Here is a 55,896-nt window from a genome sequence, read left to right on the forward strand (position 1 = left end):
GCATCCGCCGGGCCGCCCTCGACGTTTTCCGCGCCCGCGGCCTGACCACCCCGCTGGACGAGGTGGCCAAGGCCGCCGGCGTGAGCAAGGGCACCATCTACCACCGCTTCGGCAGCCGCCACGGCTTGATCGACGCCGTGGTCGACGACCTGGTGGCCGAACGCATCGCCGACATCATCGAGGCCGTCTCGTCCTTGACCGACCCGCTGGCCCGCTTCGAGCAGTACCTGCTGCGCATGTGGCTCCTGCAGTACGACGAGCCCGCCGCCAACGACGTCCTGGTCCGGGCCCTGCCCGACTCGGAACAGCTGACCACCCTGTGCGACCGCGCCAGCCGCTTCGGCCGCGGCCTCCTGGAGGACGCCCAGTCAGCCGGCGTCATCCGCCCCGACCTGACCCCCACCGACCTGATATACCTGATCCTGGAACGCGGCGCCGCCCTGCGCACCTGCGCCAAACAGTCCCGCCCCGACTACGAACGCCGCCTCGACTTCCTCCTCCACGGCCTCAGATCTGAACCCCGCTAGTTTCCGGTCGTGTGCCCGACGTAGGCGCGCAACCCCACGCGATCCATTTCGTCGAGCGCGCGCACGTCGAAGACGTTCATGGGCGGGTCGCCCGCACGTTCCCGCCAGCCCGCCATACGCACGGACACCCATTCCAGGTTGACCTCGCCGTTCTCGGTGTGGAAGCCGCCGCCGCGCTCGAAAAGCCGTACCAGAGGCTCGAAAGGGTCTTCAAGGTCGCCTGGCAACGCGACGCCGGGCGTTCCGCGCAGGGCAGCCCAACGCAGGATGAACGGCACCAGCCGGCGCACAGACCGGTTCCCGGGCCCCACCTTCGCGACCACGGCGCCAACGACCTCCTGGTCGACATCGACGCCCGGGTCGACGCACGCGGCGATGTCATAGAAGGGCACAGCGGTGTCGCAGCCATAAACAGCCGCCCACCTGGCCGCCCTCCGGAAGTACTCCTTCACGAGCGCAGCCCTGGACCAGGCCTTGTCGCCACCGCGTCGCCAATCGACGGCGGCCAAGCGATCGGCCATCTCCTGTACGGCGTCTTCCGGCGTCATCGTTCCCATCCTCGCAATGCGGCGTCCACGATCTCGTCGAGGTTCGACAGGTCTGGCGCGATCTCCAGCTCGTCCCCTCGCAAACCGAATGCCGACCAGTGTGCAAGCGGAGCCTCCGGCCGCCAAGCGTTGGGCGCCAGATCATGGGCACCGGGGTCAGCCGGATTGACGATGCTGTCCCCCTCGGCGTTGAAAGAGTCCGGATGGGAAGAGCGATAAGGAAAGCCGGCTTCCATCAGCTTGTTCTCGACATACTCGTGAGCGACGAGCGCACGGAAGTCGAGGGACTCGTCCGCGCTGAGGCCGCCCCGGACGGCGCCCTCCCACATGTCGGCGATGTCATCGTCGGGCGTGAAATATCCGCGTTCGACCCAATCGGGACCGAGCGCGATGTCGTGCTCCTCGACGAACAGGTTCCGATGCATCCTCGCGACGACCGCGGGGTCGATCCCCGTGTTCGCCGCGACGATGGCCGCCTCTTCGGGACTGTTCCGGATACGCAGATAGGCGTCCGCCGCCCGGCGCGTGAAGCCGGACCCGCTGTCGACGAACTCGGCGCCACGGGGAAAGTCCGGCCGGAACTCGCCTCTAGGATCGCCCCCGACGCCGGCCCCACCCGCCATAGCGGCCCGTCCTGCCCGAGAGACGTGCGCGACAGACTCATGCGCTTGAGCCACAGTGCCCGCCGCCTGTGATGCTCCCCGGCCGCGGCGAAGGGACGGCGGCTCACCATCGCCGCCGCGCGGTGCCCTGGGCCGCCCGCTCACCCCGCCAACGCTAACAATGCCCGTCGAGGGAAACGCCAGCCATTCCCGGCGCCCGGCCCGACTTCGGAGGCCGCCCACTGAACGGCACCTTCACCGCCCCGCAGCGCCACCACCGCCCCGCAGCGCCACCACCGCCCCGCAGCGCCACCACCGCCCGCAGCGCAACCACCGCATCGCAGCGCAACCACCGCATCGCAGCGCAACCACCGCATCGCAGCGCAACCACCGCATCGCGGGGCTTCCGGGGGCTCGGCCCCCGGAGCAGATATGACGAGGGCGACCAGGTCCGCGCTTTCCGCGGACACAGGTCGCCCATCGCTCTCGTGGAGCTGAGGGGACTCGAACCCCTGACCCCCACACTGCCAGTGTGGTGCGCTACCAGCTGCGCCACAGCCCCTTGCTTGTCCCCGGTGTCCCGGGCACGGAGGAAATACTACACACCCTCGGCGGGTGTCCGCCGGGACCCCCTCCCCCTCAGTTCATCGCGGGGTCGGGTGGGAAGTGGGCGACGGCGGCCAGGATGTCGCCCTGGCGGCGCAGGACCATGGCCCACAGGTCGTCCGGGCGGTTGATGAACGGGTCGCCGGGCAGGGCGTCCAGCAGGAACCACGAGCCGGCGGCGATCTCCTCTTCCAGCTGGCCGGCGGACCAGCCCGAGTAGCCGGCGAAGACGCGGACGCCGGCCACGCTGTCGCGCAGGCGTTCCGGGTCGGTGGAGAGGTCGACGGTGCCCAGGGCGCCGGACACCTGGTGGAAGCCGGACACCCGCTTTTTCACCTCGGGGCGGGTGCGGGCCAGGCAGATCGCCGACTCGGGCTGCACCGGGCCGCCCTCGAACAGGACCGCCGGGTCGCCCGCCAGCTCGCCCCACGTGCCGAGGACGTCGGAGACCGGGACCTCCGTCGCCCGGTTGAGGACCACGCCCAGGGCGCCGCCCGTCTCGTGGGCCACGAGCAGCACGACCGTACGGTCGAAATTAGGGTCTTTGAGGGTGGGGGTGGCCACCAGGAGCCGGCCGGTCATGGACTCCATCGACCGGCCTCCGATCCGCTGACCCTCGCTATACACGGGCAGCCCGCAGCGTCACGCACAACGCTTCCACCAACGCCATGAACGCACATTAGCCCGAGTTTCCGGCCACCGATAAGGTCTGGCCATGAACGCAGCGGCGGAGATCGGCGTCATCGGTGGCTCAGGGCTGTACGCCCTCCTGGATGACGCGGTCGAGCAGGTCGTGTCCACGCCCTACGGTGAGCCGTCCGACCCGATCACGATCGCCCGAGTGGGTGACCGCCGCGTCGCCTTCCTGCCGCGCCACGGGCGTGACCACCGCTTCCCGCCGCACAAGATTCCCTACCGGGCGAATCTTTGGGCGCTTCGCGCTTTGGGTGTACGGCAGATCGTCGCGCCCTGCGCGGTCGGTGGCCTCCGGCCCGAGCTCGGCCCGGGCACTTTCGTGGTGCCCGACCAGCTCATCGACCGGACCAGTGGGCGCGCGCAGACCTACTACGACTCCGGCGCCGTCCACGTGAACTTCGCCGACCCGTACTGCCCGGACGGCCGCGCCGTCGTGCTGGCGGCCGCCCGTCCGGTCGATCCGGTCGACGGCGGCACCATGGTGGTGGTCGAGGGCCCGCGGTTCTCCACCCGCGCCGAGTCGCGCTGGTTCACGTCGATCGGCGGCACGATCGTCAACATGACCGGCCACCCGGAGGCCGTGCTGGCCCGCGAGCTCGGGCTCTGCTACACGTCGATCGCCCTGGTCACCGACCTGGACGCCGGGGTCGAGGGCGATCACGGTGTCACCCAGGAGGAGGTTTTCCGGGTGTTCGCCGAGAACACGGAGCGCCTCCGATCCGTACTCCTGGAAGCGGTGAGCAATCTCCCCGCGCGACGGACCTGCCCTTGCGCGTCAGCGCTGGAGGGCATGAAGCTGCCGATCGAGTTACCGTGATCGAATGACGGACGCCGATGGCTTCTTCGGGGAGAAGGTCGCCGAGAAGTACGACATCCCCAACGACCCGCAGTTCGATCCGGCGGTCGTGGCGCTGACCGCTGACGTGCTGGCCGATCTGGCCGGCGGCGGCCGGGCCCTGGAGTTCGCGATCGGCACCGGCCGGGTGGCGGTCCCGCTGGCCGAGCGCGGCGTCGAGGTGCATGGCATCGACATGTCCCGCGCGATGCTGGCCCGTCTGCGTCCCAAGCCCGGCGCCGAGAACATCGGCGTGACGGTCGGCGACTTCACCACCACGCGCGTGGACGGTGAGTTCGACCTGGTCTACCTGGTCTTCAACACGATCATGAACGTGACCACGCAGCAGGGCCAGGTCGCCGCGTTCCGCAACGCCGCGGCCCATCTGCGTCCCGGCGGCCGCTTCTTGATCGAGGTGATGCTCCCGGAGCTGCGCAAGCTGCCGCCCGGCCAGACCGCCGTCCCGTTCACCGTCACCCCCACGAGGCTCGGCTTCGACACGTACGAGCCGGCCACCCAGGCCATGGCCTCGATCCACGTCGTCGACGGCGAGATGACCTCGATTCCTTTCCGGTACGTCTGGCCGGCCGAACTCGACCTCATGGCCCAGCTCGCCGGCCTGGAGCCGGAGCATCGCTGGGAGTCGTGGTCCCGCGACCCGTTCCACAACGAGAGCGAGTCGCACATCTCCACCTGGGTTCGCCCCATTATGTGACTACAGTCACATCCGGGTCCTGCTGTTTCGCGCACAGGGGTCGATGCGTGATGGTATTCGCCGTTGATCCTCGGCGAAGGGACTCCCTCGTGGAACGGCGTCTGGGCCGCCTCGGCGTGCGCGCGGCATCGGTCGGCTTGCTTCTGGCGGGACTGGTCGGCGGCGTCTACCTGGGCAAGGAGCGGGTGGACGCGTCCCCCGCCGCTTCCGGCGCGCCGGTGAACCTGATGGTCGAGGCGCAGGACCTGACCTTGCTCAAGCAGCGCCAGGCCACCCACGCCGCCGCCCGCGCCTGGCAACGCGAGGCCGAGGGCGCCGCCGCGGCCAAGGCGGCCGCCGCCGCCAAGCTCACCGCGGCCCGCGCGCACGAGCTCGAGAAGCAGGTCATCGAGGACAAGAAGAAGGCCGAGGCGAAGAAGAAGGCCCTGGAGAACGGTGGCCCGGTCCCCTACAGCGGCCCGATCCCCGGCTCCTGCAACGAGTTCAGCGGCAGCCGCGAAATCGGCTGCGCCCTGATGCTCGAGGCCGGCTTCGGCATCGACCAGTTCCCCTGCCTCAACAAGTTGTGGGACGCAGAGAGCGGCTGGAACTACAAGGCCGAAAACAAGTCCTCGGGCGCGTACGGCATCCCCCAGTCCCTCCCCGGCAAGAAGATGGCCTCCGAGGGCGCCGACTGGAAGACCAACCCCGCCACCCAGATCAAGTGGGGCCTCGGCTACGTGAAGGGCCGCTACAAAACGCCGTGCGGCGCCTGGCAGAACTTCCAGAACAACGGCAACTACTAGCCGATCCTTGACTCTCCCCGAGCCGGCGCTCAGCTCAGCCGGGTTCTCGGCCGGGTGACGACCGCGAGCAGGGCCATGGCGGTCAGGACGGCCGCGAGGATGAAGCCGGTGAGCACATAGGAACCGGTGCTGGCAAAAGTGGCGAAGGCGCCGATGCTCAGAAGCGAGCCCAGGGCGCCGATCGAGAGCACCGAGCCGAAGGATCCGATCGACAGGATCGACAGGATCGAGCCGGCGGACGCCACCGACAGGATCGAGCCGAGTGAGGCCACGGACAGGATCGAGTCCTTCGAGCAGACGCTGAGAATCGAGCCACTGGACCGGTACGACAGGATGTTCCGCGATCGCGACATGGCTCAATGCTGGCGGTCGCCGCCTGGTTTCACATCGCCCCGCCGGATCCACGGGGGCTGATCCCGGAATCAACTGACTGGCTGATGTGCGGCGGGTCTGACACCATCGGGGTCATGCCGCCGCGCCTCGAGCGAATGACGCGCCCCTTCCCGGGGCTCTTCGGCGTGCGCTAGCAACACGACCCACTACCAGGCCCCTGTCGTGCGGGGTCTGTCGTGTCGTCTCCCGCTGCCGGCAGGGCGAGCGGAGAGACATGACTTCCTACTTCACGACCGCTATTCCGTACGTCAATGCCGCCCCTCACCTCGGGCATGCGCTGGAGCTTGTGCAGGCCGATGTTCTCGCACGTCACGCGCGTTCACGGGGGCGGCCGGTGCGGTTTCTGACCGGGACCGACGACAACGCTCTCAAGAATGTCGCCGCCGCGCGCGCCGCCGGGGTGGATGTTCGGGCCTTTGTCGAGGGCAATGCCGCCCGGTTCGCCGGGCTGCGCGAACCCCTCGCCCTGTCGTTCGACGACTTCATCAGCACCAGTTCCGACCCTCGTCACGCGGCCGGTGTGGAGCGGCTGTGGCGTCGGTGTGCCGCCGCCGGTGATTTCTACCGCCGACGGTATGAGGGGCTTTACTGCGCCGGCTGCGAGCAGTTCTATCCCGAAGCCGAGCTGGCCGGCGGCCTCTGTCCGGAGCACCGGACGGCTCCCGAAACCGTGGCCGAGGAGAACTGGTTCTTCCGGCTGTCCCGCTACACGGATCAACTGCTGGAAATCCTCGAGAGCGGCCGGGTGCGCGTCGAGCCCCGGGCTCGCCGCAATGAGGTTCTTGCTTTTGTACGGGCCGGTCTCGCCGATTTCAGTGTCTCCCGCCCGGCCGCGCGGGCCGGCGGCTGGGGCATTCCGGTGCCCGGCGACCCGGACCAGGTGGTGTACGTCTGGTGGGACGCCCTCGCCAACTACGTCACCGCGCTCGGCTACGGCACCGGCGACCCCGCGTACGAAAGGTGGTGGGTGGACTCGGCCGAGCGGGTGCACGTGATCGGGAAGGGCATCGTCCGCTTCCATGCCGTGTACTGGCCGGCCCTGCTCCTGTCGGCCGGTCTCCCCCTGCCGACCGCCGTGTTCGTGCACGACTACCTCACCGTGGACGGCGCCAAGCTCGCCAAGAGCGCCGGCAACGCCGTCGACCCGGCCGGCCTCGCCGACCGGTACGGCGGGGACGCGGTCCGCTGGTGGCTGCTCCGCGAGGTGGCCCGAACCGGTGACACCGACTTCACCCTCGATCGGCTGATCCACCGGGCCGACACCGACCTGGCCAACGGTCTCGGCAACCTGGTGAACCGCACGCTGACCCTCGTTCACAAGTACCGCGCCGGCCAGGTGCCGCCGGGCGCCCGCCTGTCCGGTGCGAGTGCCACGCTGGCCGCCCGTATCGACCGTACCCTCGGCAATTTCGACTTTCGAGCCGCCACGGACGCGCTCGTGTCCGTGGTGGACGAGGGCAATCGGCTGGTCGAGGGCACTCGCCCGTGGGAGCTCGCCCGCGCCGAACGCGACGGCGACGGCTCCGCGACCGAACTCCTCGACACCGTGCTGGCCACTTTGGTCGCGACATGTCGTCTGCTGGCCACCGAGTCCCAGCCGTTCCTGCCGCAGGGTGCCGACCGCCTCCGTACCCAATTGGCATCGGGGTCTCGTGTCGGCCACCCCGTGCCGGCCTTCCCCCGCCTGAGCTTTCCGCACGTAAAGTAGCCTGTTCGCTACAGAATGACCGGGGGGCGAGATGCCGTTGCCGTTCGAGCAGACGCCGCTGTGGCTGCGGACCCTGACCTGCGAATCCCCGGACCCCCACGAGGCAGCACGGCGGCGCTTACGGACGGCGTACCTCGAATTCCGCTCGGCCGTCGAGCCGCTGGCCGGTGAGATCAGCCGATCTCTGCCCATGTTCACCGATCACTCCGTCGCCCACGCCGACGCTCTGTGGGACACGGCCTCGCTGGTGTGCGGCGACGTCGTACCCATCAATCCGGCCGAGGCGTTCGTCCTCGGCGGCGCCTTCCTGCTGCACGATCTGGGCATGGGACTGGCGTCCTACCGCGGCGGGACCGTGGCGCTGGAGAAGGACCCGCAATTCGACGACCTGTACGCGATGGCCCGCACCCGGCTGCGCCGCGGTGACCCCTTCGCGGACGCCGGCGCCGTCGACCGGGACGCGCGCGAGCAGACGATCGCCGACCTGTTGCGGCTGCGGCACGCGGAGCAGGCCGAACGGCTCGTCACCACGGCGTTCCGTACGTCCGACGGCGAACCGTTCTATCTGCTGGGCGATCCGGTCCTGCGGCACACGTTCGGATCGATCATCGGCCGGCTCGCCCGCAGCCACTGGTCGGACGTGTCGGAGCTCCAGGGATTCGAGGTGCCGCTGGGCTCCTGCGTCGAGCATCCGCCCACGTGGGAGGTCGACCCGCTCAAGCTGGCCTGCGTCCTGCGCCTGGCCGACATCACGCAGATCGACCACCGGCGCGCGTCGACCTACCTGCACGCGTTCCGGCAGCCGGCGGGCACGTCCCGCGATCACTGGTACTTCCAGGAACGCCTGACCCGGCCCCGGGTCGACGGGGACCGTCTCGTCTACACCTCGTCGCGCCCGTTCGGCCGGGACGAGGCGGCCGCCTGGTGGCTCGCGTACGACTCGGTGCGCGGCATCGACAACGAGCTGCGCCGGGTGGACGCCCTCTGCGCGGATCTGAGCCGCCCCCGGTTCGCCGTCCGCTCGGTGGCCGGCGCGGACTCGCCGGAACGGCTGGCGGTGTCGATCTGTACGGCAACAAGCCCCAGATCGCGATGCGGGAGCTGATCGCCAACGGCGCCGACGCGACTCGCGCCCGCGCCGTCCACGAGGAGTCGCCCGGCGGTGCGGTCACGGTCCGCCTGCGACAGGCGGATGACGTGTGGTGGCTGGAAGTCGAGGATCACGGCATCGGCATGTCACCGGAGACGATGGTGTCCGCCCTGACCGATTTCGGCATCTCACACTGGCAGAACGCGTCGATGCTGGCCGCGTTCCCGCGCCTGCTCGCCAAGGGTTTCGAGCCCACCGGCCGCTTCGGCATCGGCTTCTTCGCGGTGTTCATGATCGCCGACGAGGTCCAGGTACGCAGCCTCGCGTACGACGAGGCGCCCCGTACCACCCACGTCCTCGAGTTTCACCATGGCGTCGCCGCACGGCCGCTGCTGCGGGTGGCCGACGTCCACGAGCGGCTGCGCAGCAGCGGAACCATGGTGCGGGCGCGACTGCGCCACGACCCGCGCACCGTCGAGGGGCTGTTCAAGACCACCGACCGCCGGCTGACCCACAACCAGCTGCTGCACAGCCGGCTGACCCGCATGTGCGCGCTCGCCGAGGTGGACGTCGCGGTTCAAGGACCCGACGACCCGGCGCCGGTACGGATCGTCCAGGCCGGCGACTGGACCCGGATCCCCCCGGCCGAGTTGTTCCGCCGCATCTACCGCCGCGACGAGGCGAACCACCTCGACCGGATCATCTACGACGGCTACGAACGCTGGTTCGTCCAGCACGCCGACGACCTGCTCGACGACGAGGGCACGATCATCGGCCGTGCCATGGTCGCCACCGGCTGGGAGGCGGTCCACCCGGACCTGCGCTGGATGCGGCCGACCAAGGCGCCGATCTACGTGGGCGGTTTCGAGTCGGGCGAGATCTGGTGGTGCCTGGGCGCGTTCGTCGGCCGCCCCCTGACGGCCGACCGGCTCAAGGCGTTCTTGATCGCCAGCCTGGATCAGCTCCAAACATGGCTCGAAGCACAAGCAGCGACAGTCTGCGCCAGCCCGCCTGGGGCAGCCTCTCCTGGATCGAACGCGGCGACCGCCCCCCGAAGTTCTTCACGTTCGGCGACGGTGACCCGGTGAGCCTCCCGGACGACTGCCTCCTTGTGGAGATGAACCCGGAGTGGTTCATCCCCGAGGAGGTCTGCCCCAGCCCCCGCGACGAACGTTTCGCCCACGCGGTCGAGGGCGACGACGCCTGGGATCCACGCCGCTGGTGGTACGACACCGGCAACTTCGGCTCAGTCGGCTTGGCCATCCGCACGATAGCCGAGGTCTGGAACATCGACGTGACCGAAGCGATCCACCTCATGGAGCCGCTGCACCTGCAAACCGACGGCGACCACCGCCCGGCCTTACCGACCTCGGACAACAACGGAACCGTACGGGTAACCGCCCTCCGCATGCGCCGCCCGTCCGTCAGCGCTCAGATCCATTCGCTCAAGTCGTAGATCCGAGCACAATAATCGTCACGGGAGGCGACCGGACGATGGCTCTTCAGGCCGTCATACTCGATCAACGACGGCAGCACGGAAGGAAAAGTACCTCCCCGGCCGGGGCTGACCGTCCCATCCGCCTCCGTCAAGGGAAGATCGATCCCGATGATCTCGCCCGTGGCGCCTTCGGTGACGTAAAGGCGGTGGCTACGCGGGTTCAGGACGAGGAAGCCGCTTACCGAGAAAATATCCTCGAACCACAGCCGGCCACCGCCGTACAAGAATTGGCGAAGCATCGAGAAATAATTCATGTCGTACTGCCCGGCACGGCGATCGGCGGAGAACCCGGCGTCCATGGCGTGGACGACAACGTTTCCGTGGCTGTCGACTTCGCCGACCGCGGCGCGCAGATCAGCCGCCGTCAGCGTGCGCAGCCAATCGACCGCGGCGTCGACATCGAGTTCGGCGCCGTCACCGCCGACAAGAGTGAATTCAACGGCAACGCCAGCCGGCGCTTCGACACCGGCTCGCAGAATGACGCGTGTGTGATCGAGTCCAGCGCGAACAACACCACCAAGGCGTACCGAATCAACGCACGGTGACCCGAAAGGCCCCATGACCAGTGGGCCGACGATTCGCAGTAACAACTCATGGAGATGGTTCTCTCGGTCCACGACTGACGCGTCCTCGGCTTGAGTAGCGGTACTTGCCCCTAGATCTTATTGATCCGGTCCGGTCATCCGGCACGTCGACATCGGCCTCCCGCGCCGTCGCCCGTACAGGGGGGACCGTCGTCTCATGCTGCCCACTGACGGACACGTACACACCGAATGGTCCTGGGACTGCGCGACCGGCGACATGGAGTCCACCTGCGCCCGAGCGTCGACGTTGGGCCTCCCAGCCGTCGCCTTCACCGAACACCTGGACTTCACCGTCTGGACCAATGTGGAACCGGCGCCGGACGCCCCCGCCAAGGTGACCAACCTGATCAGCACGGACGGGACACTGGCCCCGCCACCGCTCGACGTCGACGGCTACCTGTCCTGCGTCCAGCGCTGCCGTGACAAATTTCCCGGCCTGCTGATTTTCACCGGGGTCGAGGCCGGCGAACCGCACTGGCACCGGGACCAATTCGCCAGGATCCTCGGGGCGGGACAGTTCGACCGTGTGCTCGCCTCCCTGCACACCCTGCCACTGGGCGGCGGACTCAACGAGCCGGGTGAGCATTTCGCGCGGCGCCCGGCCGCGGACGTGGTCCGCGACTATCTGGCCGAGATACCACGGCTGGTAGCCGGCTTCGCCGACTTCGAAGCCCTCGCCCACATCGACTTCGTCAGCCGCTTCTGGCCGGCGTCCGCCGGTCCCTTCAAACCCACGGACTTCGAAGAGCATTTCCGGTACGCGTTGACGGCGGTCGCGACCACCGATCGGGCACTGGAGGTCAACACCAACCGCAAGCCGTTCCCCGAGATCGTCCGGTGGTGGCGCGAGGTGGGCGGCAAGGCGATCACCTTCGGCAGCGACGCGCACGACCCGTCCTTCGTCGGCAACGGCTTCGCCGAAGCGGTCGCCTTGGCCGAGGCGCTGGGTTTCCGCCCGGGCCGCCACCCGTACGACAAGTGGTACGCGTGAGGGGTGACATCATCAAACGCATGACAACTGGCGTGACGCCATCGACGCTCGCACCCCGGGCCGCCGTGGTGGGTGTCGTCACCGGCCTGTTCCTGATGGCCTTCTTCACCCTGATGTGGTCCGCCAACACGTTCGCCGCGTGGCCGGCGGCTGTCGCATGGCCCATCTGGGCGGCGTTCGCGATCCTGGCTGTGTGCTTCATCGCGCAGGGCGTGCGGCTGATCGGATTACGCAAACGCTTCCCGGCGAAGCTTTCCGCGGAGGACGAGCAGTACCGGCGCAGCAGCGGCCGGGCGTTCGGCATCATCTTCGGCGCGGAGGCCTTGGCGATCTGGATCGTCGTGCTGATCCTCAACGCCACCGGCCAAGCCGACTACGTGGTGCCGGCCATCGCCCTGATCGTCGGCCTGCACTTCTACCCCATGGCCCGCGTCTTCCGGCGCACCATCGACCTTTACCTGGCCACGTGGACGACCCTGGTCGGGCTGGCCGGCATCGGCGCCCTCGCCGCGGGCGCCTCGGAAGATCTCGTCATCGGCATGGTCGCCGTGGGCGCCGCCTTGGCCACCACGATCTACGGGGTCTACATCTCCCGCGAGGCCGGCAAGCTGATCCGCGGCGCCCGGCAGGCGGCTTGACGAGCGGCAGACACCAGACCGTCTCGCACAATCGGCGAAACAACCGTCACACAGCGGGTTCCCGGGGGCTACACCCCCGCAGCCGACATGACGAGGCGGCGTGGTTCGCGCTTTCGAACGCACGCCGCCTGCCGACTCGTGGACCTACTGCCCGCCTTCAGACCCGGAAGCCTGCGACCAAGGATCGGAGTTCCGCGCTGGTGCGGGCCAGATCGTCCGCGCTGCCCCGGGAATGCGCGACCGCCGATGCGGTGACGGCCGCCGCCGACGCGACACCGTTGATGTTCATCGCGATCTCGGAGCTGCTGCCGGCCACCTCGGCCACGTTGCGGCCCATCTCGCTGGCCGTGGCGGTCTGTTCCTCCACCGCGGCCGCGATGACCGTCTGCAGGTCGCTGATCCGCCTGACCACGTCACCGATCCCGTCGATCGCAGTCACCGAATCGCCGGTGTCGCCCTGGATCTGGTCGACAAGCCGGGAAATCTCGGTTGTCGCCTTCGCGGTTTCCTGGGCGAGTTCCTTGACCTCGCCCGCGACGACCGCGAATCCCTTGCCCGACTCACCGGCCCGGGCCGCTTCGATGGTGGCGTTGAGGGCCAGCAGGTTGGTCTGCTCCGCGATCGCGGTGATCAGCGCGACCACCTTGCCGATCTCCGCTGACGAGGCGCCGAGCTTGCCGACAGTCCTGGTCGTCCGCTCGACCGCGGCAACCGCCTCCGTCGCGACTCGGGCCGCCTCACCCGCGCCCTTCGCGATCTCTTCGATGGCGAGCGCCATCTCGGCGCTGCCGGCTTCCAAGGTCCGTACATTGCCGGAAACGTTGTCGGCGGCGCGGGAAACCGCCCCGGCCTTCGCATCGGTCTCGGCGCTCGACGCGTCGATCTGCGCGGAGATGCCGGCCAGTTCCTGAGAGGCGCCGGCCAGCGTGACGGCGTGCCCGTTGATCGCCGAGACCGTGTCACCCAGTGAGGCGGCGGTGCGGTCGAGCGCCTGCCCGAGCACCCCCAGCTCATCCTTGCGGCCGAGCTCGACGCGGGTGGTGAGGTCGCCGCCGGCCAGCCGGTTCAGGGCGGTGACGGCGACGGCGAGCGGCCGGACCACTGAACGGGTGACCAGCACACCCATCGCCACGGCAAGCAGCACGGCGAGCGCCAAGGTGCCACCGAGAACCCGTACGCCGGTGTCGCGCACCTGCTCCACCTCGGCGGCCAACACAGCGACCCGGCCTTCGACGGACTTCTCCAGCGCGGCGGTGAGGTCGAGCACGACGCTGTAGGCGTCCGCCGCGTCACCGCCGTTGATGCTGTTCATAGCCTTGGCCCGGGCGGCCCGGGTATCCTGCGCGAGCCAGCCCATGACCGTGTCGTCCCAGGCGAAGAAGTCGTCCCAGGCGGGCTTGAGCTTGGCGAACTCCGCCTTCTCAGTCGCGGTCATCGCGTTGGTGTCGACGGCCGCGACATCGGCGTAGATCCGCTCTTTCGCGGCCAACTCGCCCTTGCGGTTGTAGTTGTCGGATTTCGTGGCGTACGCGTTGCCGAAGGCTCCCGCGTCCGCGAGCACAAGCCCTTGCCAGCCGGTCACATCCGCCGCGTCATAGGCAATGGTTTGAATGTCGTCGCGCAAGCCCTGCAGCGTGGCCAGCGCCCGTTGTTTCTCCGTCTGCTGACCCAGACTCCACCAGCCGACACCGGCTGCCGTGATGATCAAAGCGGTAAGAACAAGGTAGGAAGCGCCGAGCCTTTTGCCGACGCTCGCATCCCTGATGCGCATGAAAGGCCCCCGATGGTCGGGCCCACACGGGCCCACCGCTTACCATCGGCATCTCGGCCGCCGCGTTAAGACCTACAAAACCGCAAGACCCCAAACCCCCGTGAGCCTGATCACCACACCCCGCACGTACTGAGCCGGCACCTGACGCTGGTCGCTCGAGACGCCCCTGCCCGCCCTGACCACCCCCGGCCCCTGAACCGGGAAGGGTCTCAGGCCGCGGCGGGCTTCGCCGCGGCGAGCGCCTCACGAACGACCTGCGCGCTCGCCGGCGTTCCCGGCAGCACCCCGTACTCACCGTAGGGAGTCACGTAGACCGGAGTGTCCCGCTGGGTGCGCCAGTTCTCAGCGAGCGGCCCGGCGTCCACGGTGTCGAAGCCAAGGCTGTCGAGCAGTTCGGCGACCTGCCGTTTGGCGGCGGCGTCGTCACCGGCGATGGGAAGCGCCGATCGGTCCGCGCTGCCCGCCGGCCGCCCCAGGGACCCGAGATGCCCGAACCAGATGTTGTTGAACCCCTTCACCACGCGGCCCTCCGGAACGTGCTTCTGCAGCAGCTCACCGGTGGTGCTGGAGCCGTCCTCCAGCTCGTCGAAGACGCCGTCGCGCTCCGGGTAGTAGTTGTTGGTGTCGATGACCACCTTGCCCGCCAAGGGGCCGGCCGGGACGTCCCGGTACGCCCGCAGCGGCACCGTCACCACCACGATGTCGCCGGCTGCGGCCGCCTCCGCGGGGGTTGCGGCGCGCGCCTTCGGACCCAGTTCGGACACCAGGTCCTGGAGAGTCTGCGGACCACGCGAATTGCTCAACACCACGTCATGACCAGCGGCGACCGCCAACCGCGCCACAGTGCTGCCGATGTTGCCGCTACCGATGAACCCGATCGTCGTCATGTCAGCGGGAACCTCGACGATCCCCGGCCGATTCCAGCGGACGACACACCGTGACGTGGGGCACACCGCCCAAGACTCGCCTCGACAGGTCGCCGCCCGGCCCACGACGGCCTGGCCCGCACGGTCGCGATCCACACCGACCTCGAAGTCCCCGAGGCCGCCCTATCCTGACCGGCATGACTCTCCCGAGCGCGTCCGACCCCGCCACCCGTGACGTGATCGCGGCCTTCGAAGCTGCGCGCAGCCGCCTGTTCGGGCGTCTCGACGGCCTGACCGACGCCGAATACCTCTGGGAACCCGTCGCCGACAGCCTCAGCATCCGCGCCGGCGACGACGGCATCTTCCGCGTCGCCGAACTGATACCGGAGCCGGTCCCGGGCGTTCCGGACCCGGTCACGACGATCGCCTGGCGCATCTGGCACATCGGAAGCCTGTGCCTGCGCGGCTACGTGATCCACTTCTTCGAGGACGTTCCGGATCTCGGCGACCGCCACGAGTGGCCGGGCACGGCGAAAGAAGGCGTCCAGGCGCTCGCGAAGGACTGGGAGAACTTCACCACCCGCATCGCCGCCCTCGGCGACAAACGCCTCCTGGCCCCGATGGGCGTCGGCCCCGGCACCTGGGCCGACGAGACCTACCTGAAGCTCACGCTGCACGCCTTGCGCGAGGTCGCCCACCACGGCGGCGAGATCGGCCTGCTCCGCGACCTGTACCTACGCCAGGGCTCCTGATCCCGGCGCCCGCCGCTACGACGCCCCCGGCTCGCGCTGTCCGCGAACGGGTCGCTCCGCGCCGCTCTGATGGAGCCGCATCCCGGCGACCCCCGTCAACGCGCGCTCACCGGGATCAAGCTTTCGTTCGGCCTGCCCTGGGCCGGGTCGACGCGAGGACTTGCAGGCCCAGCGGGGTGAGGGTGTGCCGAACGGCTCGGCCTGCCCGCCGGGTGGCGGCCAGGCCGGCGGCCCGCAGCGCGGAGACGTGCCCGGACGCGGAAGCGACGCTGATCCGCAGATCCCGGGCCAGCTCTGTGGTGCTGCGGCCGGTGATCAGGGCGCGCAGCACCCGGGCGCGGGTGGGGCCGACGAGCGCGGCCAGCGGGTCCTCGTAGGGCTCCACCCAGGACGCGGGGGCGGGGTGGATCGGGTAGGTCAGCGTCGGCCAGCCGCCCGCCTCCGCGATCACCCCGGGGCGGCTCCAGAACACCGATGGCACCAGGCGCAGCCCGCGCCCGCCCAGCCGGACCTCGCCCTCGGCGGGCGAGCGCACCTCGAGCACCGGCGGCGTCCAGTTGATGTCCGGGCCCAGGGTGGCCAGCGCCGCATCGACGCCGTCGGTCAGGATCAAACCTGCGCGGTGCGCGAGCTCGGCGCGCAGCAGCGCGTCGACGGTGGTCACCGTGGGTGCGATACAGATCCGGTGGTACGCCTCCAGCGCGTCGGCGAGTCCGACCAGGGTCCGGCGGTGCGCGTCGTCGATTCCCCGCAGCTCGCCGCAGGCCGTCGCCGCGCCGGTGGCACGTAGCGCGTCGGCGAACCGGTCGGTGGACCATCCGCTGTATCCCTCCGGGGTCAGGAAGTCGGGGACCAGGCCCTCTGGCGGGATCACGTCGAAGAGGGCGGCCGCCGCACCGCGTACCCGGGGCCGGACGGTCTGCCGCCACCGGTCCAGGAACGGCCCGGACACGGGCTGCCGCAGCGCCTGCACGCTACCGATGGTTTCCGCATGCCAGGCGATGTCGAAGATGACCCGGCCCCGGTCGGCGGGTTCGAACAAGAGGCGCAGCATGTTTCGACCCTGCCTGAAAGGATCGCGTACGTCGATCCCGGCCCCGGATCCTGACCGCCATGAGACACGCACGCCTGTTCAGTGCCGCGACCATCGTCGTCGCGGCCGCCATACCCGCCGTGCCGGCGTACGCCACCCCGGACGCGGCCACGGCACCCGCCGCCGGATCGACCTCCGCCGCTTACCCGCCCGCCGGGCCGCAGCCGGTCGCCTACCAGGTCCGGCTCTCGGCCGACGACACCGGCGCTACCTGGCGCGGCCATCAGCGGGTCGCCTTCGTCAACAACGGCTCGGGCCCGCTCGACACCGTCTGGCTGCGGCTGTGGGGCAACGGCCCGGACGGCTGTACGACTACCCCGGCGATCGCCGTCTCGGCCCTCGAGGGCGGCAAGGCCGGCCCGCTCGCCGTCGGCTGCACGGCGCTGCCGGTACGCCTGAGCCGGCCGGCCGCACCGGGAGGAGTCGCCGCGGTCGCCTTCGACTTGACGATCCGGGTGCCGGAGCGGGCGGACCGGTTCGGCCGGGTCGGGCCGTACTCGTTCCTCGGCAACGCCCTGCCGCTGCTCGCCGTACGCGACGAGCGCGGCTGGCAGCTTCCCCCGTACGTGGCGAACGCGGAAAGCTTCTACTCGCTGACCAGCAACTTCGCCGTGTCCCTCAACCACCCGAAAGAGCTCGCCGTTCCGGCCACCGGAACCGTGCTGGCGGAGAAGCGGAACGGCGGCCGCACCACCACGACGATCACCGCGCCGCTGGTGCGCGACTTCGCCTGGGCGGCGGGGCCGTTCCGCCGCGCCGAGACGCGCACGGCGACCGGTGTGCGCCTGCGCACCTGGTACACGCCGGACGTGACCGCGGAAACCGCCGCGGAGGTGCAGGGGCAGGTCGCGCGGGCGATGGAGTTCGCGGCCGGCGAGTACGGCCCGTACCCGTACCCCGAAATGGACACTGTGATCGGCGGCTTCGACGGGTTCAGCGGGATGGAGTACCCCACCCTCATCCTGACCGAGCCGGCCACGCTGCCGGCCGTGCACGAGGCCGCGCACCAGTGGTGGTACGCCCTGGTCGGCAACGACGAGTACGCCCATCCTTGGCTGGACGAGTCGCTGACCCAATACACCACCACGAAACTGCTCGGCATCCCCGACTACTGCGCCGGCGCACCGTTCTGGTTCTCCGACAGCATGCGCGTCGACGCCGGAATGGACTACTACGACACCCGCCGCGACGAGTACGTTCCCGCCGTCTACGGAGACGGGGCCTGCATGTTCCACGAGCTGGAGGCGCTGATCGGCGGCGACGCGATGCGTACCGGGCTGCGGCGCTACTTGGCCGCTCAGAAGTTCGGCGTGGCGCGGCCGGCGGAGTTGCGTGCCGCACTGCAGTCGGCGACGACGGTGGACCTGGGCGACTTCTGGCTCCGCTGGCGCAACACCGCCGACTGAACCGCTCTGGAATAGGTTTTCAACGCTTGAGCAGTTCCTCGCTCAGTTCCCAAAGGCGCTGTGCCGATTCGGGGTCGAGCGCGTGCGGGGCGGCGTCGGACGACATCACTGGCTTTTCGCCCACCGGGGTCGGGCCCCACGGGGTGGGGTCCACCGGTGCCACGTCGCTGTTCTTCAGATAGACCCCGCCGACGCCGTCGAGCAAAGGGCTGGTCGCACCGAACACTATGGTCGCGGCGGCCTGCCGCGGGGTCTTCTTCTCGTGCTCGGGGTCGATGATCGGTTGGCCCTGGTCGTCGACCAGCTCCATGGCCCGCAACTGGGCCATGCTGAAGGTGCCCTGTTCCATGTGCGCCAGGGTGGACGCGACGGAGATGCCCGGATGCACCGAGAAGGCCCGGATGCCTTCACCGCCCCAGCGCCGATCCAGTTCCACCGCGAACAGCACGCCGGCGGTCTTCGTCTGCCCGTACGCGAGGTTGCCGTTGTAGCCCCGCGCGAAGTGCAGATCGTCCCAGCGGATGTCGCTGGTGCGGTGCGCGCCGGAGGAAACGTTGACAATCCGGGCGCCCCGCGCGGCGCGCAGTGCCGGATGCAGGGCCGACGTCAGCTGGAAGTGGCCGAGGTGGAACGCGGCGAAGGATGCCTCGTAGCCACGGGCGTCCAGGGTCAGCTTGCCGTACCCGTTGCCCGCGTTGTTGATCAGAATGTGCAGCGGCCGGCCGGAGTCGAGGTAGCGGCCGGCGAAGGCGTCTATCGAGATCGGGTTCAGCAGGTCGAGTTGGCTGGTCTCGACACGGTCGATGCCGGCCAGCTTCGCCGCAGCCCGCCCCGGGTCACGAGCGGCCACCGTGATCGATGCGCCGGCCTTGCTCAGCGCGTGCGTGGCCTCGAGTCCGAGCCCACCGGCGCCGCCGGTGATGACGATGTTCTTGCCGGTCAGATCGATACCGGCGAGAACATCGTCGGCCGTCGACGCCGGGGTGAACGGGGTGCCGAGGGGGTGCTGCTGGTCGGTGGTCATGGCCTTACTGTGCACGTGACCATCCGTACTATGAATGCTTGAACATCCGCATATTGTTCGCGATAGTCCGGGCATGGACGAGCTCTCCGAGGTTTTCGACATCATGGAGGCACGCGGCCAGGTGACGGGTGTGTTCGCCGCGCAAGGCCGGTGGGTGGCTCGCGCGCACGGGGAGAGCCTGCTCAAGCTCACGGTGATGGTGCGCGGCCAGGCCCGGCTGTCCGCCGACGGTCTCGACGCTCCGCTGCTGCTCGAGCCGGGCGACGTCGCGATTTTGAACAGCCGTTCCTGGCTTGAACTTCAGGGAGGCGCCGGCGACGGACCGCCGCGGGAGATCGAGCCCGAGGTCACCGACCCGGCCGGTGCGATCGCCGCCGCCGGCCCCGACGGCGATCTCGTGGTTGGCGGTCGCGTTCTGCTCAACCCGGCCGGACAGGCGCTGCTGCTGCAGGCGCTCCCGCCGGTTGGCCACGTCCGCGCGTCGGCGGCCGAGGCACCGCGGCTCCGCACCATCGCCGACCAGCTGGTCGGCGAACTGGCGGGCGAGCGGATGGGATCAGATTTCGCCGTACGCCAATACGCCCAGCTGCTGCTGCTCGAGGTGCTCAGAGCGTACGTCGGACAGACACCGCTGCCCGCGGGACGGCTGCGCGTGCTGACCGACGAGCGCCTGCGCCCGGCCGTCAGCCGCATACACGCCGACCCCGGCCGAAACTGGAAGCTGGAAGAACTGGCCCGCGCCTGCGCGATGTCCCGCACGACGTTCACCGAACGCTTCCGCGCGGCCGCCGGCGTTCCGCCCCTGACCTACCTGAACGGCTGGCGCATGCTGCTGGCCCAGCGCGCGCTGCGTGACGCCGACGTCCGCATGCGCCCGCTGGCGGCAAGCCTGGGCTACACCTCGGAGAGCGCCTTCAGCACAGCCTTCAAACGTGAGGTAGGCGAATCCCCCCACCGCTACCGAACCCGCATCCGCAACACCGGCCCAAACCGCACCCAGCCGCTTCGACCGCAAGCCCACCCTTCACAGACAACCCCCGCACAGTAACCGCAACCCCCGACGCAATAAGCGCTTCCAGGGGCTCGGCCCCCGGAGAGAAATGACGGGAGGCCCCGGTCTGCGCCTCCCGTGGAGCTGCTGTCGGACTACTTGAACTCACAGACCATCTTCGCGTCAGCTATCCCCATCCGGGGTCGGCCGGGTCGAGCCCGGCGATCACGGCCAGCTCAGCGGCCGGCAGGTCCAGCGCCCGGGCCAACTTGTCGACCAACCGCCGTTCGGCAACCAACCGTCCGTCTTGAAGCATCCGGATAGTCGACATGGATCGCCCGGTCTGGCGGGCGACCTCAGCGAGCGGCACGCCACGCGACTCCATCAGCAGCCGAACAACCGCGCCGAACGGATGCGGCTCGGGCTCCCCCACCGGGGCCAGCGCCGGCCCGATGACCATCTCCCCGACCTTGATCTGCCACCGCAGAAGCCGATCCTCCAGCAGCCTGACCCGCGCCGAGAACGGCTGCGCCTCGTCTGTCCCCCGGCTCAGTGAGCCCGGCACAGTCACCTCAACAACCTGTACCTTCTCCGGCGCCAAAGCCAGCGACGTGGAGCTATGAACCGCCGGCCCCACGTCAGCCACCCGCCACGTCCGATCCCACCAGGGCAACCCACCAAGCAGCGAGGTGAAAAACGCCCCCAGCACAGTCTGGTCCCCGTGAACTGTCCCCGGATGGCTACCAGGCGGCCCCAGCAACGCCTCGATCAGTCCAGTCTCAAGCCGATCCCCGCTTTTCATCCGCCGGATGATAGGGCAGCCCAACCCGAAGAGGAGCGCAACCGCCAACCAGCGCACCGCGGGCTTCAGAGGGCTCGGCCCCTGAGCAGACAAACCGAAACGTCCAGGCAGTGGAGGTGGTGTCCGCGTACTCGAATTCAGCGCACACACCAGTAAGCGCAACCAACAGACACCGTGGGGTTTCAGGGGGCTCGGCCCCCTGAGCAGACATACCGAAACGGCCCCCGGCTCGCGCTTTCCGCGAGCAGGGGGCCGCCAGGCAGTGGAGATAACGTCCGCCTACTTGAACCCCTCTCACCGGATCGCACAGCTGCGCACAGCGATCGGCCCTACCGCAGCCGGATGCAGCGATCGAGGTAAAGAATCTTGACACCTGCTATACCTTCGCCCAGCAAACAATTTGAATCAAAATGCCATCCCTCACCCTCTTTGCCTGGAAGCCGCCGCCGGTGGCCGACTGCCGTATGGTTACGCACGCGCCAGCGTCCTCGGCGTCCCCGAGGCGAGCCTGCCGGACCAAGCCAGGGAGAGTGATGCATGGGAACGTCCACTTTGACCAGCATGGCGATTGTAAAGGTCAATTACGACCGTTTCGGCAAAGACCTCCTCGACAACTTCGTCCCATTTGTCGCAGATCGCATCTACCACGCCGATCAAGACGCTGTGTCAACGCCCGAAATACGAGAAGCGGTGCGTCAGGAATATGGGATTGCAGTCCCTTTGGCCGCCCTTGGAACACTGATAAAAAGATGCGCACGGAACGGTCTACTGCGTCAAGAAACTGGCATTTATATTCGCGAGAAAGACCGACTTGCCGAGTACGATCTGACGCCGGCTCGGCGTACCGTTGAGCGGCAACATCAAGCACTAATTCAGCTCGGCATCGAGTTCGCAGCTCAGCAATACGAAATTTCACCCACCGAAGCAGACTTTGAGGCTGCGGTGCAGTCTTTCATTCGGCAGAACTCGGCCCCCTTGCTCGCAACGGTAATCGACGGGCAGCCCATTGCGAACCTCGTCGAAGAAAAAGATGGACCACTCAAGTACGTTGTGCCGGCTTTCGTCGCCAATCTCGAAAGTTCCGATACTGAAGGGTTCTCATACTTTACTGAAGTCGTTAAGGGATCGCTGTTGGCAAGTGCGCTCTACTTCCCCGACGTAAGCGCCGTAAATCGCAAATTCGATCGCTTGTCAATATACTTTGACACCACACTTTTACTGCGGGCCGTCGGCGCCTGCGGCCCCGAAAGGGAGGAAGCAGCCGTTGAAATGCTCTCACTGGCCCTTCGGTTAGGCGGGCAGCTACGTTGCTTTGAGCACACGCTCAACGAAATGCAAGGTGTGCTAGAAGCTTGCAAATCAGTTGTCAAGTCCGGCAACGCGAAGTATTTCGGAGAAGCGACAGAGTTCATGGTTGCGGACGGATGGGGGGTTTCTGACGTTATAACCCTCAGCGACAACTTGGAGACACGACTTAGAGCGCTTGGGGTGAAGATAACCGAGAAGCCGGAGCATGTAGAGCGGTTAACGCTCGACGAAGAGCGCCTCGAGAAAATCCTAATGGACGAAGTCCGTTATAAGAGCACCCCTGCGCTAAGGAGAGACGTCGACTCGGTTTCATCGATCTACCGACTGCGTCGGGGTAATGAATTCATGCAAATTGAAAGGTCGCGTGGCATCTTCGTCACCTCCAACTCCGCTCTGGTCCGAGCCGCAAGAAAATACGGGAAGATAGAACAATTTGATCGAGGCACAGTCCCGCTAGTAATCCCGGACCATTCGCTCGTGACGCTCATGTGGCTCAAGGAACCCCTGGCTTCGCCCGACCTTCCTGCAAGTCAAATCATCGCCGATTGCCACGCGGCGATGCAGCCAAAAGACGATGTTTGGCTCTTGGTGGTTGAAAAGATCGAGAAGATGGCTCGAACGGGCGACGTCTCGGAAGACGAATACACAATTCTAAGGCAGTCTATCCACGTCCGCTCAGTGATTATGGTGGAGATTGGCGAAGATCCGGAGGCGTTTACTGAGGGAACTAAGGATCGCGTTCTGGCGCGTGCGCAGCGGAATATCGCCCAACAAGCAATAGATGACGCGGCGATTCAGAGACAGCATCGCTCAGTCTTGTCATCTGAGCTTGCCGAACTTAAAGAGCAGGAGGCCGCGCGAGCGCGGCGACTCGACGAGCGAGCGCAAAACTATGCACGAACGATCCTTAACAGTGTCTTGGCATTGCTAGCACCATTAGCAATTTTCGGCGCCATTTTGACCGCGCCGTTTCCATCCGAGCGCACGGTTGGGGTTGGCGGCCTACTAGGCTTCGTAATCTCGTGCATCGTCGGGATTGCCATCCTCCTATCCGCATACGCCCTGGTATTCGGCGGCAGTCTTCGGGAGTATCTACGTCGATTCGAGAAGCATCTCTCGCGGAGAATCAGGAATATGCTCGGCTGAGCGCTACGGATACAGCGCCAGTCGGTTGACGCTCGACACGACTATTCGGCTCGCGTTCCAGTGACTGCCGCACGCTACCCATCCCCAACACCCTGCCAGTCGGCCAGAGGTCGGGCCGAAAACTTCCACAAGCGGTGTGTCGCGGTCCACCGAACAACACTGCCGACCGCCGCCACCGTCAGGGCAGTCATGCCGTCTTCGCGTGGCTTGGTCTTGGCCGTAAGGACGTCTTGGCCGTGAGGACATAGCCGTCACCATGAAGGTCTCGCGACAGACGAATCACCCGGCATCTACCCTAGGGGGCTGGCGCCGAAGGCTGCAGCCTGCCCATGAGCTGAGCTGCAAGAACTACGGCGAGGCCAAGAAGGCACTCTTTACCCTATCCCCAGGCGACACCATCTTCTGTACGCTTTGGACGACGCGTGAGACGACCAAGGCGGTAGTAGACGTATGGGTGTAGCAGAAGACCTAGCTCTTCTCGAGGATCAACTTCATCTGGAGCGTAGGAAAGTTGACGTCGCGACTCACAATTTTTCCGTCCGCGAGCTAGTCCGGATGATAGCCGAGTCGGAGCTTAATGTCGCACCAGATTACCAACGTCAATTCCGGTGGGAACCGGACGGAGAGTCCACTTTCATCGAGTCGGTATTCCTGGGCCTTCCCATTCCTCCTATTTTCGTCGCGACCAACGTCGGATTCCAGTGGGAGGTAGTTGACGGACTTCAACGCCTTTCTACGCTCGTGCATTTTGTCTCCTCCAATCCGGCAGATCTGGCGATAATTGACCGGAAAGAACGCCTCGAGCTGCAAGGGCTTGAAAAGCTCAACCAGCTAAACGGGCTTGCCTATGAGCAGCTTCCCAAGAACTTGCAGGTTTACTTCGGCCGGCAACCGTTGCAGGTTGTTTCGCTCACTGACAAAAGTGATCTCCAAGTTCGATTCGACGTTTTCGCGCGTCTCAATAGGGGAGCCGTTAAGCTCACGCCGCAGGAAGTTAGGGCCTGCGTATACCAAGGAAGCCTAAACGACCTAGTTTCGAATTTAGCCACATTCGAGCCGTTCAGCGCCATGCTTAAGTTCAAAAAGGTAAACCAAAGCGATGGAACGGCGGCCGAGCAGGTCTTGAAGTTCTTCGCTTTCAAGAACTTCCGCGAAACGTACGATGGCAAGGTCGAACGGTGGCTGAATCGCTACATGGGTAAGGTCCAGGAGGACGGTTTCGATTATTCCGGGGAAGAAAATGCTTTCAAAAAAGCGACACTTCGTTTGAGTGAAATTCTCGAAGGTAAGCAATTCCTCCGCGCCGGCTATCCCACCAGTCCCCTCCTCCAGTTCGAAGCGGTATTGGTAGCAATCGCCGAGCTCCAAGCCGAGGGTAAGGAAGTCGTTGATCCCCCATCCGGGTGGCTCTCTGATTCAGAGTTTCGCGAGTCGAGTGGCGCTGGGTCGAATTCGCGAAGCATGTTGAACCGGCGTCTAAACCGAGCACGGGCGTTCCTCAGTGGCAACAATTAGTTCAGCCGCGCAGAACATAAGCGTCCAGCAAGAGCGGCTAGTCAAGCGCGCTCAGGGGCTGAAACGGCTCATTATATCCGTGCAGACCGCCGTAAGGGGAGCCCCCTCCTCTCAAGCCTTATTACTGCAAGAAGCTCGCGCCGCGGCGATCGTGGGAATAGTTGCAGAACTTGAAAGCTTGACGCGAACCGCGTTGACAGAACTCCATCAACATATCAACGACGCAGGGGTGCCAATAAGCACCATAGCGGCCTGCTTGCGTCAACTCGCAGCGCATGATGAGTTCGAGAGCCTTCGCACGCTTCAAGATGCGACTAAAGTATGGGAGAAGCGTGCATTTGCTACCAGCATGGATAGGCAACAGCGAGGAGCAAATCTGCCACTGCCGCGACGTGGCCCACTCCCGCCCATGGACGGCAGAACACCAACTCCTGGCTTGTACAGCCGAATTTGGGCAGTGTACGGCTTACACCGAGAGGTATTCCCTGTCGCCTCTTGGAGCGCATCGATCCAGAAGCTCTCCGGCCTCAGGAACGATGTAGCGCATGGCAACCTTCCGATTTACCAAATTTTCCAACAGCCGGCCGTCGACGTTCCCGATATCGAACGGTATATAGATGACGTCGAGGCGTTTGCGAGTCACTTCGTTGCAACGATTACCGATTACATCGACACCAAGCTTTACCTGATCAGATGAATCAATCGCTTACCGGGTCAGAACTACAGCACTTTCAGTAGCGGCGAAATTTTCACGATACCGCCGCGAGCGAGGATTGATTGCTGCCATCGTTCGCGGAACGTTGAAGTTGAGGCGCCGCCAAGCTGACCAACCGGCAGCTTTACTCATGTCACCAACCAAGGCCGGAAGATCAACATGAATATCCTTGTAGAAGGAGTCCTGCACGACTAGAACTGCCGGGCTACCCGCCTTAACTACGCGATGCAATTCATTGAGAGAAGTCCACATGCCCTGAAAGTATTGGGTGTAATACTTCCGGTAGTATGTAGCCGATGCCACAGAGCTGTGCGCCGTAACTCTTGCCAATAAATCGGCCGCTGCCGCACCCCATTGATCCGGACGAACGTCTGATGACAAACCCGCTATCGTGGGAGTGCCGATCATCTGATCGCGAAGCTGCCGGATGTCACCTTTCCCCAAGCCAAGAACCGCCAGCTCTGGGAGAGTGGCTTTGACGTAGTCAAGTCGTGTGCAATAAGGCGGCGACGAAACTACCGCATCTACGCTGGCAGTCTCGAGAGGCAGATTGATCGACGAGGCTACTTCAACACTCGCCATAGAATCCCGCGTGGGCAGCGGGATCTCTAGCTGGCCCTGATAAGGATTGCTGAGCTGCACTGCTTTGGCGAAGAGGTCATGAAGGTCGGAACGGGGCACGCCCAACCTACGACCAGATGGATTCTTGATCCACGAAGGATTTGACGGGACATACTTTTTGACTAGGTTCCGGACAGTGCGGAACAACGCAACATAAAACAAGGACGCTAGCGGCGAGTGCCGAAGGCTAGTGTCGTAGCCGATAAATCCTGAGTCAGAATCAGCGTCGATCAGGACTCGGCAAGTTGCCCGCTCCAGAGCGCGGATTTCTCCAGCCGTGACGGGACCGAACCAAGTACCAAGAAGATCACTGTCGTTAGACTTAACCCGCATTGAAGCTGCTCGATCACATATGTCAAGAGCGATCGGAACAAGGCTGTCGGCGACATCTGACCCGATGAGCCGAGCACGCCCAATGATGACCGCAGCCGGGTTCACATCGAAACCCCTGACGTTCAAGCCAGCCGCTGCCGCCGCTACAGTCGTCGTGCCCGCCCCGTTCCAGGGGTCAAGGACCACGCCACCCGAGGGCACCGCCAGGTGGCGAAGCATGTCCTCGACAAATTCCTGAGTGTAACCAGCGTAGTACCGATAGTACTGCCGGCTACCTGATCCCCCGAGCTTCGGACTGCGCACTCGAGCACGCTACATGGCGTCGACGTGCCTTGTCAGCTCGGCACGTTTGCGGCTGGCGGTTCGGCCATTCTGTTTTGGCCGGACCCGTAACCCGTCAATGTGGTTCTTGACGCCCAGTGGCCGCCGTCCTGGTCAGAGCAGAGGCCGGCGTCGGCCCTACCCGTGCCCGTGTGACACAACGTCCCAGAATGCGACGGTGGCGGCTCTCTGGAAGTCTCAGACGGCTCGAGCACGACTAGAAATGCCGAGACGTCCATGCAGACGTAGTCTGCCGCCGACGCTTGTCGCGGCAGCCTTCTTGGTAGCCGGTTGCTAGAGGCGTCCGTCTTGGGACACCGGCGGGTAAGACCCCAGCCGTCCGTGACTCGCTCCGGGCGGCTGGGTTGCCACCGATCGCCTAGTACTGCAGATGCTTGCGAAAACGGCCGGATGGCTGGGCAGCCAGCGACGCTTCGTTTCACGGACAACTGAAATGGGGGGCGGTCCTAGATGTCAGCCAGCGGCGCAAGTACCCAAGAGGAAGGCCGAAAGGTTCCCACCGTCAGTCGCCCGGTCGGCGTCTGGCGGGAACTGGACTCGCTAACACGTCGTCGAGTGGCTTAGTGCCCATCGAGCGCATCTCCATCGTGTCAAAGCGGACCCGCCGGGAGACCCTTCGAGGGCAGAAGGAGCAGGCCCTTCAGAAGATCAACAGGATGAGGACCGGTGAAGGGAATACGGAGATGACCAGCCGCGAAGAAATTGGCTTAGCGCTTAATCTCGCAAGCGGGCACATGAGCGCCGGGCACCCGCCGGTTCTAGTCGAGGTACCCCTTCTATCTGCAAGCCGCCGTGATGTCTTGGCGCGGGCCGAGACTTCGCTCTACGACCATCTCGTCGTCACGCCAGGGGGCTTGTGTGTCGGATGCTCGGAGCCTGAGCCGTGCCGTGCTCGGTACGCGGCGCTTGCTCTACTAAACAGCTATGGCGTTTTGCCACGTCGGCGCGCGGGAGTAGCAGGTGTCTACATGGCCGGCGGTACTGGTAGCTTCGACGGCTTTGCTACGGACCAGACGCGCTCGAATGAGGCCATGTAAGTCGAGACCATGCCTTCGTCACCGACGCGCTTGAGGTGCAGCACCGGCGCTTGGGCGGCGGGACGGCCGTAGATGTGGGAGTTGACGAGCATTTCGTCGTCGGCGCGGTAGGTCGAGTTGTAGAGCACGGTGTCGTGCAGTCGTAGGGCGATGCCGGGCTCATCGGCGAGCGGCTGGAGACTGACGAGCGCAATACGGATACGCGCGCTCATGCCGGCGCCGATGCGCTCCTCGACTCCGCGGCTGGCGATGTGCTCGCCGTCTGGATCGCCGAGGGCAATGCGTACCCGCACGCCATCCTGGGCCTTCTCGCGGAGCAGAGTAAGCACCGCGACGTCGTCGGCCAAGAAACTCGCGCTGTAGACGAGGATGTCGATCTCTCGCTCGGCCCGGCTCAGCACGCTTGACCAGGAGTCGGACGGTACAGCCGATCGGTGCGGGTAGACGATCCGGATCTCGTCAGCGGCCGCCAGCGGCTCGGAGGGGCGAGGCAGGCTCGGCCACAGGTCGTATGCCGACCATCCCGTCAGGCTGACCAGCGCGTCGCGGTGACGGGGATACGGGATACGACCGCTGCTGATCCAACGCTGGACTGTCTTGGGATCGACGCATAGCTGGGCGGCAACGTCGACGATATCGAGCCTGGCGCCGCTTAGCGCTCGGGCGAGCATGTGGTTCACGCATCCGCTCCCATCGCTGGGCGAGACAGCCATCCTAGCCAAGAAGTCCCTAGACGTCCCAGCCCGTGGTTCAGCGTCCGTCACTTGGAGTGAACACTTAGCGGAGAAGAGAGAATGGACGGAACGCCATGGAGAGCGACCCAGACGCAGCAAGATCGCCAGCGGATCGGCTGGCGCTTGCCTTGGAAGATGCAGGCTTCGACGTCGGCCAAGACTTCCCGGCCCTGAGCGACGCGATCGGCCACCAAGGGAACCCCGTCGTAAGAATCGGCGACGTCCTGCCAGCAGTCGCTGACCGGCTCGCTATGGCCTTGCGGGTTGACAACGGCGACAGGTGACAACCCCGACGCTAGGCTCCCTATGTGGATCAAGTCGAGGGCGCCCGTGACCTTGCGCAGCAGCTACTGGCCGAGTCGATCCCGCGCCGCTGGTTCCACAGCCAGGGCGTCGGGCGTAAGGCCGAGTCGATCGCGGCCCTGGTCCGCGATGACGGACCGGCCTTGGTCGCCGCCTCGTGGCTTCACGACGTCGGCTATTCGCCAGACCTGATCGTGACCGGCATGCATCAACTCGACGGGGCTCGCTACCTGCGTGATGTTGCGCGCGCTGATGATCTGGTTTGCCGACTGGTCGCTCACCACTCGTGCGCCTTTATCGAGGCTAGGAACCGCGGGCTAGGCGACCAGCTCGCGGACGAGTTTGCGCCCGTCGAGGGCATCCTCTCGGACGCCATAACGTACGCGGACATGACGACTACCCCCGACGGTGATCCCGTTGACGTGGAGCGGCGTCTCGCCGAAATCTTGGATCGTTACGGGCCCGATCACCTCGTGGCCAGGTCCATCAGCGAAGCAGGGCCGCTCATCACCCAGTCGGTTCAAAGGATCAAGTCTGCGCTGGCCAAGGGTTGACGTCACTCCGCAGGGGCGAGCGCTCCCTGCTCGTCGCGGCTCCACCGACGGCCGGCGCTGTCCAGGAATTCGATCTGTACCGGCTCGGGCTCGACATACGACCGAAGCCATTCCGCCGGCGCTGCTCGCTGGACAGTTTGGCCCGGAGGAACGAGGCCGACGAATTCTGACCGAGGTTCTTCGCCGTCGCGAGCAGGAAGCGGCAGCTCGACCTCGTAGATGGGCATCGCGCTCGCGTTGTGGATGTGAAACCAGAGCTCCCGGCCACCTTCGAGCCTCTGTGTCAGCTCGACCCACGCGCTGATCCGTTCGGCCTGCGAGCGACGTTCATCCTCGGCGCGGTCGGCCTCGCGCCGGTGCTCACGGCGCAGAAGCAAGAATCCGAGGACGAAAGCACCGACCGTACCGACCGCGGCAAAGACGTCCGCGAAGGCGCTGAGCCAGTCGCTATCCAAGGTGGATGTCGAGCGGTGAGGTGAGGTACTGGTCGATCCTCATACGCATCGAGCGGTCCATCGGCAACGCGTTGATCTCGGCCGGTGCCACCCATCGAACTTCGGTCGACTCGTCGCTCGGCGTCGGTGTCCCTCCGACGGGACGCGCGGTGAACACGACGGAGAATTCCTGCCGGGCCTCGTTGTTGCTGGTGTAGAGAATGACGTGGTTCGGGTCGGTGTATATGCCGACCAGCCCGGTCACCTCCACGTCGATCCCGGTCTCCTCGGCCGTTTCCCGTACGGCCGTGTCCGGCAGCGACTCGCCGAGGTCAATCCCACCGCCGGGTAGCGCCCAGTTGTCGTTGTCCGATCGGCGGATCAGCAGGATTGCGCCCTCGTCATTGACCACAACGGCATTCGCCGAGGGGACGACGCTGTTGGCCTTTGGCGCTTCAGGGTCGTTGTAGTAGTCGATGCGTCGTCCCACGTCGTCCTCATTCCAGCAGTGTCGCGGCATCCCACACGTGCTCGAAGCTCTCCGCGTAGGTCGAAACCATGGTCGCGCCAGCGACGCGCCGCAGGTGGAAGACCGGCGCCTCGGACGCCGGGAAGCTGTAAATGTGCGTGTTGACCAGCAGTTGTTCATCGGCACGGTAAATCGAGTTGTAGAGAACCGTGCGATGTAGCCGCAGCTCGACGCCCTCGATGCTGAGCAGGGGTCGGTACATCACGATGGCGTTCTTGATTTTCGCGGCCAGGCTTTCGATGCCCTCGTCGCTGTCGCGCTGCGCCACCACCTCGGATTCCGGATCGCCAAGGAGGATGCGTACACGTGCTCCCGCCTCGGCTTTCTTCCGGAAGATACGGCGTACGCCTGCGTCCTCGGACAGGAAAAGCCCGCTGTAGACCAGGACCCCGATCTCTGACTCGGCGTTGTCGAAGAAGTTGCGCCAAAGTTCAGACGGCACGGTCCAGCGATGCGGGTAGATGTTGATGATTTCGCTCTCGCTGGCGCTAGCGACCTGGTCTGCGCCGAGTGCTTCAGGCCAGAGGTACACCTCATCCACGCCGAGATGAGCAGCCGCCGCATAGCGATGGCGCCGATACGGCAACCGTCCGCTGATCCAGCGTTCGATGCTCTTCGGATCAACTTTGAGCGCTTCCGCAAGGGCCGCCGGGGTGATCCCACGTTGCAGCATCGCGGAGCGTAGGCGCTCGTTCGGCATCGTCTCCCCATAAAGGACGTCCGTCAGGCTGCCCACCCTAGGCCAGACATCTCGAACACGTCCAGCCATGACCTGATCACGTCCCGTCGCCTGGCCTCACTCTCAATGGCGTCGATGCGGCACACGCATCGCCAATCGAGAGGAGATCTGCAATGGGGATCCAACACTTCACGAGCGAGGCCCCTATCTGCCCGTGCGGCGCCCAGCTCGGGGCGGGCAACTCAACGCTCTGCCGCAAGTGCGCAGCCCGGAACCGCTGGATCCGCCGGCACCGGGCGCGCGGCAGCCACAGCGGCGCCGACAAGGGCATCCGTACGCGCCGGATTCGCAAGGACCGTGGCGCATGACGATCGAAGTCTCCGCCGTTGTCCTGCTCGGCGTCTTCGTCTTCCTGCTCTGGCGGTACGCCCGTCTTCCGCTATGGCAGGCGGCGATCTGCGCGGCGTTCGGTTACTACCTGGCCGCGTCTTCCATTGGCCCCACGATCGGCAACGGACTCCGCTCCCTGGCCCGGTTTATCGCCGGACTGGATCTTTGAAAGGAGGCATCACTCCGCCATGACCACCGAGCCGCGCACACCGCGCCCGATCCTCGACCAGGAGGCAGTTCTCACCCACCTTCACGATGCTCGACGCCACCAGACGCCTTCCGCGCTGTGGACCGTTGTGGGTGACGTCCCTGTCCTGCTCGCCGAGGTGGACCGCCTCGCCCGGCTGCTGAGCCGCACCCGGTGGGACTTCGCCAACCTGCTCGCCGCCGGACAAGCGACTCTCGCCGCCGACCAAGACGGCGAGTCCGACCCTCTGGCGTATCTCCGAGACGAGGTCGCCCAGCACCGAACCTGGGTGCCACCGGACACAGGCGAACTGACCCAATGAGGGCCTACGGACGCCGGCACCGCCGATGGAGCCGGCGAAATCCGCAACCGCTCCTGCTCCTGCCCGACGAACCGCTGTTCGTCGTCGCCCTCGCCACGATCGGTCGGGTTCTGTTTCGATACCGCTCAGGACTCGCCCCGTTCGCCGCCGGGCTCGCCCTCGCAGTTGCCGGACTCTTCCTCCACCACGCGCACCCCGAGCTTTGGCCCGTCGTCGCGCTCGTCGCGGCAAGCGCGGCCATGGCTTTGGGACTTCGTATCCGCCGGACCGCAGAACGCGTATACGCAGCAACAACAACGACCGTTGCGGGAGGCTGGCTCGCGACCGCAACCGCGGTTGGCCCCACTACCAAGCCTCTGCCGACTGTTCTCGCACTGGCCGTCGTGGTACTCAGCCTTCCTTGGTGGGCTCACCGCCGGCGGCGAGCACGTGTCCGCGTCGATCGGGTGATACATGCGTGGCCCGATCTGGCGGAGAACATTGGACTCGACGGATCGCGCATCATGTCGGCCGTCGTGGACACGTGGGGCTGGCGCGGCCGTGTGAAGCTCCGCGCGGGCCAAAGCGTCGCGGACGTAGTCGCCCGCGTCCCGGCCATCGAGTCGGCTTTGGGAACACGGCCTGGCGCCGTCCGCGTCGAGCAAGATCCGGCGCACGCCGGCCGCTGCACGATGCGTGTCCTCGCCGTCGATCCGCATGCCGGCGCGATCCCGTGGCAAGGGCCGACCGCACGCTCGCTGGCCGACCCGATCGACATCGGCGTCTTCGAGGACGCGACAACCGTCCGAATACCCCTGCTCCGAAGACATGCCCTGATCGGCGGCACAACCGACTCGGGCAAGAGCGGCGTTCTGAATGTCATCCTCGGCAACCTCGTCGCCTGCCCCGATGTCGTCCTCTGGGGCATAGACCTCAAGGGCGGCATGGAACTCCGCCCCTGGGCTGCTTGCCTTGGCCGCCTGGCCACCACACCCGACGAGGCAACCCAACTGCTCGCCGACGCCGTCGCTGTCCTCGAAGCCCGCGCACACGCGGCCAGCCACGACAACACCCGCGTCTGGGAGCCCACCCCGGAATCACCAGCGCTAGTCATCGTCATCGACGAGTACGCCGAACTCGCCGACACCGCGCCCGCCGCTGTCGGACACGCCGAGTCCGTTGCCCGCAGAGGCCGCGCGCTCGCCGTCGACCTGCTCGCCGCCACACAACGCCCAACTCAGAAGGCCATGGGGGGCGGGGCACTTCGTTCCCAGATGAGCATCCGAGTCTGCCTCCGAGTCCGAGAACGCCGCGACGTAGATCTCATCCTCGATAAGGGCATGCTCTCGGCTGGCTGGCACGCCCACACGCTCGACGCCCCTGGCAAGTTCTACGTCCTCGCCGACGGCCACAACCAGCCCCGACGAGCCCGCGCCTACCTCGTCACCGATGAGCACGTACGCGAGACCGCCGCCCGATACGCCAACACGCGACCCGATCTCGACACGCTCTCGCAAGCCGCGATCGACCAACCGCCCAGGGCGCTCGATCCAGCGCCAAGCCCGCCGAGCGACCCGGAACAAGCCCTACTCGCCGCACTCAACCTGGCACCTGAGAACGGACTCACCATCCCGGAACTCATCGACGCTACCGGGATGCGACGGACCTGGGTCTACGACCGGCTCCAGGCGCTCGCCGCCGCCGGCAACGCCCGGCAAGTCTCTCGCGGGCGCTGGCACGCCTAACCCCGATCGTCCGCGCGGACGTCCGTCCGCTCGCGCGCGTCTGCGCCTATCAACGCGTGGACGGACGACGGACGGACGACCGCGCGGACCGCAGCGCACGAGCCGAAAGGAGGCAGTCCATGAGCACCAACGAGAGGAGAAATCGCAGCATACGAACGTGCAAGCAGCCGAAAATCGCAAAAGCGCAGCTCAAGACGTCCCAAGACGTCCCAGCGCTCGAAACCCGCCAGCGACGCAAGGTGGCGGGTCACCAGCCACGATCGAAAGAATCGGCAAGTGAAGCGCGGGCGCCTCGGAGACGCGAGGTCGCCGTCAGCGAAGAGCTGCTAGCCCGCGCCCTGGCGATGATGGCGGACGATTTCGTCCGGCAGGCGAGCGGACCGGAAGGGATACCCGATGACTGAGACCCGCCGAACCACTCCCCGGAAACGCGCCTTCATCTATTTACGCGTCTCGTCGGCGGGCCAGGTCAACACCGACTACGACCCGGAGGGCATCTCACTCCCGGCGCAGCGATCCGCGATCCAGCGCCGCGCCAAAGAACTCGACGCGGACATCGTCGCCGAGTTCGTCGAGCCGGGCCGCTCCGCGACCACGGTCGATCGCCGACCGGTCTTCCGCGAGATGATGGCCCGGCTCAAGGCCGAACCGGACATCGACTACGTGATCGTCTACGCCCGCTCGCGACTGCACCGCAACAGCATCGATGCCGCGATCACGAAACGCGATCTCCGCAGCGCCGGCGTAGTCCTAATTTCGATCATGGACTACACCGAAGACAGCGCCATCGGTGATCTGGTCGCGACCGTGCTGGACGGCGTAAACGAGTACCAATCGCGAGCGTCGGGCGCTGACATCGCGTACAAAATGGGTCAGAAGATCATCCGAGGCGGCTCAGTAGGCCGAGCACCGATCGGCTACCTCAACGTCCGCGAGAACTTCGAGGGGCGAGAGGTCCGTACGGTCGCCGTCGACCCGGTACGCGGCCCGCTCGTGCGGACGGCTTTCGAGTTGTACGCAAGCGGCACCCACGGCTTCCACTCGCTGATCCAGACCCTCACCGACGCGGGCCTCCGCACCAAACCGACCAAGCGCTTCCCCGCCGGCACGCCGATCTCCATCAACTCCCTGGGAAACCTCCTCCGCGACCGCTACTACCTCGGCCTCGTGCAGTACCGCGGCCAGGAGTACCAAGGCCGACACGAACCGCTGGTCACGCCCGAAACCTTCGACCTCGTGCAGCGGATGTTGGAGACGCGGCGCGCTGGTGGCGTCCGTGAACGCACTCACAACCACTACCTCAAAGGCGCCGTCTGGTGCGCCCGCTGCCACCGCCGGCTCATGGTCATGCGGGGCAAGAGCAAGACCGGCGACCTGCACTTCTACTACTTCTGCCGCGGCCGGCAACTGCACTCCTGCGATCTCCCCTATCTGCCCATCGCAAAGGCTGAGGAAGCAGTGCTCGACAACTACGCCACAGTCGCGCTGCCCGTAGAACTTCGAAAGCGGATCACGGAGCTTGTCGAAGAGGCGATGATCGGATCGGCCGACGCGCAAGCTGAGGTAAAGGCGCGTGTCACGGCCCGCCTCCGAGAGCTGAACAGCAAGGAAGACCGGTTCCTGGATCTGATCGGGGATCCTGACTGGCCGCAAGAGAAGATCGCTACCCGCCTCCGGGACATCCGGGAGGAACGGAACAGGCTCTCCCGCCAGCTCGACGACGACCAGACCACCCGGCTCGACGCGGCCCGCGAGACCTTGATGTACCTCCTAGGCCTACTCGAAGATCCTCAGGAGCTGTACCGACAAGCGGGCGAGCGTGCCCGCCGCGTACTGAACGAGGCGTTCTTCGAGAAGCAGTACCTCGACACCGACGACCGTGGCCCGTACGTCGCGTCCGATGACCTCGCCGGACTGATAGAACCGCTGGTCAACCACGCCAGGAACGAAAGCGGCGCCGCCCATCTGGGCGGCGCCGCTGTGGGTTCAAGTAAGAACCCTCTCGTGGAGGTGCCGGGAATCGAACCCGGGTCCTTCGTTGCTTTGTCAGGGCTTCTCCGAGCGCAGCTCACTATGCCTCTACTCGGCCCTCCGGCTCACGTGAGCAAGTCCGGATGGCGGGCCCAGTCGTGTTTGATCTCGCCGCACAGTCCTCACGACTGGGACTGTTTGGCCAGCCTTCTAGCTGATGCCGGTGAACTGAGTCGAAGGCGATCTCAGACCGACAGACTTAGCTACTTACCTCAGGCGGCAAGAGCGAAGTCAGCGCGGGAGTTATCCTTGGCGCTTATAAGTTTCCGACGACCGATTCTCGAGACGACGTCGGCTTCCTCGGCTCGCTTCCCCTGTCTCCACGTACGAAGTCGAAACCAGTCACCCCCTTGTTGGGCCGCATAAATGCGGCATCCGAAAGTTTACCTCACGCTGCAAGATCCGCCCACGGCGCCGCAACCGGCGGGGCGGGCGTTGCCGCGGCCGCTCTTGGAGATCTGGTAGCCGAAGGTGACCGACCGGCCGGGGGCCAGCGAGCCGCCGCTGAAAGTGAGGCTGCTGCCGTCGCGGTTGCCGGCCGCGTTCCAGACGCCGCGCAGTTCCATGTCGGTGAGACCCGAGTGGGACACGGTGACGCGCCACTGTGCCGCTGCGTCTCCGTCGTTCTTCACCCGTACGAAAGCGACATAGCCCTGCTCCCAACTCGCCGTGACCGACAGTTGGGCCTTGATGTCGCTCCGGGCGGCCGGGGTCGTCGCGGAGGTGGCCGGCGCGGCGGGAGTGACGGGCGTCGTCGTGGCCGGCTTAGTGGTCGGCTTCCAGGTCGACTTCTCCGGCTGCGGGCCGGCGCTGGTGGACGTGGGCGCCGTCATCGAGGGCGTCGCCGACGGGGAGCGGGACGCCGACCGCGACGGGGAGGGCGAGGCCGATTTCGGCGCGGCCGACGAGGGCGCCGGCGGCGGCACCGGCGAGTCGGACACGACGAGCGGCACCTGCGGCATCGACGGCAGGGTCACCGACGGCTGCCGGGACGCCTCGGCCGGGCCGACCGCTCGCACCGCGATCCAGACGACCAGCAGGACCAGGATGGCGACGGAGAAGCTCAGAACGAACCGGGCGGGGCCGAACAGGCGCACGGAATGCTTGGACGGCAACGGCGAATCCCCCCGCGAAGATCAAAGAAGCGGGCGGAGCATACCTCAGCCGATGCCTTTCGCACGCCTGCCGACTGCCCGGTTGATTTCCTTCTGGGCGTCTCGTGCCGCCAAGTCCTGCCGCTTGTCGTAGCTCTTCTTGCCCTTGGCGAGGCCGATCTCGACCTTGGCGTACCCGTTGTTGAAATAGACCTGGAGCGGCACCAGGGTGACGCCGTCGTCGCGGAGCTTGCCGCGGATCTTGGCGATTTCCTCGCGGTGCAGGAGCAGCTTGCGGGTGCGGCGGGGCTCGTGGTTGGTCCACGTGCCCTGCGTGTACTCCGGGATGTGCATGCCGTGCAGGAAGAGTTCGCCGTACGTCTCCTGGCCGAACGCGTCGACCAGCGACGCCCGGCCGGCCCGCAACGACTTGACCTCGGTGCCGGTGAGCGCGAGGCCCGCCTCGTACGTGTCGAGGATCGTGTAGTCGTGGCGGGCCTTGCGGTTGGAGGCGACGACTTTGCGCCCCTGTTCGCGTGGCATGACCAGCGACCCCCTATGGACGAGTGTGAAACCAACCCGTCAATGTTACAGGGGTCAACAGAGGCACGACGGCAGGTAGTGCAGCGGGTTGCGCGGCACACCGTCGAAGCGGGTCTCGAAGTGCAGATGGTTGCCGGTGGAGGCGCCGGTGGTGCCGACCCGGCCGATGATCTCGCCGCGGCGTACGTACTCGCCGAGGTGGACGAGGATCGCCGACTGGTGGCCGTAGCAGGTCGTGAAGCCGACGCCGCTGATCTTCCCGTGGTCGAGGCAGGTGTAGCGGCCGTAGCCGCCGGCCCACCCGGCCCTGATCACCCGCCCGTTGGCCGCGGCGTGGATGGGCGTGCCGCCGCCGGCCGCGAAGTCGGACCCGGCGTGCAACTGCCACACACGGTAGTACGGGTCGTATCGCTGTCCGTAGTCACTGGACTTCCAGCCGTTCACCGGCATGAAGAGCCGCCCGCCCTCGTAGCGGGTCTCCCCCGACTTGACCGCGTACCCGCGCAGGGCCGACTGGATCCGCGCCTCCTCGGCCTTGGCCGCCTGGTAGCGGGCGAGCACGGCGGCCCGCTGGGAGTTCGCCACCCGCAACGCCTGGGCCCGGCTCACGGCCAGGTCCTGCAGCGCTTTGCGGGCCCGCTCGGCGGCCACCCGGGCCGCTTGAGCGGCCCTCAGCTTGGCCTTCGCCGCGGCTTCGGCCTCTTCGGCCTCGCGCTTGGCGAGTCCGGCCCGGTCTTGTTCGGTACGGGCTTCGCGCCGCGCCCCGACCAGGGCGTCCACCTCGCGTTGCTGTGTACGCATGATGTGCTCGACCAGGCTGAGCCGGTCCATCATGTCGGCCGGTCCGGTCGCGTCGACCAGCATGTTGATCCGGGCGACGTTGCCGCCCATGTAGCTGGCCTGGGCGATCTCGTCGACCCGCGACCGCGACTCGGCGACCCGGTCCTGCGCCTGCTGGAAGCGGCCGGCGACCTGGTCGAAGGCGGCCCGGGCGGCCTGGGCCCGGCGGGAGGCGGTGTTGGCCGCGGTGATCGCGGCGGCCACGGTCCCGCGCGAGGTGGCGACGCGCTGCTGGGCGCCGGGCATGGCCGCGGTGGCGGCTTCGAGGCGGCGGGCCGCGGCCCGGGCCGTCTCGGTGGCGTCCTCGAGCACGGCTTCCGCCTTGTGAACGGCGCGGGCGGCCTGGTCGGGGCTGCTGGGGTCGGCACGGGCCGCGCTCGGCGCCGCCAGCACGCTCGCGCAAATAGCCACGAAGGTAGCAATCCGGCTAAATGACCTCACGGAATGCCACCGTACTCGCCTATAACGCCCAACGGCCGCATTCCCCTGTAAAGGGAACGCGGCCGTCGTAGTGAAGGTGCGTCAGCTCGAATTAAGGGTGGAGGTGGGGCGGTCGGACGGGAGCGTTGGGGGGTTTAGACCTTCAGGTAGAAGCGCAGGGTGACCCACGCGGTGACCGCGCTGACCACGGCGCCGACGCCCGCCAGCACCGGCAGCATCAGCCACACGTTGCCGTTGTCGATCGGCGTGAGGATGTTCGTCAGCGCCTGCAACTTGTGGTCGAAGAGCACCACCTTGCTGACGAACAGCGCCACGAAGCCGAGGATGGCGCCGATCAGTCCGGCCACCACCGCCTCAAGCACGAACGGGGCCTGGATGAACCAGTTCGAGGCGCCGACCAGCTTCATCACGGCGACCTCGCGCCGCTTGCTGTACGCCGCGACCTGGATCGTGTTTCCCACCAGGAGCAGCGCGGCCAACGCCATCACCCCCGCGACCACCAGCGCACCCACCTGGATGGCGTTGAAGATGTTGAAGACCTTCTCCAGCAGCGTCCGCTGGTCGATCACGTCCTGGATGCCCTGAAGGCCCTTGATCTGATCGGCGAAGGTCTTGTACTGCTCGGGGTCCTTGAGCTTGACCCGGAACGACTCCGGGAGGCTGTTGGGGCCGACCGCCTTGACGAACTCGGGCGAGTCCTGCCACAGCTTCTGGAAGCGCTTGAGGGCCTCTTCGCGCGTCTCGTACGTACGCTCGGCGACCAGCGGGTTCGAGGAGATCGCCTGGTCGATCGCCTGGCGCTGAGCCTCGGTGACCTCCGACTTGAGGAAGATCGAGACCTCGATGTTCCCGTAGTAGTAGTCCTTCATCTGGTCGACCTGCAAGTACAGCAGAACGCTAGCGCCCAGCATGGTCAGCGAGACCGACATGGTGATGATCATGGCGACCGTCATCGTGACGTTTCGCCACAGGCCCACCAGGACCTCGTTGAGTACGTACTTCAAGCGCATCGGGGGGTTCCTTCCGGGACTCCGCGCATTACCGAGTCATTCTCTTGGGGGGGATTGGGGGGCGGAGCCGGCTCAGCCGTAGACGCCTCGGGCCTGGTCACGGACGATGCGGCCGCTCTCGATCTCGATGACGCGGCGGCGCATCTGGTTGACGATGTTGGAGTCGTGCGTGACCATCACGACCGTGGTGCCGGTCCGGTTGATCCGGTCCAGCAGGCGCATGATCTCGATCGACGTGTCCGGGTCGAGGTTACCGGTGGGCTCGTCGGCGAGAAGAATGAGCGGCCGGTTGACGAACGCCCGGGCCACCGCGACACGCTGCTGCTCACCACCGGAGAGCTCGTGCGGGTAACGGTGTTCCTTACCGCCGAGGCCGACCAGCTCGAGGACCTCGGGCACGACCCGCCGGGACACGGCCTTGGTCTTGCCGATGACCTCGAGGGCGAAGGCCACGTTCTCGTACGCGGTGCGGTTGGGCAGCAGGCGGAAGTCCTGGAACACGCAGCCGATCGAACGGCGGAAGTGCGGGATCTTCCACGAACGGATGGAGGTCACGTCCTTGGCGTTGACCATCACCTTGCCCTGGGTCGGTGCGACCTCGTGCAGGAGGAGCTTGATGATCGTCGACTTGCCGGAACCGGAGGGGCCGATGAAGAAGACGAACTCACCCTTCTCGATACCGACGCTGACATCGTCCAACGACGGCCGAGACGCCTTGGGGTACGTCTTCGTCACGTTCTCGAGCTGAATCACGGGAACGCAGTCTACGCGGTGTAACGAAAACGCCAACCCCGCCGGGTCCGCCAATCTGCACCCGTGGTGGCAAAAAATCCGGACGCCCGGACAATGCGTCCGGGCGTCGTCGCCATCCGTACGGAGATCACCAGGCCCTCAGGATCAGCTGGCCTTCTCCGACGTCTTGCGCCACTTGATGCCGGCCTCGATGAACTCGTCGATCTCGCCGTCGAAGACCGAGGACGGGTTGCCCGTCTCCTGCTCAGTGCGCAGATCCTTGACCATCTGGTACGGGTGCAGCACGTACGACCGCATCTGGTCGCCCCATGATCCAGTGGTGTCCTGCTTGAGCCCGGCGAGCTCGGCCTCCTCCTCCTGGCGCTTGCGCTCGAGGAGCCGCGCCTGGAGCACGCGCATGGCCGAGGCCTTGTTCTGAAGCTGCGATTTCTCGTTCTGACACGTCACCACGATGCCCGTCGGAATGTGCGTCAGGCGCACGGCGGAGTCCGTGGTGTTAACGCTCTGTCCACCAGGACCCGACGAACGGTAGACGTCCACGCGGAGCTCGTTCTCGGGGATGTCGATGTGGTCGGTCGTCTCGACCACCGGCATCACCTCGACGCCGGCGAAGCTGGTCTGGCGGCGGCCCTGGTTGTCGAACGGGCTGATCCGGACGAGCCGGTGGGTGCCCGACTCGACGCTGAGCGTGCCGAACGCGTACGGGACCTTGACGGCGAAAGTGGCGGACTTGAGGCCGGCCTCCTCCGCGTACGAGGTGTCGTAGACCTCCGTGGGGTAGCCGTGCCGCTCGGCCCACCGCAGGTACATCCGCAGGAGCATCTCGGCGAAGTCGGCGGCGTCGACGCCACCGGCGCCGGCCCGGATGGACACCACGGCCTCACGGGCGTCGTACTCACCGGAGAGGAGAGTGCGGACCTCCATCTCGTCGATGGCCTTGGTCAGCCCGACGAGTTCCTCGCCGACCTCGTCGACCGAGGCGCTGTCGCCCTCGGCCTCGGCCATCTCGAGCAGGAGGCCGGCGTCGTCGAGCCGCGAGCGGAGGCGCTCGAGCCTGTTGATCTCGCCGGAGACGTACGACAAGCGGCTGTTGACGTCCTGCGCGCGCGCCTGGTCGTCCCACAGGTCGGGTGCGGAGGCCTGCTCCTCGAGGTCTGCCTTGTCCCGCCGCAGCTTGTCGACGTCCAAGACGTTTTCGATGTTGCGCAGGGTGGCGTCGAGGGCTTTGAGTTGCTCGGGATAGTCGGCAGCGGTCACGACAGTCAAGAGTACGCTGCCCCGGCCAAGTTCTGGCCGGGGCTGCGTGTGTGTTCAGTTGGCCGGCGCGACCTTGAGCCAGCTGAGCGCGGCCTTGTGATAGGCGACGGCGAACTCCAGCGCGGCCGCGCCGTACGAGTCCCCCGCTTTCTTCGCCTCCTTCGCCTGCTCCTTGGCCATGGCGAGCGCCTCGGAGTGATACTCGCTCGCGCCGGTGTAGAGGGTCTGCAACTGATTACCGCTGTGCTGCTCCCCGAAGGCGACACGGAGAGCGACCGGGTTACGCAGAGCATCCCGGCCCGGAGACTCGGCCAGCCACCGGCTGAAGGCTCGCTTGCCGGCGGCGGTGATGGCGTAGGGCTGGCTTGATCGGGGTCCGGGCTTACCGAGGCGGACATAGCCCATTTCGGCAAGAACCGGCAATTCGCGGTAGACCTGGCTCCGCGTCATCGACCAGTATGGCCCGAGGCGGCGTTCGGCAGCCGCCATGAGCTGTCCGCCGGTCATCGGCCCCTCGTGAAGCAGGCCGAGCAAAGCGGCAGCCGTGGGATTGATTTGAGAGTCGGGCATGCCTTCTAAGCTGCCACTTTGTCGCGCCGACGTCCAGGATTTCGCCCGATCCGTCCATTTTGCGTCTCCACAAACGACTGTCCCGCACAGACAGTCCGACTTCGAGTGTCGACCCGGCGCGTTCGCCCGTTCAACTTGCTCATGACCAGGTAAAATGGCGCGACCTAAACGGTCAGACGGCGATGCCGGGCAGCAAACGGCCGAAAAGGTACGTACGCGTTCCTGAATTCGGTGCTGCGACCCCCAAAAGCCGCATTATCTGGCAAGCCGGGCTGTGGACGCGCGGCCGTCCCTCCTAGGTTCGGCGGTTACTCTGAGGGCCATGAGTGAGCCGGAAACCCCAGCGCCGCCCAAAGCGGACGCCAGCGCCGAGCAACCCTCGTCGACGGGTCTTCTTCTCGCGCTCGCCACCCTGATCTGGATGGGCGCCATGCTCTGGTCGGCCCGCGCGACGATCACGGGCCGTGAGGACGCCGAGATGGAGGTGACCTCCACGGCGTACGCGTTGCCGGGGGCCATCTCCGCCGCCATCGTCACCGGCGCCGCGACCGGACTGGCCGTGCTGGCCCTCCTCTCGCGCCGTCGCACGCTCGGCGCCACCACCCGCTTCGCGGTCGCCACCGGCACGGGCCTGCTGATCGGCTCGGCCGGCGCTCTGACGGTCGTGACGATCAACACCGAGGGCTGGATGTACGCCGTGGTCGGCGGCACGATCGCGGCGGCCGCCACCATCGGCGGCGCCCTGGCCGGCTTCCGCGTTCCCCGGGTGATCAACGCGATCGGCTGGGGCGCGGTGGCGGTCTTCCTGGTCGGCTTCGTGCTCAACCTGTTCCAGAGCCCGCTTCTGAGCGCGCTGGGCTCGGGAGACACACAGTCCTCACAGGCCAGCGCCGCACAGTGGTTCTCGTACGGTCAGTCGTTCCTCAGTGGTCTCGCGGCCGGTCTGGTGGCCTACAAGCTGCTCCGGCGCGCCCGCCGGAGCAGCGGCGAGCTGGACGTGCCGTGGGGCTTCTACGCGGTCGCGGGCGGCGGCCCCGGTCTGCTGCTGGTGATCGCCGAGATGCTGACCCGCACGGCCGGGTCCCGGGTGCTCGAGCTGGCCGGCAAGGTCAGCGACCTGGAGCTGGTGGTGCAGCAGATGCTCAGCGGGGCGCGGCTCAACAGCGCGCTGGTCGTTCTGTTCGTGGGCGCGCTCAGCGCGATGTTCGCGGTCGGCCGCACGATCCGCCCGGCCGAGGACGACGACGAGGATTCGCCGGCCGTCCCGGCGGTGTCCCGCTCCGGCCGCGTCCGCCGCGCACCGGAAGAGCCGGCCACCGCCTCCGAAGCCACCACCCGCCCGGCAGCCGCCTTCGATCCTGAAGCGACCCACGAGGCCGACGGCCGCAACACGGGCGCCGATGACGACGCCGGAGCCGCCCCCGCGAAGGTTACCACCGGAAAGTCCGACAAAGCCGCCGACTGAGCGGCCGCCGAGTCGCGGTCAGGGCCGGTCAGAGCAGTTCGTCGAGTTCGGAGACGGCGTACCACTCCAGCTCGTGGTCCTCGGCGCTGTCGACCGTGAACTGGGCGTCGGGGTCGCCGGCCAGCGCCTCCTCGACCACCTCGGCCGCCGCGGCCACCGATTCGGCGGCGTCGGCGCCGTCGACGTGGATCGAGGCGACCTCCTTGATCGACAGCGGCTGCGGCAGGTCGACGGTGCTCGAACCGAGCTCGTTCTGCTGCGCCACCAGCGACGACGCCGGCACGTCGGCCGAGACCACCACGCGGCGGCGGGGCGCGGCCGGGTCGTGGCGCAGCAACTGGAGGGCGGCCTGGGCGGCGCGGGTGAACGCCACGTACTCAAGCTCCTCCTCGTCGCCCTCGGCGTACCACTCGCGCAGCGCGGGCGTCACCGCGTGCGCCTCCAGCGGGCCGGCGCCCAGCTTCCCCGAGGCGCGCAGGGCCCCGAGCAGCGGCACGGTGGCCGGCACATAGACCCGGACCAGCTCGGTGATCGGCACGTCTCCTCCTGCGGTTGAACCGTCCCCGTAGTACACCGCCGCAACGGCCCCGGGAAGGCCCATTCCACCAGTCGTGTCCGGATCGTGGCGTGCCGGGTCACCCACCCCGCTCGGCGACGCCCGCCGTCGTCAGCAGCCGCAGGCCGGCGCTCCCGGCGCGTCCAGGGCGATCAGCCCGGCCGCCGCGACCGGGGCGGTGCGCGGGTCCGGCGGTGCCGTGACGTCGCCCTCGGCGGTACGGACGGGGAAGCCCTCGCGGATCCAGTACTCGATGCCGCCGATCATCTCCTTCGTGGAGTAGCCGGCCAGGGACAGGGCCAGCGCGGCCCGGGTGGCGCCGTTGCAGCCGGGACCCCAGCAATAGGTGACCACCGGCACGGCCGGGTCCAGCAGGGCGGCGGCTCGGGTGGCGATCTCCGCCGTGGGGAGGTGGACGGCGCCGGGAATGTGGCCCTGATCCCAGGCCGCCCGCGAGCGTGAGTCGACCAGGACGAAGCCGGCACCCGACCGCACGTCGGCCACGTCCGTCTGGAAGGCGAGCCGCGCCGCGAAGAACGCCGCCGCCTGGCGGGGGTCGCTGTGGGTTTGTGTCATGTCATCAAGCTAGAAGTACGGTCGATCTTGCTCCATGGCGCTTCGACGGCCCAACTGGCGTCCGGGCGGGGAAACGCGCTTAGATGGCCGTCATGGCCACGGAAATCGCGCTCGACCGCACCGACTGGCGTCTGCTGGCCGAATTGCAGCGGGACGGGCGTTCCTCGTACGCCGAACTGGCTCGTGCCGTTGCCATGTCGCCCAGCGCGGTGGCCGAGCGGATCCGCCGCCTCGAGGAATCCGGCGTGATCGCCGGTTATCGGGCTCAGGTCGAACCCGAGCGGGTCGGCCTGCACGTGATGGCCTTCGTGCGGCTGCGCTATCCGACCGGCAACTACCGGCCGTTCCACGCGCTGCTCGACTCCACGCCGGAGATCGTCGAGGCGCATCACGTGACCGGCGAGGACTGCTTCTTCCTCAAGGTGCTGACCCGTTCGATGCGCCACCTGGAAGAGGTCACCGGCCGCATCGCCGGTCTGGGCGCGGTGACCACCAGCGTCGTCTACTCCAGTCCGCTGCCCGGACGAGCGGTCGCCGCCCCGGCGGAGTAGGCAGGCAAACGCAGGTCGTCAGTGGCAAACTCATGCGGATGGAGCCCCGATTCCTGCTGCTGTCCGACGTCGCCGCCGAGCTGAACGTCTCGGACTCGCAGGTCTACCACATGGTGCGCAGCGGCGAACTGCCCGCAATCAAGATCGGCGGCCGGGGCCAGTGGCGCGTCGAGCGGGCCAAGCTGGAGCAGTACATCGAGCTCAAGTACGCCGAGACCGCCGCCTGGGTGGCCGACAATCCGCTCGTCAATCCCGAGGCTGACTAGTCCTCTTTGCCCCTCTTCCCGCATCGGACAAGCCCCGTTGCCGTCCTTCGCACGCCCCGGAAGAATCGTCATCGGAAGCAAACGAAGGCAAACGCAAGGACTGGGGTGAGCGTCGATGGGGAGTGTACGAAGACAGGCGATAGCGGTCCGCCCGGCTCCCCGATGCGAGCCACCGTTCGACGACGAGGTCACCACCGACCCGTGGCCCTTCGCCCAGCCCGCCTTCAATCTCTTCCGCCCGTATTACGCGGTGGGTGAGGGGCCGACTGCGCCTACCGCAACGGCGGCGCGGACCGAAACGAGGGCGCGAACCGAGCGGCCGGCGCAGGCTGGGCGAGCGACCTCGGCCGGCTTGGTGACACCTCCCGGGCTAGTGGCGCCGCCCGGGATAGTGGCGCCGCCGGGGATCCTGGCGCCACGGGGGATGGTGGCGCCATCGGGAACGGTGGCGCCATCGGGGATGGCGGTGCCATCGGGGATGGCGGTGCCGTCTGGGCCGGCCTCAACCGCCCGGCCGGTGGCACAGCCCGGGGTGGCCGCCGCCGCCGCGATGGCCGCAGCCGACGGGATGGCCGCAGCCCACGGGATCTCCGCAGCCCACGGGATCTCCACAGCCGGCGTGATGGCCGCAGCCGGCGAGATGGACGCAGCCAGCGGGATGGCCCTGCCAGCCGGGACCATCGCGGCTGCGGGGATGCTTCCGCCCGCTGGGACGGCGGGGTCGGCTGGACCGGCGCGGTCGGCTGGGACGGCTGGGACGGCGGGGTCGGCTGGACCGGCGCGGTCGGCTGGGACGGCTGGGACGGCGGCGTCGGCTGGGACGGCGGGGTCAGCTGGGACGGCGGGGTCGGCTGGGACGGCGGGGTTAGCTGGGACGGCGGGGTCGGCTGGGACGGCGGGGTCGGCTGGGACGGCGGGGTCGGCTGGGACGGCGGGGTCGGCTGGGACGGCGGGGTCGGCTGGGATCAGGGCGCGGCGGTCGGAGGCTCGTGCTCCGGACGCCATGGTGCGGGCTTCGCGCGACGCTAATCTGGCCGTGCGGCGTTTCCTGCACGCTTGCGTGGAGGTTTTGAACGGCTATCGCCCGCCCGCTCATCTGCGCCATCTCGCTCGCCCCGCCGAAGCCGCCGAGGTGGTTTCCGAGGGCGCGCAGGGCCTGGCCCGCATCGTCGCTCTGCGCCGGGCTGGGCTTCGGGCCGGCGGCCGCCGGCCCTCGCGCAAGCCCGTGCCGGTCGCGGTTCTGCGGCTGCACCTGTGCGAGCCACGGCCCGGCGTCGTCGAGGCCGCCGCGCCCCTCCAGATCGGCGAGCACACGTGGGCCACGGCGCTGCGGATGGAACTTCACCACGAGACGTGGGCCGCCACCGCGCTGAGCCTGATCCACCACGAGCGCCGCCCACCACGCTGAGCCCGATCCAGCACGGACGCCACCCATCGCGCTGAGCCCAATCCGGCACGGACGCCGCCCACCACGCTGAGCTCGATCCAGCACGGACGCCGCCGTCGCGCTGAGCCTGATCCAGCACCAGCGCCGTCCATCGCGCTGTGCCGGATCCAGCGCGGACGCCGCGCATTGCGCTGCGCCGGATGCAGCCTGGGTGGCGGGCGGTGTGCTGGTAGCGGAACGGCCCGCCGGCGATGCCGGCGGGCCGTGTGTGGTGCTGGGGTCAGACTGCTCCGGGGGCTCCGTGGCAGCGCTTGTACTTCTTGCCTGAGCCGCAGTAGCACGGGGCGTTGCGGGACGGGCCGTTCGACTCCTGGTGGGCCGCGGGGGTGGCGCCGCGGCGCTGCGGGGCCGGGGTGTGGGCCGGGCTGGCCGGGACCGGGGAACCGCCCGGGCCGATGCCCAGGGCCGGCGCCTGCGGCTGCTGCTGGGGCTGGATGACCGGGGAGCCCTCGCCCGCCTCGCCGTCGATGGCCGGGGCCGTGTACTGCAAGTTCTGGCGCGGGCGGGAACCGCCCAGGCCCTTCGCCCGGACCTCGACGCGGTCGGAGTCGGTCTCGTTGGCGTTCTCGTCGGCCATGACGCCGCCCGCCGGCAGGGGAACCGCCTTGCTCGGGTCGACAGTCACCGTCGGCTGCTCCTCGACCTGGACCTCCAGGTTGAACAGGTAGCCGACCGCCTCCTCCTTGATGCCGTCCATCATCTGGTTGAACATGTCGAAGCCCTCGCGCTGGTACTCGACCACCGGGTCGCGCTGGGCGTACGCCCGCAGGCTGATGCCTTCCTGCAGGTAGTCCATCTCGTAGAGGTGCTCGCGCCACTTACGGTCGATGACGTTCAGCAGCACCTGGCGCTCGAGCTCGCGTACGGCCTCGGCCCCCAGCTCCTCCTCGCGCGCCTCGTACGCCTTCTGGGCGTCGTCCTTGAGCTGCGCGATCAGGAATTCCTGGTCGATGGTCTGCCGCTCGCCGCCGGACTCGTCGACGATGTCCTCGATCGTCAGGCTCACCGGGTAGAGGCGCTTGAGGTTCGTCCACAGCTGCTCGAGGTCCCAGTCCTCCGCGTAGCCCTCGGAGGTGGCGCCCGTGACGTAGTCGGCGATCACGTCGTCGATCATGTGCTGGACCTGCTCGTGCATGTCCTCGCCGTCGAGCACCCGGCGGCGCTCGGCGTAGATGACCTGGCGCTGCTTGTTCAGGACCTCGTCGTACTTGAGGACGTTCTTGCGGATCTCGGCGTTCTGGCCCTCGATCTGCGTCTGCGCGCTGCGGATCTGGCGGGTCACCATCTTGGACTCGATCGGCACGTCGTCCGGGATGTTGAAGCGCTCCATGACCGCCTCGACCGCGCCGGCCCGGAACCGCTTCATCAGGTCGTCCTGCAGCGACAGGTAGAACCGGGACTCGCCCGGGTCGCCCTGCCGGCCGGAGCGGCCGCGCAGCTGGTTGTCGATGCGGCGGGAGTCGTGGCGCTCGGTGCCGAGCACATACAGACCACCGGCGGCCTGCACCTCGGCCGCCTCGGCGTCGCAGGCTTCCTTCCACGTCGGCAGGACCTCTTCGAGCGCCTTCGCGTACTCCTCCGGGCTCTCCACCGGGTCGAGGCCGCGCTGGTGCAGCTCGTTGGCCGCGAGGAATTCGGGGTTGCCGCCGAGCAGGATGTCGGTGCCACGGCCGGCCATGTTGGTGGCGACCGTGACGCCGCCCTTGCGGCCGGCCTGGGCGATGATCGTCGCTTCCTGGGCGTGGAACTTGGCGTTCAGCACGCTGTGCGGAATGCCGCGGCGGCGCAGGAGGGTCGAGAGGATTTCGGAGTTCTCCACCGAGACCGTGCCGACCAGCACCGGCTGGCCGGTGGCGTGGCGCTCGGCGATGTCCTCGATGACGGCGTCGAACTTCGCCTTCTCGGTCTTGTAGATGACGTCCGGGTGGTCGATGCGGACCATCGGCCGGTGGGTCGGGATGGACACGACGCCGACCTTGTAGACGCTGTTGAACTCGCCGGCCTCGGTCTGCGCCGTACCGGTCATGCCGCCGAGCTTGTCGTAGAGCCGGAAGTAGTTCTGCAGCGTGATGGTCGCCAGGGTCTGGTTCTCCTGCTTGACCTCGACGCCCTCCTTGGCCTCGATGGCCTGGTGCATGCCCTCGTTGTAGCGGCGGCCGTGCAGGATGCGGCCGGTGAACTCGTCGACGATGAGGACTTCGCCGCCCTCGTCGACGATGTAGTCCTTGTCGCGCTTGTACAGCTCCTTGGCCTTGATGGCGTTGTTCAGGTAGCCGACCAGCGGGGTGTTCACCGACTCGTACAGATTGTCGATGCCGAGGCGGTCCTCGACCTTGGCCACGCCGCGCTCGGTGATCGCGATGGTGCGCTTGGCCTCGTCGACGTCGTAGTCGGCCTCGCCCTCCTTGCCGCGCTGGAGGCGCTGGACGAGGGCGGCGAACTCGCCGTACCACCGGGCCGAGTGCTCGGCCGGGCCGGAGATGATCAGCGGGGTACGCGCCTCGTCGATCAGGATGGAGTCGACCTCGTCGACGATCGCGAAGTTGTGGCCGCGCTGCACCAGCTCGTCCTTCGACCACGCCATGTTGTCGCGCAGGTAGTCGAAGCCGAACTCGTTGTTGGTGCCGTACGTGATGTCGCACAGGTAGGCCTCGCGGTGCTCCGCGGCGGGCCGGTTGGGCAGGATCACGCCGACGGTGAGGCCGAGGAAGACGTGCACCCGGCCGACCCACTCGGCGTCGCGCTGGGCGAGGTAGTCGTTCACCGTGATGATGTGCACGCCCTTGCCGCTCAACGCGTTGAGGTAGGCCGGGAACACACCGGTCAGGGTCTTGCCCTCACCGGTCTTCATCTCGGGGATGTTGCCGAAGTGCAGGGCGGCGCCGCCCATCAGCTGGACGTCGTACGCCCGCTGGCCGAGCACCCGCTTGGCGCCCTCGCGGGCCACCGCGAACGCCTCGGGGAGCAGGGAGTCGAGGGACTCGCCGTCCGCGTAGCGCTCCTTGAACTGCTGGGTGCACTCGCGCAACTCGTCATCCGTGAGGTCGACATAGTCTTCCTCGATCGAATTGACCGCTTCCGCGATCGCTTTGAGCCGTCGCACCATGCGGCCTTCGCCGGCGCGTAGGACCTTTTCCAATATCGACACGGGTCAGCGCTCCCCTAGACAGTCTGCGGAACCATGGTAGGCACCCTTCCGCCGAAGCTGTGACCCGAGCCTCCGGTTAACCGCACAAATGGGGCGAAACGACGCATCAAGTTCGCTTAGAGCGCAGTCCTTCGGGCAGGATGGGCCGAGTGCGAAGCGCGGAGATCAACGGTGAAGGGGTGCGTCTGCGAGCGTTCCGGTCTGAGGACGCCGAAGCGCTCGCCGAGGGCTACAACGATCAAATGTCCCAGCGGTTCCTGACCGTGGTCCCGTCGCCGTTCACGGTCGCGCAGGCCGAGACCTTCATCGCCGAGCGGATCGACTCGCTGTTCGCCGAGGGCGGCGCCTTCTACGCGGTGGCCGACCCGGAGACCGACGAACTGCTCGGCGGGGTCGGCTTCGACAAGGCGGTGCCCAGCCGGAGCCAGGCCGAGATCGGTTACTGGGTCGGTCCCTGGGCGCGCGGCCGCGGCGTGGCCACCGCGGCCGTACGCACGATGACCGCGCACGCCTTCAAGCACGGCCTCCAGCGCCTCGAGCTGATCACGCACTGGGACAACCCGGTCAGCCAGCGGGTGGCGATGGCCGCGGGCTACCGGCGTGAGGGCGTACGCCGGGGCGCCCAGCCCAACCGGGACGGTGGCCGCGACGACATGCTGGCCTTCGCCCGGCTCGCCGGTGACGACGGCGAGCCCGTCCCCCGCCTGCTGCCCGACCTGCCCGGCGGCGAACTGACCGACGGCGTGGTCCGGTTGCGGCCGCTCGGACCGGGCGACGTGCCCTTCCTCGGCGAGTTGCTGGGGCTGCCCGACGTGGTGGCGACCAGCGTGCCGCCGGTGCCGCCGACCGCCGCGAACATCCACCAGCGCTGTTTCCGGGCCGAGGCGCACTGGCTCGCCGGCGACCGGGCCGACCTGGTCATCGAGGACGTGGCCACCGGCGCGCCGGCCGGCGACATCGGCCTGTTCAACGACGAGCCGGTCACCGGTCAGGCGATGATCGGGTACAGCATGCTGCCGGCGTTCCGGGGCCGTGGCCTGGCGACGCGGGCCGCGCAGCTGCTCGCGCTCTGGGTCTTCGCCGAGACGAGCGTGGCCCGGCTGATCGCCGGCGCGGTGCCGGCGAACAAGGGCTCGCAACGGGTGCTCGAGAAGGCCGGTTTCCACCAGGAGGCGTACATGCGCTCGCGTCTGCCCGGCCCGGACGGTGGCCGGGTCGACGACGTGCAGTACGTCCTGCTGGCCGAGGACCTCCTGACCGAAGGCCCTCGGCTTGATGGGTGACTAACCCGTGGTCTCCAGCGACAGGATGCCGTAGTCGTAGCCGCGGCGCCGGTACACGACGCTGGGGCGACCGCTGTCCTTGTCGAGGAAGAGATAGAAGTCGTGGCCGACGAGCTCCATCTGGAAGAGAGCGTCGTCGACGGTCATCGGGTCGGCGGGGTGTTCCTTCTCCCGCACGATGCGCCACGGCTGGTCTTCGTCGTGCTCGGCCAGGGCGGTGGCGACGGATGACGTCTCCTCGGCCGCTTGGGCCAGGCTGAGGTCGGTCGGAAGGCTCGCGGTGGCGGCCGCGACCGAGACGGGCGCGCGGCGCCCGCGGTGGACGCGACGGCGGTCGGCCGAGCGGCGCAACCTGCCGTCGAGTTTGGCGATGGCGCAGTCCAGGGCTGCGTAGAAGTCCTTGGCGCAGGCCTCGGCACGAATGACCGGGCCTCTCGTCATGACGGTGATCTCGACTCGCTGGCAATTGTCCGACTGGCGCGGGTTGCGCTCGTGGAACAACTCGACGTCCGCTCTCATCAGCTTCTGGTCGTAACGCTCGACCTTGCTCAGCTTGTCGGCGACGTGCTCCCGGTAGTGAGCGGGAACCTCTACGTTGCGGCCCTTGACGACAATGTCCACTCGTGACCTCCCCCAACGTTCATGTTTCGCGGGCGCCCTTACGACGGGTGCCGGGGGCGCCAAAACTGCGACGCGGTGGTGCTAGATGTGGCGACGCCGGGATTTCATCACCGGGCGTAACCATTTGCGAGTGAGACGACTCCTTTCCGGTGCGGCGGTTCGCGGAACGCTGCGCCTTGCCGGCGGTCTGGGTAGGCGGAAGCTCATACCCTCGTCACCAAGACGCTAACGTGCCGATGCTCTCCCGTCACCCCTCGTTCGGGATACCAGATGCCGGACGTTCCACCCTTTCGGTGCCTCGCGGCGACAATCCGGTGAAACCGCCGGGCGACGATCTCCGCAATTGGGTCGCGGCCAGGACGGCAGCCCCTGTGACCTGCATCTCCGCCTCCTCGAGCCGACCCGTCACGACGGCCAGCGTGGCCCCGGTCGTGACGATGTCGTCCACTACGACAAGGGTGCCTTTCCGCGGGGTCGCGTGTCGCGGAAACCCGATTCGGGCACGCCGTATTCGCAGCGAACTCTCAGCCGCGGCGCGGCGGTCGGACACGCTCAGTGACGTGGAGTCAGGTCGGGGTAACGCTTCGAGTGGATGGCTGACGTCAGCGTCCCAGCCGGCCGCGCGCAGCCGCCGCACGGCGTGTGCGGCCAGCCGCGTCATGTGGTCGCCGTGCCGTTCCCGGGCCGCGGCGGCGGTCGAGGGCACCGGGACGAGCACCACCGGTCCCCGGCGCGGCGCCAGGCCCGCCACAGCGGTCGCCAGCAGCGCGCCGAGCGGCCGGGCCAGCCGATGCCGGCCCCGCTCCTTGTACGCCAGCAGAGCGCCTCTCAGCGGCCCCGCGTAGGCGCCCACGGCCACGCACGGCGGCATGCCGGGCGGCGGCGGGGTCGGCGCCGTCCGGAACGGCCGCAGCGCCTCCAGCCGGGCCGCGCAGTCGGCGCAGGCGCCCCGGCGCAGCGGCACCCGCTCGGCGGCGCAGCCGGCGCACGGGCTCGGCAGGATCAAATCGGCGAGATCGGCGAGGACGCTCAATTGAGGTAGAGCGGCGCGGTCGGCTTGACCGTGGCCGGCGCGTTGACCGCCGGGCCGGCGAGGCTCGCCTTGGTGATCGGGTTCGGCTGGCTGAACACGTCCCAGGCCTCGCCGCCGGCCACGTACGCCTCCGAGTCGGAGGTCTCGGTGCCGGTGATCGGATTTTCCGGGTACGCCGTCAGGTAGCTCACCGGCTCGGTCCCGATGTCGCCGAGCCGCGTCGCCGAGAGCGCGCCGTCGACCGTCACGTCGATCACCGAGACGCGGTTGTTGTCGGCCCGGACCCCGGCCACCACCAGGTAGGTCTGGCTGCTCCAGGCGACCGCCGTGACCGATCTCAGGTTGGGCGGCAACACCTGCTGGGGCCCGCTCATCACGACGCCGTCGGCGCTGCTGTTGAGGACCGTACGGTAGAGACGCCCGCCGCTGACCAGCGCGACCCGCCGCCCGTCGGGCGCCACCGACAGGGCGGTGACCGGGCCCGGATCGCCCTGCCACTCGACCGGCCGGGCCGCCCCGCCGCCGGGACCGAAGCTGTAGAGCCGCCCGCCCGCGGTGATCAGGCCGACCGCGCCGGCCGCGCCCCTGGTGCCGGTCTGCGCCCACACCGGCTGCCCGAGCGCGCCCTTGAGGCCGCCGACCTCCCTGAGGTCGGCCTGCTGCCCGGCCGGCGCCCCGGCGACCCGCAGCCGCTGGTTGCCGCCCGCGCCGGTGACCACCGCGGCGAAGGTGTGTGTCGGCGTGGCGCTGAAGGCGGCGGTGGTGATGCCCCGGTTGGCCGCCTCCTTGAGAACCGGCACCGGCTCCTCGGCGCGCGGCGTCTCCTTCAGGCGCCGGACCGCGCCGCCGAAGACGACGAAGCGCTCGGGCGCGTCGTCCAGGAAATAGCCGAGGTTGCTCTCTTTGTATTCGCCGTCCTTGAAGCTGACCGGGTCCTGCCGGCCGATCTTGATCTCCAGGGTGCGAGGCACGACCGGGTAGATCGACCACTGCACCTGGCGCCGCAGCCGGTCCATCGCCCCGGCGTCGCTGCCGCCGGGAATGGTCTGCGCGGACAGGTTGATCTGGAGTGTCTCGTTGCTGATGGCCGGGATGTTGCCGTCCACGGCGGTGCCCTGCGGCAGGGCCTGCACGGCGTCGCGGAGCCAGTCGGACGGGCCGGCGGCCAGCCACTGCAGGATCGTCGTGGGCTGCTGCACCGCCGGCACGCTGCGCGGCATGTACCGCAGGTCGGGCACCAGGCTGGTGTTGTCCCGGTTCCAGAAATAGATCGCCCGCCGCAGGTAGAACGAGTTCAGAGCGTCGACGGTCAGCAGCATCACCGGCGGCGCGTCGAGGATCCACAGGCCGGTCTGCCCCTCGATGGAGCCGACCTTGATCTCGTACGTCGACGAGGGGGTGGGCGGGGCCGGCACCAGCTCGCCGTTGCTGGTCAGGTTGCCGACCTGCTGCTCGGTGATGGTGACGACCGAGTCGGTCGGCGAGTAACCGCCGAGGATGGACTCGGCCTCGCGCACCACCCGCACGTCGGTGTTGGTGAAGCCGGCCGCCTCCTCGGGCGCGAGGAAGGCCTTGACCCGGTCCAGCGCGGTCTGCGGGTCGCCGGCGGCGGCCTGCAGGTAGTACTGGACCAGTTCGCGCGGGTTGGTGGCGGCCTCGCGCTTGTACTGCGTCGGGGGCGGGGTCTCGTCGTCGACCGAGACGCCGGACGAGCGGCCGTCGCCGATCACGGTCACCTCGGTGCGGTCCGGTATGCCGCAGCCGCCCGGCACGAACAGGGCCAGCGCCACGACGCCCAGGAGCAGACGGCGCATCAGGACACCTCCTCCGCGGCCTCCAGGACGGGGGCACGGTCACGCGGGATCAACGGCAGCGGGGCCGCCAGCAGCCGGTCGCCCGAGCGCACCGGCAGGGTCAGCCGGAACTGGGCGCCCTCGCCGGGCGAGCCCCACGCCTCGAGCCAGCCGCCGTGCAGCCGGGCGTCCTCGGCGCTGATCGACAGGCCGAGGCCGGTACCGCCGGTCTGCCGGGCCCGCGACGGGTCGGCCCGCCAGAACCGGTTGAAGACCAGCCGCTCCTCGCCCGGCTTGAGCCCGATGCCGTGGTCGCGAACGGTAACCGCGACCGCCGCCTCGTCGGCGGCCAGGGTCACCACCACCGGCCGGCCCTCGCCGTGCTCGACCGCGTTGCCGACCAGGTTGCGCAGCACCCGCTCGACCCGGCGCGGATCGACCTCGGCGATCACCGGCGTCTCCGGCAGGCGCAGCTCGAGGGTGACGCCGACCCGCTCGGCCAGGCCGGTGAGCCGCTCGGCGACCCGCTCGACGATCGGCACCAGGTCGGTGTGCTCGGCGTCCAGGGCGGCGAAGCCGGCGTCGAACCGGCTGATCTCCAGCAGGTCGGTCAGCAGGCTCTCGAAACGGTCGAGCTCGGCCTGCAGCAACTCGGCGCTGCGGGCCACGGCCGGGTCGAACTCGTCGCGCTCGGCGAAGATCAGGTCGGCCGCCATGCGGACCGTGGTGAGCGGGGTGCGCAGCTCGTGCGACACGTCGGAGGTGAACCGGCGCTGCAGGCGGGACAGTTCCTCGAGCCGGACGATCTGGCGCTGGAGGTTGGC

57 protein-coding genes, 1 tRNA gene, 1 other RNA gene and 1 pseudogene (2 of these 60 running past the window's edge) are annotated in these 55,896 nt (G+C 67.6%); 28 read left to right on the forward strand and 32 right to left on the reverse strand.

Annotated elements, in window-relative coordinates; genetic code table 11:
- Positions 1-527, forward strand: the 3' portion of a protein-coding gene (locus AB0C26_RS10100; RefSeq protein WP_360244684.1) for a helix-turn-helix domain-containing protein. 40 nt of this gene lie to the left of the window's left edge; only the last 527 of its 567 coding nucleotides appear in the window; the start codon falls outside the window, past its left edge; it ends in the stop codon at positions 525-527.
- Here the strand turns inward: AB0C26_RS10100 and AB0C26_RS10105 are convergent.
- The 4 genes from AB0C26_RS10105 to AB0C26_RS10120 all read right to left on the reverse strand — a co-directional run bounded on the left by AB0C26_RS10105 (position 524) and on the right by AB0C26_RS10120 (position 2,874).
- Positions 524-1,075: a hypothetical protein gene (locus AB0C26_RS10105; RefSeq protein WP_360244687.1), complete on the reverse strand. Its 552-nt coding sequence runs from the start codon at positions 1,073-1,075 to the stop codon at positions 524-526. The two genes, AB0C26_RS10100 and AB0C26_RS10105, sit on opposite strands and share 4 nt — an antisense overlap.
- On the reverse strand, positions 1,072-1,698 hold the full coding sequence (locus AB0C26_RS10110; RefSeq protein WP_360244690.1) for a hypothetical protein: 627 nt from the start codon (positions 1,696-1,698) through the stop codon (positions 1,072-1,074). The genes AB0C26_RS10105 and AB0C26_RS10110 overlap by 4 nt, the downstream gene beginning before the upstream one ends.
- Before the next feature lie 468 nt (positions 1,699-2,166).
- A tRNA-Ala gene (locus AB0C26_RS10115) sits at positions 2,167-2,239 on the reverse strand.
- Positions 2,240-2,316: 77 nt separating this feature from the next.
- Positions 2,317-2,874, reverse strand: coding sequence for a YqgE/AlgH family protein (locus AB0C26_RS10120; RefSeq protein ID WP_360244693.1), 558 nt, complete (start codon positions 2,872-2,874; stop codon positions 2,317-2,319).
- Positions 2,875-2,998: 124 nt separating this feature from the next.
- Here AB0C26_RS10120 and AB0C26_RS10125 point away from each other — a divergent pair, with 124 nt between their 5' ends.
- The 3 genes from AB0C26_RS10125 (at position 2,999) to AB0C26_RS10135 (ending at position 5,314) form a co-directional block, all read left to right on the forward strand.
- Positions 2,999-3,796 carry an S-methyl-5'-thioadenosine phosphorylase gene (locus AB0C26_RS10125; protein WP_360244696.1) on the forward strand — a complete coding sequence of 266 codons (798 nt, stop codon included), beginning with the start codon at positions 2,999-3,001 and terminating at the stop codon, positions 3,794-3,796.
- A 4-nt stretch (positions 3,797-3,800) separates the two neighbouring features.
- Positions 3,801-4,529 (forward strand): class I SAM-dependent methyltransferase, encoded by a 729-nt coding sequence (locus AB0C26_RS10130; RefSeq protein ID WP_360244699.1) that lies wholly within the window; start codon positions 3,801-3,803, stop codon positions 4,527-4,529.
- Positions 4,530-4,618: 89 nt separating this feature from the next.
- Positions 4,619-5,314: a lytic transglycosylase domain-containing protein gene (locus AB0C26_RS10135; RefSeq protein WP_360244702.1), complete on the forward strand. Its 696-nt coding sequence runs from the start codon at positions 4,619-4,621 to the stop codon at positions 5,312-5,314.
- 29 nt (positions 5,315-5,343) lie between these two features.
- Here AB0C26_RS10135 and AB0C26_RS10140 read toward each other — a convergent pair whose 3' ends face one another.
- Entirely contained in the window at positions 5,344-5,667 is a 324-nt protein-coding gene (locus tag AB0C26_RS10140; protein WP_360244705.1) for a hypothetical protein, read from the reverse strand.
- Positions 5,668-5,921: 254 nt separating this feature from the next.
- On the opposite strand from AB0C26_RS10140, the gene metG reads away from it, so the two are divergent.
- Genes metG through AB0C26_RS10160 form a run of 4 tightly spaced genes read left to right on the forward strand, consistent with a single transcriptional unit; the run spans position 5,922 to position 9,961 of the window.
- Entirely contained in the window at positions 5,922-7,415 is a 1,494-nt protein-coding gene (gene metG, locus AB0C26_RS10145; RefSeq protein WP_360244708.1) for a methionine--tRNA ligase, read from the forward strand.
- A 31-nt stretch (positions 7,416-7,446) separates the two neighbouring features.
- Positions 7,447-8,520, forward strand: coding sequence for a hypothetical protein (locus tag AB0C26_RS10150; RefSeq protein ID WP_360244711.1), 1,074 nt, complete (start codon positions 7,447-7,449; stop codon positions 8,518-8,520).
- Positions 8,508-9,593: an ATP-binding protein gene (locus AB0C26_RS10155; protein WP_360244714.1), complete on the forward strand. Its 1,086-nt coding sequence runs from the start codon at positions 8,508-8,510 to the stop codon at positions 9,591-9,593. The genes AB0C26_RS10150 and AB0C26_RS10155 overlap by 13 nt, the downstream gene beginning before the upstream one ends.
- Positions 9,590-9,961: a hypothetical protein gene (locus AB0C26_RS10160; RefSeq protein ID WP_360244717.1), complete on the forward strand. Its 372-nt coding sequence runs from the start codon at positions 9,590-9,592 to the stop codon at positions 9,959-9,961. Before AB0C26_RS10155 ends, AB0C26_RS10160 begins: the two co-directional genes overlap by 4 nt.
- Here AB0C26_RS10160 and AB0C26_RS10165 read toward each other — a convergent pair.
- Positions 9,937-10,302, reverse strand: a complete 366-nt coding sequence (locus tag AB0C26_RS10165) for a hypothetical protein (protein WP_360244720.1) — start codon at positions 10,300-10,302, stop codon at positions 9,937-9,939. The genes AB0C26_RS10160 and AB0C26_RS10165 overlap by 25 nt on opposite strands.
- Positions 10,303-10,305: 3 nt before the next feature.
- On the opposite strand from AB0C26_RS10165, the gene AB0C26_RS10170 reads away from it, so the two are divergent.
- The 3 genes from AB0C26_RS10170 to AB0C26_RS10180 all read left to right on the forward strand — a co-directional run bounded on the left by AB0C26_RS10170 (position 10,306) and on the right by AB0C26_RS10180 (position 12,216).
- Positions 10,306-10,548, forward strand: coding sequence for a hypothetical protein (locus AB0C26_RS10170; protein WP_360244722.1), 243 nt, complete (start codon positions 10,306-10,308; stop codon positions 10,546-10,548).
- A gap of 196 nt (positions 10,549-10,744) precedes the next feature.
- Positions 10,745-11,578 (forward strand): PHP domain-containing protein, encoded by an 834-nt coding sequence (locus tag AB0C26_RS10175; protein ID WP_360244725.1) that lies wholly within the window; start codon positions 10,745-10,747, stop codon positions 11,576-11,578.
- 20 nt (positions 11,579-11,598) lie between these two features.
- Positions 11,599-12,216, forward strand: coding sequence for a hypothetical protein (locus tag AB0C26_RS10180; protein WP_360244728.1), 618 nt, complete (start codon positions 11,599-11,601; stop codon positions 12,214-12,216).
- A gap of 157 nt (positions 12,217-12,373) precedes the next feature.
- On the opposite strand, the gene AB0C26_RS10185 is transcribed toward AB0C26_RS10180, so the two are convergent.
- On the reverse strand, positions 12,374-13,924 hold the full coding sequence (locus tag AB0C26_RS10185) for a methyl-accepting chemotaxis protein (RefSeq protein ID WP_360244731.1): 1,551 nt from the start codon (positions 13,922-13,924) through the stop codon (positions 12,374-12,376).
- Between the two features lie 272 nt (positions 13,925-14,196).
- Complete coding sequence (locus AB0C26_RS10190) at positions 14,197-14,895, reverse strand: NADPH-dependent F420 reductase (protein WP_360246504.1); 699 nt, start codon at positions 14,893-14,895, stop codon at positions 14,197-14,199.
- A gap of 155 nt (positions 14,896-15,050) precedes the next feature.
- Between AB0C26_RS10190 and AB0C26_RS10195 the strand changes: the two genes are divergently transcribed.
- A complete protein-coding gene (locus AB0C26_RS10195; RefSeq protein WP_360244734.1) occupies positions 15,051-15,605 on the forward strand; it encodes a DinB family protein in 555 nt (184 codons plus the stop codon).
- A 115-nt stretch (positions 15,606-15,720) separates the two neighbouring features.
- Here AB0C26_RS10195 and AB0C26_RS10200 read toward each other — a convergent pair whose 3' ends face one another.
- Positions 15,721-16,659: a winged helix-turn-helix domain-containing protein gene (locus AB0C26_RS10200; RefSeq protein WP_360244737.1), complete on the reverse strand. Its 939-nt coding sequence runs from the start codon at positions 16,657-16,659 to the stop codon at positions 15,721-15,723.
- A gap of 59 nt (positions 16,660-16,718) precedes the next feature.
- On the opposite strand from AB0C26_RS10200, the gene AB0C26_RS10205 reads away from it, so the two are divergent.
- Positions 16,719-18,104 (forward strand): M1 family metallopeptidase, encoded by a 1,386-nt coding sequence (locus AB0C26_RS10205; protein WP_360244740.1) that lies wholly within the window; start codon positions 16,719-16,721, stop codon positions 18,102-18,104.
- Between the two features lie 19 nt (positions 18,105-18,123).
- Here AB0C26_RS10205 and AB0C26_RS10210 read toward each other — a convergent pair whose 3' ends face one another.
- Positions 18,124-19,128 (reverse strand): SDR family NAD(P)-dependent oxidoreductase, encoded by a 1,005-nt coding sequence (locus tag AB0C26_RS10210; RefSeq protein ID WP_360244743.1) that lies wholly within the window; start codon positions 19,126-19,128, stop codon positions 18,124-18,126.
- 73 nt (positions 19,129-19,201) lie between these two features.
- Between AB0C26_RS10210 and AB0C26_RS10215 the strand changes: the two genes are divergently transcribed.
- A complete protein-coding gene (locus AB0C26_RS10215) occupies positions 19,202-20,176 on the forward strand; it encodes an AraC family transcriptional regulator (protein WP_360244746.1) in 975 nt (324 codons plus the stop codon).
- A 130-nt stretch (positions 20,177-20,306) separates the two neighbouring features.
- Here the strand turns inward: AB0C26_RS10215 and AB0C26_RS10220 are convergent, their stop codons facing one another.
- Positions 20,307-20,921 (reverse strand): helix-turn-helix transcriptional regulator, encoded by a 615-nt coding sequence (locus AB0C26_RS10220; RefSeq protein WP_360244749.1) that lies wholly within the window; start codon positions 20,919-20,921, stop codon positions 20,307-20,309.
- Between the two features lie 561 nt (positions 20,922-21,482).
- Between AB0C26_RS10220 and AB0C26_RS10225 the strand changes: the two genes are divergently transcribed.
- From AB0C26_RS10225 to AB0C26_RS10235, 3 genes are all read left to right on the forward strand, one after another.
- Positions 21,483-23,375 (forward strand): hypothetical protein, encoded by a 1,893-nt coding sequence (locus AB0C26_RS10225; RefSeq protein WP_360244752.1) that lies wholly within the window; start codon positions 21,483-21,485, stop codon positions 23,373-23,375.
- Between the two features lie 450 nt (positions 23,376-23,825).
- Positions 23,826-24,890 (forward strand): DUF262 domain-containing protein, encoded by a 1,065-nt coding sequence (locus AB0C26_RS10230; protein ID WP_360244755.1) that lies wholly within the window; start codon positions 23,826-23,828, stop codon positions 24,888-24,890.
- Entirely contained in the window at positions 24,877-25,587 is a 711-nt protein-coding gene (locus AB0C26_RS10235; protein ID WP_360244758.1) for an MAE_28990/MAE_18760 family HEPN-like nuclease, read from the forward strand. Before AB0C26_RS10230 ends, AB0C26_RS10235 begins: the two co-directional genes overlap by 14 nt.
- A gap of 9 nt (positions 25,588-25,596) precedes the next feature.
- On the opposite strand, the gene AB0C26_RS10240 is transcribed toward AB0C26_RS10235, so the two are convergent.
- Positions 25,597-26,862 (reverse strand): hypothetical protein, encoded by a 1,266-nt coding sequence (locus AB0C26_RS10240; protein WP_360244761.1) that lies wholly within the window; start codon positions 26,860-26,862, stop codon positions 25,597-25,599.
- A gap of 1,003 nt (positions 26,863-27,865) precedes the next feature.
- Positions 27,866-28,609 carry an XRE family transcriptional regulator gene (locus AB0C26_RS10245; RefSeq protein WP_360246505.1) on the reverse strand — a complete coding sequence of 248 codons (744 nt, stop codon included), beginning with the start codon at positions 28,607-28,609 and terminating at the stop codon, positions 27,866-27,868.
- Positions 28,610-28,980: 371 nt separating this feature from the next.
- On the opposite strand from AB0C26_RS10245, the gene AB0C26_RS10250 reads away from it, so the two are divergent.
- Complete coding sequence (locus tag AB0C26_RS10250) at positions 28,981-29,529, forward strand: HD domain-containing protein (RefSeq protein WP_360244764.1); 549 nt, start codon at positions 28,981-28,983, stop codon at positions 29,527-29,529.
- Positions 29,530-29,531: 2 nt separating this feature from the next.
- On the opposite strand, the gene AB0C26_RS10255 is transcribed toward AB0C26_RS10250, so the two are convergent.
- The 3 genes from AB0C26_RS10255 to AB0C26_RS10265 are packed head-to-tail and all read right to left on the reverse strand — an operon-like array spanning position 29,532 to position 31,228.
- Entirely contained in the window at positions 29,532-29,984 is a 453-nt protein-coding gene (locus AB0C26_RS10255) for a hypothetical protein (RefSeq protein ID WP_360244767.1), read from the reverse strand.
- A complete protein-coding gene (locus AB0C26_RS10260; protein WP_360244770.1) occupies positions 29,977-30,453 on the reverse strand; it encodes an NUDIX domain-containing protein in 477 nt (158 codons plus the stop codon). The genes AB0C26_RS10255 and AB0C26_RS10260 overlap by 8 nt, the downstream gene beginning before the upstream one ends.
- A 7-nt stretch (positions 30,454-30,460) precedes the next feature.
- Positions 30,461-31,228 (reverse strand): helix-turn-helix transcriptional regulator, encoded by a 768-nt coding sequence (locus AB0C26_RS10265; RefSeq protein WP_360244773.1) that lies wholly within the window; start codon positions 31,226-31,228, stop codon positions 30,461-30,463.
- Positions 31,229-31,535: 307 nt separating this feature from the next.
- On the opposite strand from AB0C26_RS10265, the gene AB0C26_RS10270 reads away from it, so the two are divergent.
- The 5 genes and pseudogenes from AB0C26_RS10270 to AB0C26_RS10290 all read left to right on the forward strand — a co-directional run.
- Positions 31,536-31,730: a hypothetical protein gene (locus AB0C26_RS10270; RefSeq protein ID WP_360244776.1), complete on the forward strand. Its 195-nt coding sequence runs from the start codon at positions 31,536-31,538 to the stop codon at positions 31,728-31,730.
- Positions 31,731-31,749: 19 nt separating this feature from the next.
- Complete coding sequence (locus AB0C26_RS10275; RefSeq protein ID WP_360244779.1) at positions 31,750-32,070, forward strand: hypothetical protein; 321 nt, start codon at positions 31,750-31,752, stop codon at positions 32,068-32,070.
- The gene (locus tag AB0C26_RS10280; RefSeq protein ID WP_360244782.1) at positions 32,067-33,794 is read left to right on the forward strand and encodes an FtsK/SpoIIIE domain-containing protein; all 1,728 of its coding nucleotides are present in this window, start codon (positions 32,067-32,069) and stop codon (positions 33,792-33,794) included. Before AB0C26_RS10275 ends, AB0C26_RS10280 begins: the two co-directional genes overlap by 4 nt.
- A 119-nt stretch (positions 33,795-33,913) precedes the next feature.
- On the forward strand, positions 33,914-34,198 hold the full coding sequence (locus tag AB0C26_RS10285) for a hypothetical protein (RefSeq protein ID WP_360244785.1): 285 nt from the start codon (positions 33,914-33,916) through the stop codon (positions 34,196-34,198).
- A pseudogene (locus AB0C26_RS10290) lies at positions 34,191-35,204 on the forward strand (recombinase family protein); the annotation flags it as partial. The gene AB0C26_RS10285 and the pseudogene AB0C26_RS10290, both read left to right, overlap by 8 nt.
- A gap of 366 nt (positions 35,205-35,570) precedes the next feature.
- On the opposite strand, the gene AB0C26_RS10295 reads toward AB0C26_RS10290, so the two are convergent.
- The 9 genes from AB0C26_RS10295 to AB0C26_RS10335 form a co-directional block, all read right to left on the reverse strand.
- A complete protein-coding gene (locus AB0C26_RS10295) occupies positions 35,571-35,732 on the reverse strand; it encodes a hypothetical protein (RefSeq protein WP_360244788.1) in 162 nt (53 codons plus the stop codon).
- Positions 35,733-35,796: 64 nt separating this feature from the next.
- Positions 35,797-36,175: a transfer-messenger RNA gene (gene ssrA, locus AB0C26_RS10300) on the reverse strand.
- 33 nt (positions 36,176-36,208) lie between these two features.
- Entirely contained in the window at positions 36,209-36,940 is a 732-nt protein-coding gene (locus AB0C26_RS10305; RefSeq protein WP_360244791.1) for a cellulose binding domain-containing protein, read from the reverse strand.
- 45 nt (positions 36,941-36,985) lie between these two features.
- Entirely contained in the window at positions 36,986-37,462 is a 477-nt protein-coding gene (smpB, locus tag AB0C26_RS10310) for an SsrA-binding protein SmpB (protein WP_360244794.1), read from the reverse strand.
- 54 nt (positions 37,463-37,516) lie between these two features.
- Positions 37,517-38,713, reverse strand: a complete 1,197-nt coding sequence (locus AB0C26_RS10315; protein WP_360244797.1) for a M23 family metallopeptidase — start codon at positions 38,711-38,713, stop codon at positions 37,517-37,519.
- A 164-nt stretch (positions 38,714-38,877) separates the two neighbouring features.
- On the reverse strand, positions 38,878-39,753 hold the full coding sequence (gene ftsX, locus AB0C26_RS10320) for a permease-like cell division protein FtsX (RefSeq protein WP_360244800.1): 876 nt from the start codon (positions 39,751-39,753) through the stop codon (positions 38,878-38,880).
- 72 nt (positions 39,754-39,825) lie between these two features.
- Entirely contained in the window at positions 39,826-40,506 is a 681-nt protein-coding gene (ftsE, locus tag AB0C26_RS10325; RefSeq protein ID WP_097319361.1) for a cell division ATP-binding protein FtsE, read from the reverse strand.
- A gap of 144 nt (positions 40,507-40,650) precedes the next feature.
- Positions 40,651-41,763, reverse strand: coding sequence for a peptide chain release factor 2 (gene prfB / locus AB0C26_RS10330; protein WP_360244804.1), 1,113 nt, complete (start codon positions 41,761-41,763; stop codon positions 40,651-40,653).
- A gap of 54 nt (positions 41,764-41,817) precedes the next feature.
- Positions 41,818-42,333, reverse strand: a complete 516-nt coding sequence (locus tag AB0C26_RS10335) for a PadR family transcriptional regulator (RefSeq protein ID WP_097319359.1) — start codon at positions 42,331-42,333, stop codon at positions 41,818-41,820.
- Between the two features lie 322 nt (positions 42,334-42,655).
- Here AB0C26_RS10335 and AB0C26_RS10340 point away from each other — a divergent pair, with 322 nt between their 5' ends.
- On the forward strand, positions 42,656-43,798 hold the full coding sequence (locus AB0C26_RS10340) for a hypothetical protein (RefSeq protein ID WP_360244807.1): 1,143 nt from the start codon (positions 42,656-42,658) through the stop codon (positions 43,796-43,798).
- A gap of 28 nt (positions 43,799-43,826) precedes the next feature.
- Here the strand turns inward: AB0C26_RS10340 and AB0C26_RS10345 are convergent, their stop codons facing one another.
- Together AB0C26_RS10345 and AB0C26_RS10350 are read right to left on the reverse strand one after the other, a co-directional pair.
- The gene (locus AB0C26_RS10345; RefSeq protein ID WP_360244810.1) at positions 43,827-44,336 is read right to left on the reverse strand and encodes a DUF6912 family protein; all 510 of its coding nucleotides are present in this window, start codon (positions 44,334-44,336) and stop codon (positions 43,827-43,829) included.
- A gap of 129 nt (positions 44,337-44,465) precedes the next feature.
- Positions 44,466-44,930, reverse strand: coding sequence for a rhodanese-like domain-containing protein (locus tag AB0C26_RS10350; RefSeq protein WP_360244813.1), 465 nt, complete (start codon positions 44,928-44,930; stop codon positions 44,466-44,468).
- Positions 44,931-45,022: 92 nt separating this feature from the next.
- Here AB0C26_RS10350 and AB0C26_RS10355 point away from each other — a divergent pair, with 92 nt between their 5' ends.
- From AB0C26_RS10355 to AB0C26_RS10365, 3 genes are all read left to right on the forward strand, one after another.
- Positions 45,023-45,481 (forward strand): Lrp/AsnC family transcriptional regulator, encoded by a 459-nt coding sequence (locus AB0C26_RS10355; protein WP_360244816.1) that lies wholly within the window; start codon positions 45,023-45,025, stop codon positions 45,479-45,481.
- A gap of 38 nt (positions 45,482-45,519) precedes the next feature.
- Positions 45,520-45,747: a helix-turn-helix domain-containing protein gene (locus tag AB0C26_RS10360; RefSeq protein WP_360244819.1), complete on the forward strand. Its 228-nt coding sequence runs from the start codon at positions 45,520-45,522 to the stop codon at positions 45,745-45,747.
- A gap of 1,003 nt (positions 45,748-46,750) precedes the next feature.
- A complete protein-coding gene (locus tag AB0C26_RS10365; protein WP_360244822.1) occupies positions 46,751-47,155 on the forward strand; it encodes an Rv3235 family protein in 405 nt (134 codons plus the stop codon).
- Positions 47,156-47,414: 259 nt separating this feature from the next.
- Here the strand turns inward: AB0C26_RS10365 and secA are convergent, their stop codons facing one another.
- Positions 47,415-50,342: a preprotein translocase subunit SecA gene (gene secA, locus AB0C26_RS10370; protein WP_360244825.1), complete on the reverse strand. Its 2,928-nt coding sequence runs from the start codon at positions 50,340-50,342 to the stop codon at positions 47,415-47,417.
- Positions 50,343-50,521: 179 nt separating this feature from the next.
- Here secA and AB0C26_RS10375 point away from each other — a divergent pair, with 179 nt between their 5' ends.
- A complete protein-coding gene (locus tag AB0C26_RS10375; protein ID WP_360244828.1) occupies positions 50,522-51,625 on the forward strand; it encodes a GNAT family N-acetyltransferase in 1,104 nt (367 codons plus the stop codon).
- Here the strand turns inward: AB0C26_RS10375 and raiA are convergent, their stop codons facing one another.
- The 4 genes from raiA to mtrB all read right to left on the reverse strand — a co-directional run.
- Positions 51,626-52,246: a ribosome hibernation-promoting factor, HPF/YfiA family gene (gene raiA, locus AB0C26_RS10380; RefSeq protein WP_360244831.1), complete on the reverse strand. Its 621-nt coding sequence runs from the start codon at positions 52,244-52,246 to the stop codon at positions 51,626-51,628.
- A 247-nt stretch (positions 52,247-52,493) separates the two neighbouring features.
- Positions 52,494-53,279, reverse strand: a complete 786-nt coding sequence (locus AB0C26_RS10385) for a ComF family protein (RefSeq protein ID WP_360244834.1) — start codon at positions 53,277-53,279, stop codon at positions 52,494-52,496.
- Positions 53,276-55,093 carry an LpqB family beta-propeller domain-containing protein gene (locus AB0C26_RS10390; protein ID WP_360244837.1) on the reverse strand — a complete coding sequence of 606 codons (1,818 nt, stop codon included), beginning with the start codon at positions 55,091-55,093 and terminating at the stop codon, positions 53,276-53,278. The genes AB0C26_RS10385 and AB0C26_RS10390 overlap by 4 nt, the downstream gene beginning before the upstream one ends.
- Positions 55,093-55,896: the end of an MtrAB system histidine kinase MtrB gene (gene mtrB, locus AB0C26_RS10395; RefSeq protein WP_360244840.1), read on the reverse strand. It continues 861 nt past the right edge of the window; the window shows 804 of its 1,665 coding nt (coding positions 862-1,665); its start codon lies beyond the right edge, outside the window; its stop codon occupies positions 55,093-55,095. The genes AB0C26_RS10390 and mtrB overlap by 1 nt, the downstream gene beginning before the upstream one ends.

The sequence above is a fragment of the Actinoplanes sp. NPDC048796 genome (genome assembly GCF_040650035.1).
Lineage (GTDB): Bacteria > Actinomycetota > Actinomycetes > Mycobacteriales > Micromonosporaceae > Actinoplanes.

Excerpts from the sequence above, each read along its gene's own strand:
- AB0C26_RS10105 (WP_360244687.1), bottom strand. The coding sequence starts at position 1,075 with ATGACGCCGGAAGACGCCGTACAGGAGATGGCCGATCGCTTGGCCGCC.
- AB0C26_RS10110 (WP_360244690.1), bottom strand. The coding sequence starts at position 1,698 with ATGGCGGGTGGGGCCGGCGTCGGGGGCGATCCTAGAGGCGAGTTCCGG.
- AB0C26_RS10120 (WP_360244693.1), bottom strand. The coding sequence starts at position 2,874 with ATGGAGTCCATGACCGGCCGGCTCCTGGTGGCCACCCCCACCCTCAAA.
- AB0C26_RS10125 (WP_360244696.1), top strand. The coding sequence starts at position 2,999 with ATGAACGCAGCGGCGGAGATCGGCGTCATCGGTGGCTCAGGGCTGTAC.
- AB0C26_RS10130 (WP_360244699.1), top strand. The coding sequence starts at position 3,801 with ATGACGGACGCCGATGGCTTCTTCGGGGAGAAGGTCGCCGAGAAGTAC.
- AB0C26_RS10140 (WP_360244705.1), bottom strand. The coding sequence starts at position 5,667 with ATGTCGCGATCGCGGAACATCCTGTCGTACCGGTCCAGTGGCTCGATT.
- metG (WP_360244708.1), top strand. The coding sequence starts at position 5,922 with ATGACTTCCTACTTCACGACCGCTATTCCGTACGTCAATGCCGCCCCT.
- AB0C26_RS10150 (WP_360244711.1), top strand. The coding sequence starts at position 7,447 with ATGCCGTTGCCGTTCGAGCAGACGCCGCTGTGGCTGCGGACCCTGACC.
- AB0C26_RS10155 (WP_360244714.1), top strand. The coding sequence starts at position 8,508 with ATGCGGGAGCTGATCGCCAACGGCGCCGACGCGACTCGCGCCCGCGCC.
- AB0C26_RS10165 (WP_360244720.1), bottom strand. The coding sequence starts at position 10,302 with ATGGACGCCGGGTTCTCCGCCGATCGCCGTGCCGGGCAGTACGACATG.
- AB0C26_RS10175 (WP_360244725.1), top strand. The coding sequence starts at position 10,745 with ATGCTGCCCACTGACGGACACGTACACACCGAATGGTCCTGGGACTGC.
- AB0C26_RS10180 (WP_360244728.1), top strand. The coding sequence starts at position 11,599 with ATGACAACTGGCGTGACGCCATCGACGCTCGCACCCCGGGCCGCCGTG.
- AB0C26_RS10195 (WP_360244734.1), top strand. The coding sequence starts at position 15,051 with ATGACTCTCCCGAGCGCGTCCGACCCCGCCACCCGTGACGTGATCGCG.
- AB0C26_RS10200 (WP_360244737.1), bottom strand. The coding sequence starts at position 16,659 with ATGCTGCGCCTCTTGTTCGAACCCGCCGACCGGGGCCGGGTCATCTTC.
- AB0C26_RS10205 (WP_360244740.1), top strand. The coding sequence starts at position 16,719 with ATGAGACACGCACGCCTGTTCAGTGCCGCGACCATCGTCGTCGCGGCC.
- AB0C26_RS10210 (WP_360244743.1), bottom strand. The coding sequence starts at position 19,128 with ATGACCACCGACCAGCAGCACCCCCTCGGCACCCCGTTCACCCCGGCG.
- AB0C26_RS10215 (WP_360244746.1), top strand. The coding sequence starts at position 19,202 with ATGGACGAGCTCTCCGAGGTTTTCGACATCATGGAGGCACGCGGCCAG.
- AB0C26_RS10220 (WP_360244749.1), bottom strand. The coding sequence starts at position 20,921 with ATGAAAAGCGGGGATCGGCTTGAGACTGGACTGATCGAGGCGTTGCTG.
- AB0C26_RS10225 (WP_360244752.1), top strand. The coding sequence starts at position 21,483 with ATGGCGATTGTAAAGGTCAATTACGACCGTTTCGGCAAAGACCTCCTC.
- AB0C26_RS10230 (WP_360244755.1), top strand. The coding sequence starts at position 23,826 with ATGGGTGTAGCAGAAGACCTAGCTCTTCTCGAGGATCAACTTCATCTG.
- AB0C26_RS10245 (WP_360246505.1), bottom strand. The coding sequence starts at position 28,609 with ATGCTCGCCCGAGCGCTAAGCGGCGCCAGGCTCGATATCGTCGACGTT.
- AB0C26_RS10270 (WP_360244776.1), top strand. The coding sequence starts at position 31,536 with ATGACGATCGAAGTCTCCGCCGTTGTCCTGCTCGGCGTCTTCGTCTTC.
- AB0C26_RS10275 (WP_360244779.1), top strand. The coding sequence starts at position 31,750 with ATGACCACCGAGCCGCGCACACCGCGCCCGATCCTCGACCAGGAGGCA.
- AB0C26_RS10280 (WP_360244782.1), top strand. The coding sequence starts at position 32,067 with ATGAGGGCCTACGGACGCCGGCACCGCCGATGGAGCCGGCGAAATCCG.
- AB0C26_RS10285 (WP_360244785.1), top strand. The coding sequence starts at position 33,914 with ATGAGCACCAACGAGAGGAGAAATCGCAGCATACGAACGTGCAAGCAG.
- smpB (WP_360244794.1), bottom strand. The coding sequence starts at position 37,462 with ATGCCACGCGAACAGGGGCGCAAAGTCGTCGCCTCCAACCGCAAGGCC.
- ftsX (WP_360244800.1), bottom strand. The coding sequence starts at position 39,753 with ATGCGCTTGAAGTACGTACTCAACGAGGTCCTGGTGGGCCTGTGGCGA.
- AB0C26_RS10335 (WP_097319359.1), bottom strand. The coding sequence starts at position 42,333 with ATGCCCGACTCTCAAATCAATCCCACGGCTGCCGCTTTGCTCGGCCTG.
- AB0C26_RS10340 (WP_360244807.1), top strand. The coding sequence starts at position 42,656 with ATGAGTGAGCCGGAAACCCCAGCGCCGCCCAAAGCGGACGCCAGCGCC.
- AB0C26_RS10350 (WP_360244813.1), bottom strand. The coding sequence starts at position 44,930 with ATGACACAAACCCACAGCGACCCCCGCCAGGCGGCGGCGTTCTTCGCG.
- AB0C26_RS10355 (WP_360244816.1), top strand. The coding sequence starts at position 45,023 with ATGGCCACGGAAATCGCGCTCGACCGCACCGACTGGCGTCTGCTGGCC.
- AB0C26_RS10360 (WP_360244819.1), top strand. The coding sequence starts at position 45,520 with ATGGAGCCCCGATTCCTGCTGCTGTCCGACGTCGCCGCCGAGCTGAAC.
- AB0C26_RS10365 (WP_360244822.1), top strand. The coding sequence starts at position 46,751 with ATGGTGCGGGCTTCGCGCGACGCTAATCTGGCCGTGCGGCGTTTCCTG.
- AB0C26_RS10390 (WP_360244837.1), bottom strand. The coding sequence starts at position 55,093 with ATGCGCCGTCTGCTCCTGGGCGTCGTGGCGCTGGCCCTGTTCGTGCCG.